This is a genomic window from uncultured Halovibrio sp. (genome assembly GCF_913056445.1).
GTDB classification, from domain to species: domain Bacteria; phylum Pseudomonadota; class Gammaproteobacteria; order Pseudomonadales; family Oleiphilaceae; genus Halospina; species Halospina utahensis_B.
Window position 1 is genome coordinate 1 of sequence record NZ_CAJXMA010000008.1, and the last position, 56,531, is coordinate 56,531.

Here is a 56,531-nt window from a genome sequence, read left to right on the forward strand (position 1 = left end):
CAGAAAGACCATCAGCAGCACGTTGCCGGGTCTGGCGGAATGGGTGGCCCAGCGGTAGAGCACCCACACCAGAGGGAGGCCGATGGCTGCCGGCGCCAGCAGTATGAGGCTGAACTCTGTGCCGGTGAGCCCGAAGGTCTGCGACACCAGGGTCACAAGCGCCCCGAAAACACCCCAGCTGCCTGCCGCCAGTGCCAGTACCAGTATGGCCAGCGGCAGGGAACTGGACAGGTTCCAGTTCTTGTCTGCGGGCTGCATTGGATGTTGGACCTCATGCATGATGGATGGCATTGCGGTTTCAGTGGCTTGAGTGTCCGCCCAACCGTCATACCGGTCAAAAGGTCATTAGAGGTAGCCGTTGTTGAATTGGTGTAACATGTCTATTACTTTCGATATACGCCCAGTCCGACACGCTTGCTGAGAACCAGATGCGCCTTTTCAGGGATTCGCTGATTGCCCGTATCGGAATGGCCCTGGCGGCCGTTGTGATACTGGCATTGATCAATATTGGGGTTTCGCTGGCGATTTCCGCCAGCGCCCGGGGCGACGCCGCCGCCATCAACCATTCCGGACTGGTGCGCATGGAACTCCAGCGGCTGGTGACCCTGGGGGAGGCCGAGGCTGGGCCGGAGCGCATCCAGGACCAGATGCAGCAGATCACCGCCCGCCTGGAAAGCCCCCTGCTCAACAGTGCCATGCCGGGGCTGGCGCATCCGGTCACGGCACAGTACCAGCGTGTGCGGCTGACCTGGCTGGCCCTGATCCGGCCTGTCTATTCGGAAGTACTCCGTGGCAGCGCCGCGGGTTTGCCACTGAAAGGGACTGCTGTCTTCATTCAGGAGGTGGATGCCCTGGTGGCGGCGCTGGAAGCACGTGCCGAGTCGCGCATTGCCCTTCTGGGCATGGTCCAGGTTCTGTCCCTGATCCTGACCCTTGCGGTTGTGGTGGTACTGTTCCTGGACGTGCGCCGGCGTGTGGTCGAGCCCCTGAACCGGCTTCTGACCATGGCGCGGGCGGCGGCACGCCAGGACTTCAGCCAGCGTACCGGCTTCCGGGGTCAGGATGAGCTGGCCGTTCTGGGCCGGACCTTCGACCAGATGAGTGAATCACTGTCCCGGCGCTACGCGGACCTGGAATCGCAGGCGGCGGCGCGGACCGAGGAACTCGAACGCAGCCACCGCGCACTGCAGCTCCTGCACAGCGCCAGCCGGTCGCTCTATGGGGCCACGGACCTTTGCGAGGGCTCTGTTCCATTGCTGCAGCAGCTGGAAGGGCTTCTGGATATAGGCCCGGTGAGCCTCTATCTGCATGAACAGGAGAATGACGCCTCATTTGAGGCGGTCACCACCTTCGCCCACGCGCGCCCGGAACACTGCCGTTCCTTCAACTGCGATGCCTGCCTCACAGGCTGCCATACCTTTGAGGACCAGCCCGAGGAACACCGCAAGCGGCTGCTTCTGCCGGTGCGTACCGGGGACGATCTGGTGGGAACCCTCGAGGTCTGGTATGAGCGCGACCGGACCCTGCAGCATCACGAACGCCAGCTTCTGGAAACCCTGGCTGACCAGCTCGGCACTGCGGTCTACCTGAGCCGTCGGATGACGGAACAGCAGCGGCTGACGCTGATGGAGGAGCGCACCGTGATCGCCCGTGAGCTGCACGACTCGCTGGCGCAGTCACTCTCCTACCTCAAGATGCAGGTGGCGCGTCTGCAGAAGCTGCAGCAGGAATCCGGTCGTGAGGTCGATGCCCGCGAGGAGGAAGTGATCCATGAGCTGCGCAACGGGCTGAACAATGGCTACCGCCAGCTCCGGGAACTGCTGACCACCTTCCGACTGCAGTTCGATTCCCCGGGGCTGGAGGAGGCCCTGAACCGGACGGTGAGCGAGTTCAGTGAGCGCCTGGGCTATCCGGTGTCACTGGAGTACGACATGCCGCCACGCATGTTCTCACCGAATGAGGAGATCCATGTGCTGCAGATCGTGCGCGAGGCGCTGGCGAATGTGCTCAAGCATGCCGATGCCACTGAGGCCTCGGTGTGTGTCTACCAGCGCAACGGCTCACTCCGGGTGGTGGTGCGGGACAATGGCGTGGGTCTGCCCGACGGTGGGGCACCGCCGAGCCATTACGGTATCGTGATCATGCGCGACCGTAGCCAGACTCTGGGTGGTGAACTCAGTATGCGCAACCGGGACGAAGGCGGCGCCGAAGTGCGCCTGATGATCCCGCAGAACAACTCCGGCCTGATCCAGGCTTCCTGAGCCCATTGCTCACAGAACAGTAACGGGATGATGTTATGACCCAGACAGACGATAAAGCGCCGGCGCGGATTCTTCTGATTGATGACCACCCCCTGCTGCGCCGGGGCATTACCCAGCTGCTGGAAATGGAGGACAGCATGACCCTGGCCGGGGAAGCCAGCAGCTCAAAGGAGGGGGTGCGCCTTGCCGGGGAGCTGGACCCGGACCTGATTCTGCTCGATCTGAACATGCCGGGAACCAACGGACACGAGACACTGCGAAAACTGCGTGAGGATGGTTTCCCCGGCCGGATCGTGATCTTCACCGTCTCGGATGCCGAGGACGATGTGGTCGCGGCACTGCGCGCCGGGGCTGACGGTTACCTGCTCAAGGATATGGAGCCCGAGGATCTGATGAGTCGGCTGCACCAGGCTGCGGTCGGCAAACTGGTGATCAGCGACCGGTTGACGACCCTGTTGGCCGATGCCCTCCGCCACCAGCAGACACCGGAGGCGGAAGGGCCGGATTACGCCAGTCTGACTCCACGGGAGAAGGACATCCTGCGTCACATCGCGGAAGGGCTTTCCAACAAGATGGTAGCCCGGCGGCTGGATATCAGCGAGGGCACCGTCAAGGTGCACGTGAAGCATCTGCTCAAGAAGCTCGGCTTGCGCTCCCGGGTGGAGGCCGCCGTCTGGGCGGTGCATGAGGGCTACGCCGAGAGCTCATGAGAGGTCGTCCATGAGCGCGGACAGCGTCGCCCGGCCGCGGCGCTGGTTGGCCTCGGGATCCCTGTCCGAGCTGCCCTCGCGCTCCACGTGCTCATCCGGCATTTCATCCAGGAAGCGGCTGGGAATGGGCTCGATGACCTCGCCATACTGCTTGCGCTGGCCGGCGTAGGTCAGGGTCAGGCAGCGCTGGGCGCGGGTGATGCCCACGTACATCAGCCGCCGCTCCTCCTCGATGGTTTCCGACTCGATGCTGCTGCGGTGGGGCAGGAGCTCCTCCTCCAGCCCCATGATGAAGACGTTCGGGAACTCCAGCCCCTTGGACGCGTGCAGCGTCATCAGCTGGACCCGGTCGCTGTCGTCCTCTTCCTCCTGCCGGTCCAGGATGTCGCGCAGAACCAGGCGGCTTACGGCTTCCTCCAGTGTCTGTTCCGTGTCCCCGTCATCCTCCGTCGGCTCCATCTGCTCGATGGAATCCAGCAGGTACCAGACGTTCTCCATGCGTTTCTGCGCCTGCTTGGCGCTGGAGGCGTTCTGGTGCAGCCACTCCTCGTATTCCACGTCCGTGAACATCCGGCGGATCACGCCCAGGGTGTCGTCCTCGTTCTCCAGCCGATGGCGGACGTCGTGCAGGAAGTGCGTGAACCGCAGCAGTTTGTCCAGGGCGCGCCCCTGGATATGGCTTTCGGCGCCGACCTCGTCCAGGGAGCGGGTCAGGCTCATGCTGCGTTGGCGGGCGTAGCCGGTGAGCTGTTCCAGGGTACGCGGGCCTATTTCGCGCCGGGGCACGTTGACCACGCGCAGGAAGGCCACGTCGTCGTCCGGGTTGGTGAGCAGACGCAGGTACGCCATGGCGTCCTTGATCTCGTTGCGCGCGAAGAAGGAGGTGCCCCCGGAGATCTTGTAGGGAACCTGGTAGGCCTGGAGCTTGATCTCCAGCAGCTTCGACTGGTGGTTGCCCCGGTAAAGAACGGCGAAATCCCGGTATTCCGAGCGGCTCCGGAGTCGCTGGTCCAGGATCTCGGAGGCGATGCGTTCGGCTTCGCCCTCCTCATTGCGGCAGCGCAGAACGCGGATGGGGTCGCCCACGCCCAGTTCGCTCCACAGGGCCTTGTCGAACACGTGCGGGTTGTTGGCGATGACGGTGTTGGCGGTGCTCAGGATGCGCCGCATGGAGCGGTAGTTCTGCTCCAGCTTGACGATCTTCAGTGACGGGAAGTCCTCCTTGAGCTGGGCCAGGTTCTCCGGCCGCGCGCCGCGCCAGGCGTAGATGGACTGGTCGTCGTCGCCCACCACGGTCAGGCCCTGGCGATGGCCCACCAGCATGCGCACCAGTTCGTACTGGCTCAGGTTGGTGTCCTGGTATTCATCCACCAGCAGGTAGCGGATGCGGCGCTGCCACTTCTGAAGCACCTCCTCGTGATTGCGGAACAGCAATACGGGCAGCAGGATCAGGTCGTCGAAGTCCAGGGCGTTGTAGGCCTTCAGGTAGTCCGCGTAATGCTGGTAGATGACCGCGAAGCGTTCCTCGCGGGCGTCATTGGCCCGGCTCAGCGCCTGGTCCGGCAGCAGCATGGCGTTCTTCCAGCTGGAAATCGTCGCCTGCAGGTCACCGATTTCGAGACCGGTGTCCGCGGCGTGTTCGGCCAGAAGGTCGCGCAACAGCGCACGCGCATCCTCGGCGTCGAAGATTGAGAAGCCGGGGTGATAGCCCACCGCGTCGTGTTCCTCACGCAGGATGGTCAGCCCCAGATTATGGAAGGTGGCCACGGTCAGCCCCCGAGCCGCACGGCGGTCCACCAGCTTACCCACGCGCTCCTTCATCTCGCGCGCCGCCTTGTTGGTGAACGTGACGGCGGCAATGTGGCGCCCGGGGTAACCCGCGTACTCAATCAGGTGGGCGATCTTGCGCGTGATCACGCTGGTCTTGCCGCTGCCGGCGCCGGCGAGCACCAGAAGGGGGCCATCAAGATAGCGTACGGCTTCGCGCTGGCGGGGATTGAGATCGGCCACAGGTTACCTCCGAGTAGCGCTCGATTGTAGCATCAGGCGCCCAGCCAGACATCGAGAAAGAGCATGATCACCAGCCCGAGTGAAAGCCCGACCGTTGCCCGGCTCTGGTAGCCGCTGCGGTGGGATTCAGGGATGATTTCATGGCTGATGACGTACAGCATCGCGCCTGCCGCAAAGGCCAGCCCCCAGGGCAGCAGCGTCTGGGAGAGGCTGATGACACCGGCGCCCGCGAGACCGCCCAGTGGCTCCACCAGTCCTGTCAAAGCAGCGATCCCCCAGGAGCGCCAGCGTGAATAGCCTTCGGCCAGCAGTGCAACGGCCACGGCCAGGCCCTCGGGCATGTTCTGGAGCCCGATCCCAATGGCCAGCGGCATGCCGCCGCTGAGGCCTTCAGCCCCGAAACTCACCCCCACGGCCAGTCCCTCGGGGACGTTGTGCAGGGTGATGGCGATGATGAACAGCCAGAGGCGCCGCAGTGAGGCCGCATCAGGGCCTTCGCGGCCGGAGGCGAAGTGCTCGTGCGGCAGAACCTCATTAAGCAGTGCAATGGTGCCCATGCCGACCAGGATGGATGCGCACGCAATCAGTGCGGCAATGGCGTCGCCGCCGAATTCGGCTCTGGCTGCATCGAGGGCGGGAATGATCAGGGAGAAGAAGGACGCGGCAAGCATGACGCCCGCAGCAAATCCCAGGGCCAGATTCCGGAAGGCCGGCCCCGGTGTCCGGCCGACGAAAACCGGGATCGCTCCCACAGCGGTCAGAAGGCCTGCAATGAGGCTGCCCATAAACCCGAGAAGCACGGGGGAAAGGTTGCTCAGCATGCTGGTACGTTGCTCTCTCTGGTCAGTGGGCGAAAGCGCTGAGGATGACGCTCTCGGCGCATCGGTTCAAGGCTGCCAGTCTTTGATGCGTTGACACCGTTGGTTGATCAGTAAAGGGCCCAGTGGTCTAATAGCGGAACGGGTGCCGCCAGGCCCCGCAGGGAAATGATCCATTACGGACAAGGAGATGTTCATGGGCAAGCCAGCCGCCACCCTCGGCGACTTTCACACCTGTCCCCAGTTTGATGGCCCCAAGCCCCATGTGGGTGGTCCCGCCGTGGAAGGCTCACCGAATGTTGTGATCGGGGGACGCCCGGCCGTTCGTCAGGGGGATAAGGCCGTCTGTGTGGGACCTCCGGACACGGTCAGCGAGGGCTCGCCGACCGTTTTCATCAACGGCAGACCGGCCGCCACCGTCGGCTGTGCCACAGCCCATGGCGGCAAGCTGGTGGTCGGTAACCCGACCGTACTGATCGGCTGAGGCTGGTACCGCCGGCCTCAGCCGTAACGACCGGTGATGTAGTCCTCGGTTTTCTGTTCACGCGGGTTGGTGAACAGGGTATCCGTGTCGTTGAACTCCACGATCTCGCCCATGTGGAAAAAGGCGGTGTAACCGGCTACTCGGGCAGCCTGTTGCAGGTTGTGGGTGACGATGGCAATGGTGTAGCGATCCTTCAGCTCATCGATCAGCTCTTCGATGGTCGCCGTGGCCAACGGATCCAGGGACGAGGCCGGCTCGTCCATCAGGATGACCTCAGGGTTCACCGCAATGGCCCGGGCGATGCACAGCCGCTGCTGCTGACCACCTGAAAGGGCGGTGCCGGGGGTCTGGAGCCGGTCCGAGACTTCGTGCCAGAGTCCGGCGCGCTTGAGCGAGTGCTCAACGAGGTCATCCAGGTCCCGGCGGCTGTTCACAGTGCCGTGCAGTCGGGGGGCGTAGGCGATGTTCTCGTAGATGCTCTTGGGGAAGGGGTTGGGCTTCTGGAACACCATGCCCACATTGCTGCGCAGCTGCACCACGTCCACGTCCGGATCGTAGATGTCCTCGCCATCCAGTGTGATCTGGCCCCGGACCCGCACACTGGGGATGAGATCGTTCATGCGGTTGATGCAGCGCAGGAACGAGCTCTTACCGCAGCCCGACGGGCCGATCAGCGCTGTTACCTCGCGTTCATGGATATCCAGATTGAGGCCGTGCAGCGCCTGGGTATTGCCATACCAGAGGTTCACATCCTCAGCTTTCACTTTCACATTCTTTTCCGCGGTTCCAGCGGTCGAGGCCGGTTCGCTGGTGTCGGTCTGCCCGGTCATAGGAGTTACTGATTCCGTGCTTGTGGTTTCAGGGAATTCGGTTGTGGCTTCAGAGTACATACGCACCTCGTATAGCGCTACCAGCGGCGCTCGAATTTGCGCCGCATGAAAACGGCGGTGGCATTGAGGGTGAGCAGGACCGCCAGCAGCACCATGATGCCGGCGGCGGTTTTCTCGACATAGGCCTGCTGGGGCTCCGAGGCCCAGGTGAAGACCTGCGCCGGCAGCACCGTTGCGGACTCAAAGATGCCGGAGGGCGCCTCCGGAATATAGGCGATCATGCCCACGATGATCAGCGGCGCGGTCTCGCCCATGGCCTGGGCCAGCCCGATGATGGTGCCGGTCAGGATCCCCGGCAGCGAGGAGGGCAGCACGTGGTCGCGCACTACCTGCCAGCGGGAGCAGCCCATGGCGAAGGCGCCCTGGCGGATCGGGTCCGGCACCGCCCGCAGCGCCGCCCGGGTGCTGATGATGATGATGGGCAGCGTCATCAGCCCCAGGGTCAGGCCACCGGCCAGGGCCGAGGAGCGGGGCACGCCGAAGAAGTTGATGAAAAGCGCCAGACCCAGCAGGCCGAAGATGATCGACGGCACCGCCGCCAGATTGTTGATGTTGACCTCGATGGTCTGGGTCAGCTTGTTGTCCGGGGCGAACTCCTCCAGGTAAACGGCGGACATGACGCCAATGGGAAAGGCGAACACGAGGGTGATGCCAAGCACATAGAGTGTGCCCACCGCCGCCGAAAAGATGCCCGCCAGTTCCGGCAACTTGGAATCGCCGGTCGTGAAGAAGCGGGTGTTGAATGCGCTCTGGATACGGCCGCTGTCAGCCAGGGCATCCACCTGTTGGCGGAGTTCCGCCGGCAGGTCATGGCCGTGTTTCAGGTACTGGTCGATCTCGGCCTTGACCGGCACCCAGCGCTGGTCGGTGGTGCCCATCAGGTCCGGGTTATCCTCCATCTCCAGGGGAATGGAGCGGGTCGCGCCACGGGAAGCGATGTCCCGCATGTCACTGTCCAGCGCGAACTGGCCCAGGCGGGCTGAGCGGTCGTTGTACTCCAGGGTCACCTGGACCTGGTGCTGCCAGAAGGCCGTGTACCCTTGGCTGATGATGTCGGTAAAGAACGCCACGATGATGGCGAACGCGATCCCCACCGCACCAATGCAGTACGCCTTGAAGCGCTTCTCGGCGCGGTAGCGGCGGCGGATGTGCGGGTCGTTGGCGGAGCCGGTCAGTCTGCGCGTGCTCATGTCTTGGTTCGCTCAGTCGTATTGTTGCTTGAAGCGCCGCACCATCACTGTGGAGATGATGTTCAGCGTCAGGGTCACAATGAACAGCACCAGCCCCAGCGCGAACGCGGACAGCGTCTGCGGGCTGTCGAAGGACTGGTCCCCGGTCAGGGAGTAGACGATGTTCACGGTCACCGTTGTCATGTCCTCCAGCGGGTTCCAGGTCAGGTTGGGGCGCACGCCAGCGGCCATCACCACGATCATGGTCTCCCCCAGCGCCCGCGAGACGCCCAGCAGGAACGCCGAGATCACGCCCGGAAGGGCCGCCGGCACCACCACATTGCGGATGGTTTCCGATCGGGTGGTGCCCAGGGCGAAGGCGCCCTCACGCAGGCTCTGGGGAATGCTGTTGATCACGTCATCCGACAGTGACGAGATGAAGGGAATGATCATGATGCCCATGACGATGCCGGGCGACAGGATGTTGCTGTACGAGGCGTCCAGGCCGAAGAATCCGGCAATGTCCACGACAATGGGTGTGACCGTGATGGCGGCGAAGAAGCCGTAGACCACGGTCGGGATGCCGGCGAGGATCTCAAGGATCGGCTTGACCACGCCCCGGGTCTTGAGGGAGGCATACTCGGACATGAAGATGGCCGACAGCAGCCCGATGGGCAGCGCCACGGCCATGGCGATGGCGGTGACCATGAAGGTGCCCGCGAACAGCGGGACCGAGCCGAACACGCCGCCTCCGCCCTCGCTGACCTCATCGCCGCGACCGGCTGCTTCCAGGAAGGAATCCCCCGGCGACCAGACCGTTCCGGTGATGAACTCCCAGACGCTCACTTCCCGGAAGAAGCGCATGGCCTCGAAGATGACCGACAGGACAATGGCGAGGGTGGTCATGATGGAAATCAGGGCCGCGCCCAGCAGGAGCCAGCGGATCAGCCGGTCGAGGGTGTTGCGGGCGCGCAGGGTCGGCCGGATAGCCATGAGCCCGTAAGCGAAACCGGCTGCCGCCGTGATCAGCGTCATGGCGAGCACCAGCTCCGAGGGCAGGGCGATCCAGCCGAGAAGATTGAGCAGGGAAGCGGCAAAGGCCACCCCGATGGCGGGCACCGCCATGGAGACCACTGAGTACCAGCCATACTGCTGCGGCCTTGAATGCAGCCGTGTGCCGTCGGCCTGGGTTGCCATTGCCTTGCGCCGGCCCAGGAAGAAGCCGGCGTAGCCCAGCGGGATCAGCCCCGCGAGCAGGATCAGCGTGGTTTCACCTACGCTCACTGTTGCCTCCCTTTTCTGCAAAGAAAAACCCGGCTGACCGCCATGGGCGGAGCAGCCGGGAAGGGCTTCTCGGTTACTTCGTCAGATCGCTGCGCTTGAGGTTGACCCGCTCAGCGACACGCTCCTGCCACTTGCGACGGGCCTTTTCAGGCAGCGGAATCAGACCTTCCTCGACCAGCAGACCATCCGGGCCGATCATCAGATCATCCATGAAGAGACTGACGTAGCCATCGATGCCGGAGACCACATCGCCCTCGTGGGCCTTCTTGATGTAGAACCAGAGGCTGCGGGCCACAGGGTAGGTTTCCGTGGAGATATTCTCCGTGGTGGGTTCCACGCCATCGATGCTGGCGGCCTTCACACTGTCGCGGTTCTCCTCCAGGAAGCCGTAGCCGAAAATGCCGAAGGCGCTGCGGTTCTCCTGGATGCGCTTGATGATCAGGTTGTCATTCTCGCCGGAGTCCACATAGGCGCCGTCAGAGCGTACGTCGGTGTACTCACCGGGGTAGCCGGCTTCCTCGCTGACCGATGCCATCACCAGTTCCTCGAAGGCATCCCGTGTACCGGAAGTGGTCGGTGGACCCAGGATCTCGATCTCGCGGTCCGGCAGGCTGGAATCGATGTCGCTCCAGTTGTCATAGGGGTTCTCGACCAGGTCACCGTTCTTTGGCACCTCAGCGGCCACGGCCAGCAGGATCTGTTCGCGGGTCAGGTTGAGGTCGTCGTTCTCCGCGCTCTGCGCAAAGACAATGCCATCGGAGCCAATCATGGCCTCGGTGATGTTCTCAACGCCGTTCTCCTGGCAGCGGTCGAACTCGCTGGGCTTCATCCGCCGGGAGGCGTTGGTGATGTCCGGCGTGCCGGCGCCGATGCCCTCGCAGAAGAGCCGGAGGCCGCCACCGGAGCCGGTGGACTCGATGGTGGGGGTGGGATTTCTGGACGTTGCGCCAAATTCCTCAACCACATAGCTGGCAAAGGGGTAGACGGTGCTGGAGCCCACGATCCGGATCTGATCGCGTTCCTGGGCGACCGAGACCGTGCTGGCGCTCATCAGCGCCGCCATGGCGATGGCGGATTTCTTCCAGGTCTTCATGGATACACTCCTCAGGTTGACCCACCTCATCGTTACATCAACGAGTCTACGGGGGGTGTGTGACAGTTTTATGACAACGGTGAAAGAAAAGGTCCGGATGGGACCGGGTCTGGAAACCGCCCCGGCGGGGTGCCGAAGCGGCTTCCGGTGGGAGATCAGAAGCTGAAGATGGCGCCGACCATGACGTTATCGCCTTCGTCGTTCTCTCTGTCGTACCAGCCGGCTTCGGCCCACAGGCTCAGCGGCTCGTAGAGCTGGTGTGAAACGCCGAGGGTGAACTCGTCGCGTTCCTTAACGGTGGTTTCATCGTCCGGCGAAACCCGCTGGGCGGCGCCGTAGTATTCGGTGCGCCCCTGGGTGAAGGTGCCGCGCAGGGCGGTGAAGGTGGTCTCGTCGCCGGCGGGGTCGTTATCCAGATTCTCCTGAATGGAGTACTTGGCGCCGAACTCGAGCTGGCCGATGCCGTAGATGCCGGATACACCGTAGGTGTTCTCGCCGACGTAAATGTCGTTGCCTATGGCACTGCCGTCGCTGTATTCATCAGTGGAGTCTGCCTTCCGGTCATCATAACCGGCATACAGCCCCCAGCTATCCCCGGTGTAGCCACCCGCGATGGAGAGGCCCACCTCGTTGCTGTCCTCGTTAGCGGGGCCTTCATCACGCCCCTGGATCCGCGCCTGGGTGCGGAAGCTGAAGCCATTCCAGTCCGGGCTGTAGTAGGCGATCTGGTTGTTTTCGCCGGCGAAGGCTTCATCGGAAATCTCGGCGTCTTCCGCTACTTCGGTGGCATCGATGATCAGGTCCTCATAGACGCTGTCGAAGTTGCCGGCCTGGACCTTGCCGAAGTCGCCCTTCACACCCAGGAAAGCGCTGTCCTGATTGTCGAGCCCACCGCCGTTGTCGTCACTGCTGTATTCCAGTTCGACCTGGCCAAAGGCGGTCACAGCGTTGCTGACACGGGTCTCGAAGGCAAAACCAAGAGTGGAGTCCTCATCGTCCAGCTCGGTGGAGGCGTCTCCGTCTTCGTTCTTTTCGGAGATCACCTTGGGCTCCACGGTGCCGTAGAGGTTGAAGGTGGTGTTCTCCGCCAGGCTGAGCCCTTCATCCGCGGTGAACTCCAGGGCCTGGGCGCCTGGGGCGGCCAGGGTCGCGGCGATGGCGGCGGAGAGAAGTTGTTTTCTGGTCATGGTGTGCTCCTTTGGTTTGCGTAATGCCAGATTAATTGTGATCCAGCTCTGAATGTCTGTCATTGGGTTCCATCAAAACTTTCTAATGGAAGTAAACCGTTGCCCTGCGGGCTTCCCGCGAGCGTCTGGCGACGAGTCTATGGAGAGGGTATGACACTTTCGTGACATTGAGGAAAGGAATTGCTCCGTTCCGGAAGGGATTTGTGGGACCTGTACCTGAGTGCCCGCATCGCTATAATGGCCACCGGACTTCAAACCCACCGGATACGGTTCCCCATGAGCTCAATCAATCAGGCCATTGCCAATGAACTGGGCATCAGCCAGCGCCAGGTGGATGCCACCGTGGCCCTGCTGGACGAGGGCGCGACGGTTCCCTTCATCGCCCGTTACCGCAAGGAAATCACCGGTTCGCTGGATGACAGCCAGCTGCGCCAGCTCGATGAGCGGTTGCGTTACCGCCGGGAGATGGAGGACAGGCGCGCCACCATCATTGAGACCATCCGGGAGCAGGGCCAGCTGACCGACGAACTGCTGGCCAGCCTCAATACGGCGGACACCAAGGGCCGGCTGGAGGATCTCTACCTGCCCTACAAGCCCAAGCGCCGCACCAAGGGCCAGATTGCCCGGGAGGCGGGGCTGGAACCGCTCGCGGACGCGCTTTTTGATGACCCGGGTCAGGATCCGGAAGTGCTGGCCGGCGACTACCTCAACACTGAGGCGGGTATTGAGGATGCGAAGGCGGCGCTGGATGGCGCCCGTTACATCCTGATGGAGCGTTTTGCCGAGGACGCGGACCTGCTGGCGCGCCTGCGTGACTTCCTGTGGCAGGACGGCCAGCTGCGGGTGCAGGTGGTCAGTGGCAAGGAAGAGGAAGGCGCGCGCTTCCGGGATTACTTCGATCACCGGGAACCGCTGAAGAAAGTGCCCTCACACCGCGCCCTGGCCATCTTCCGGGGCCGCAACGAGGGCGTTCTGCAGTACAGCATCGAGGTGGGCGACCCGGAGGCGGACAGCCGCGCGCCGCATCCGGCCGAGGGCATGATCGCCTCCCACTGGGGCATCCGCAATGAAGGCCGTCCTGCCGACCGCTGGCTGGGCGAGGTGGTGCGCTGGACCTGGCGGGTCAAGCTCAGCACCCACCTGGAAACCGACCTCATGGGCAGCCTGCGTGAGCGGGCGGAATCAGAGGCCATCCAGGTGTTCGCCAGCAACCTCAAGGACCTGCTCATGGCCGCGCCCGCCGGCAAGACCGCGACGATCGGCCTGGATCCGGGGCTGCGTACCGGGGTGAAGGTGGCGGTCGTGGACGGCACCGGCCGATTTCTCGATCAGGGGAGCATTCACCCGCACGCGCCCCGGAACCAGTGGGACCAGTCCATCGAGCAGCTCGCCGGCTGGTGCCGCCAGCACGGTGTGGGGTTGATCGCCATCGGAAACGGCACCGCTTCACGGGAGACGGACCGGCTGGTCGGGGATCTCATCAAACGCTATCCGGAGCTGGGCGTGACCCGGGTCATGGTCAACGAAGCCGGCGCCTCGGTCTACTCGGCATCCGAGTACGCCTCCCGGGAGCTGCCGGACCTGGACGTGACCATCCGGGGCGCGGTCTCCATTGCCCGGCGCCTGCAGGATCCTCTTGCAGAGCTGGTCAAGATTGAGCCCAAGTCCATTGGCGTGGGCCAGTACCAGCACGATGTCTCCCAGGTACAGCTGGCGCGCACCCTGGACGCGGTGATCGAGGACTGTGTGAACGCCGTGGGTGTGGACCTCAACACCGCGTCCGTGCCGCTGCTGACCCGGGTGGCGGGGCTGAACACGGGCATTGCGGAGAATATCATCCGCCACCGCGAACAGAAGGGCATGTTCCGCAGCCGCCGGGAACTGATGGAGGTCAGCCGGCTGGGGGAAAAGACCTTCGAACAGGCTGCCGGTTTCCTGCGCATCATGGATGGAGAGAACCCTCTGGACGCCTCGGCAGTGCACCCGGAGGCCTACGGCTTCGTTGAGGCCCTGGCGAAGAAGGAGGGCCGTTCCCTGGGCGCGATTATCGGTGATCACGCATTCACCCGCAGTCAGGACCCTGCCAGACTCGCGGATGAGCGCTTTGGTGAGCCCACGGTCCGCGACATCCTGAATGAGCTGGAAAAGCCCGGCCGGGATCCGCGCCCGGAGTTCGAATACGCGCAGTTCCGCGAGGGCGTGGAGACGCTGGCGGACCTGGAGCCCGGCATGAAGCTGGAAGGCAACGTGACCAATGTGACCCACTTCGGGGCCTTCGTGGACATCGGCGTCCACCAGGACGGGCTGGTGCACATCTCCGCGCTGTCCAATGAGTTCGTTAAGGACCCGCGGGATGTGGTCCGTGCCGGGGACGTGGTGACCGTGAAAGTGCTGTCCGTGGACCAGGAGCGCAAGCGCATTGAGCTGACCATGCGCATGGGTGATGAGCCCGGGCAGGCCACCCAGGGCAGCGCCAAGCCGAAAAATGCCGGCAAGGGTGAACCCGCCGGGAAAGGGCCGCGTAACAGCTCCGGCGGTCGCGGGTCGAAACCGAAGAAGCCGGAAGCCGGTGGCGCCATGGCGGATGCCTTTGCCCGCGCCCGCCAGTCCGACAAACAGCATTAACCGGGAGTATTGCATGGGGGAACGCCGTTTCAGGGCCCTGGAGTCGATTGCCGGCGGTGACTGGCCGGGATTCCGCAAGGGGCTGGAGAAGGAGGGGCTGCGGGTGGATCCGGAGGGGGCCATCGCGCGGACACCGCATCCGGAAGCTCTGGGTTCCGCTCTCACCAATCCGGCGATCACCACGGACTATTCCGAGTCCCTGCTGGAGCTGGTCACGCCTGTCTGTGAGTCCACCGCTGAACTGATGGCGGCCATCGAGGGCATCCATGCCTATGTTCACCGCCATCTGGGAGAAGAAACCCTCTGGCCCCTGAGCATGCCCTGCCGGCTGGATGGCGAGCAGAGCATCCCCATCGCGCACTACGGCACCTCCAACATCGGCATGCTCAAGACCGTCTATCGCCGTGGTCTGGCCTGGCGCTACGGGCGCATCATGCAGAGCATTGCCGGCACCCACTACAACTTCTCGCTGCCGGATGCATTCTGGCGGCAGTGGCAGCAGCAGCTGGGCGATCCGGGCCCGCTGGCGGACTTCCGTACCCAGCAGTACTTCTGGCTGATCCGCAATTTCCGCCGCCAGAGCTGGCTGCTGATGTACCTGTTCGGCGCCTCGCCGGCGCTGGACACCAGTTTCATGAACGGCAGCCGTTCCGGCCTGGCGCCACTCGGTGACCGCACCCTCTTCCAGCAGGGTGCGACTTCCCTGCGCATGAGCGATCTGGGCTACAACAACCAGGCCCAATCCTCGCTGGACATCTGTTTCAACCGGCTGGAGACCTACACCGATACCCTGGAAAACGCCATCCACACGACCTGGCCTCCGTATCAGGAGATCGGCCTGTTCCGGGATGGCGAACGCATCCAGATCAATGACAGTGTGCTGCAGATCGAGAACGAGTACTACAGCGCCATCCGTCCCAAGCGTACCACCGAATCCGGCGAGAAACCGCTGCATGCCCTTCAGGAGCGGGGCGTGGAATACGTGGAGGTGCGCTGCCTCGACCTCGATCCGTTCTCGGCGGTGGGGGTTAACGAGGACCAGCTGGACTTCATGGACCTGTTCCTTCTGCATTGCCTGGTCAGCGACAGCCCGCTGATCGACGACAATGAATGTGAAAGCCTGGACAACGCCTTCCAGGACGTGGTTCGTCACGGGCGTGATCCGGATGCCCGGTTCTGTTTCGGTGCTGGTGCGGAACCGCTGGCGCAGGCAGGGCACCGGATCCTGGATCAGATGGGGGAGCTGGCGGCGGTGCTGCCGGGGGCTGAGCGCTACCAGGCGGTTCTGGCCACCATGCGGGCCCGGCTGGACGACCCCGCCCAGACACCCTCGGGCCGTCTGCTCAGTGAGCTGGGTGAGGGCCGGGAGCTGGTGGACTGGGGGCTGGCAAAGGCCTCCGCGCAGCAGGCGCAGGTCCGCGCTCAGGCTACGGATGACTGGGATGCACACCTGGCCGAACAGGCCCGCCAGTCACTGGCGGATCAGAAAGCGGTGGAGGACGCCGAGAGCGAGGACTTCGAGACCTTTCTGGCCCGCTATCTGGCGGAATGAGGGCTGCCCTGTGAACGCTGTCCGCCCTGAGGGTGGCAGTGGCGCACAGTTCCTGAATGTTCAGTTGTTGGACACTGATCCGGCTGTTACCGTCTGTTGCAGAAGGTAACGGAACGTTATCGGTGGCCGAAACCGCATCCGGAGGAACAGGGTCATGGCCAGGAGTGGGGAGCTGGGCTGGGACCTGGAATCGCTGAACAAGGCCTATGACCATGGCTATATGGCGGCGTCCGTTCACATGGAGCCGTCACGCTGCCCCTACTGGACGGATGTGATCCGCGCCGCGTGGGAGGCGGGCTGGGAGGATGGTCACCTGGCCTGCACGATGAAACCGGGCAACAGCACTTCCCGTACCGGGCCGGAGGGCAATGGCTCATCCTCACTGGACCCGTTATTTTCTTCACTATCGGCCTGAGCCTCTTCAGGTTTCTGCTTCAGGGCCGGGATCTCACTGACAAGCCGTTCGTTTACCGCGTTGCGGATATCCGAGCGCAGCGTGTCCTGGCCCTCCGCACTGCGCAGCTCATCCACCGACCGGTCACTTATCAGTATCACCACCTCATGGCGTAGCCAGGGCGTGTGCGCTTCAGCTTTTTTACGCGCCTGTGCCTCATGGAAACGCAGCGTCACTTTTGCCTTGGCGTAACTGCCCGCCTGATCCGGGTCCCCGATGTTGACTACGAAGGCGGGCGACAGTTCCAGGTAGGTGGATGGCGGGCCGTCATCGCCTCCGCCACCCGCGGCGAGTGCGAGGGGTGCGGTGAGAGCCAGCAGTAACAGGGTGAATTGACGCATGAAGGATGCTGTCCGTGATTGTGGGTGATAACTTACACCCCATTGTAGGCGGCCGGGTGCGGTTGTGCATCCGGCCCGAAGGAACGTCACAGGAGTAGGCATGCGATTCAACCGGATTGTTTTCACCCTGATTGCACTGGCCTGTGTGGCGGTGCTGGGGGTGGCGCTTTACATGGAGCACATGATGGGCCTGGAACCCTGCCCGCTGTGCATGCTCCAGCGTATGGCCTTTGTGGGGGTGGGGGTGGTGGCGCTGCTGGCGGCCCTGATTGGCCCCTCCGGCCCGGGGGTGCGCCTGGGTGGCGGTCTGATGATGATCCCGGCGCTGGCCGGCCTGGGCCTGGCCGGGCGCCAGCTCTGGCTCCAGAACCTGCCCGCCGACCAGGTGCCGCCCTGTGGCCCGGGCTATGACTACCTGCGTGAGACCTTCCCGCTCACGGAGGTGGTCTGGATGGCACTGGAGGGCGACGGCAGCTGTGCGGAGATCCAGTGGCAGTTCCTGGGGCTGAGCATTCCCGGCTGGAGTTTTGTGCTTTTCGCGCTTGCCGCGCTGGCGGGAGTCGGCCTGCTGGTGGTTGGCAAAGGGCGGCGGCACGGGTTGCTGGACTGACGATGTTCCGGTAATTTGAAAGCGCACATGGTGTTGAAGAACAACATTAAGGGAACCTGACAGGGTTCCGGAAACACCTGATCCTTTGATGGGAGGGGACTATGCTGGAAGACTGCCGGAATGCCCGGGAGCGGTGGGGCGGTGTCACTGAGCTGGTTGACCGCTGGCTGCAGGCTCGCCAGCAGCTGATCGTCCAGTATTGTGGGCTCAGCAACAACCCGGATTTCAGCCGGACCGAGCCGCTTCATGAACAGCTGTCATCGCTGTGTGAACAGCTTCTGGATTATGTGTCCGCAGGTCATTTCGAGGTCTACGAGCAGCTCATGAATGAGGCCCGGGAATTCGATGACGGCGGTATCGAGGTGGCCAACCGGGTCTATCCGAAGATCAGCAAAACCACCCAGGAGATGCTGGCCTTCAACGATCTGCTTGAGGTGAGCGAGAAAAGCGAGGAGGACATGCGCGCCATGTATGCCCGTGTCTCACGCCTCGGTGAGATCATGGAGGAGCGCTTCGAGCTGGAGGATCTGCTGATCGAGAACCTCCATAACGCGCATGCCGATCAGGTGGCCTGACCTGGCCCCTACTGGACCTCGATCAGCTCCACGTCAAAGATCAGTGCCTGGTTGGGGCCGATCGAGGGCGGGCCATTCTCGCCATAGGCCAGTTGCGGTGGAATGTAGAACCGATAGCGGTCGCCCTCGTTCATCAGCTGGAGCCCTTCCGTCCAGCCCGGGATGACCTGCTGCAGGCCGAAAGTGGCGGGCTCGCCGCGTTCCCGGGAGCTGTCGAAGACGGTGCCGTCGATCAGTTCGCCGGTATAGTGGACCGTGACACGATCGTCCTCGGCCGGTGACTCACCATCCCCTTCCTCGATCACTTCGTACTGGAGCCCCGAGTCGGTGGTCTTCACACCATCCCGCTGGCGGTTCTTCTCCAGAAACGCTCTGGAGGCGGCCAGGTTCTCCTCGGCATCACCGCCGCCGCTGCTCTTGCTCTGCTGGCCGGAGGTGTTGCCGGTGGCTTCATCCCGCAGGCGCTTCTGGTAGTTGCTGACGGCCTTCTGGATCTGCTCGTCGGAGAGCCGGGGCTCGTTGCCTTCCATACTGTCACGGACACCGGCCATGAAGGCATCGCTGTTGAGGTCCTGCATATCCTGCTGGATGCGGTCGGCAAAAAGCTTGCCCATGGCATAACCGAGCCGCTGGTCCTCGGACTCCAGGCTTACATCGGATTCGGCACTGCAGCCGACCGCCAGCATCAGGCAGGCGCCGGCGATGGTGCTGCGTTGCAGCGCGAGGGAAGTGCGTCGCGTCATGATGGTTCTCCATTGGCTTCCTTGATCTCCCCCCACAGTTCAACCAGCGATGCGGCAGTGGCCGGGTCGAGCCCCGGGAGGAGGCTGCCCAGATTATGGCGGGCCAGGGCCGTGCGCGAAAGGCCCGACTGCGTGACGGATCCGTCATCCACGAGGCGCTGCCACCACCAGGCCAGCTCCACCTGTTCGGCCTTCAGCTCCGCCTGCTTGACGGTGTCGCGCAGTGGGGCCGTGGTGCCATTGCCCCTGGGCAGGTTCATCCGCAGGGCGCGCAGGTCGGCGGTGACATCGGTGCGCCACTGGTGGATGCCCTCGGGCTCGGTTTGCGGGGCTTGGCGACCGCGGGCGGCACAGAACAGCGCCACCAGGAGTGGGGTCACCGCCAGACCCTGGTTCTGGGCCTCAAGGCACTGGTATGCGAATCCGTCGTGACGCCATAGGGTCAGCACGTACTGCCAGAGTGGATTGTCCAGTGACAGATTGTCGGGGGGCTCCTGCCGTGGCATGGGGTCTTTCCTGTAGAATGCCGCCATGATCGCATTCAATAACCTGACACTTCAGCGCGGCGGCCAGTGGCTGCTTGAGGACTGCTCCGCCACCATCCAGCCTGGGCAGCGGGTTGCCCTCATTGGTGGCAATGGTGCCGGCAAGTCCAGTCTCTTTCAAATGATCCTGGGGGAACTGGCACCGGAAAACGGCGAGATCCAGGTCCCCGGCGGCTGCCGCATCGCCCACATGGCCCAGGAGGTGGGTGGCAGCCAGCGCACGGCACGGGACTTTGTGCTGGATGGCCACGCCGAGCTGCGGCAGCTTGAGGAACGTCTGGCCCGGGCCGAGGCCAGTGGCGACGAAAACGAGATGGTCCGTGTCCATGGTGAACTGGACAATCTCAAGGCCTGGGACGCCCCGCGCCAGGCGGAGGCCCTGCTGCGGGGGCTGGCCTTTACGGATGATGACATGGACCGCCCGGTGGACAGCTTCTCCGGCGGCTGGCGCATCCGGCTGAACCTGGCCCAGGCACTGATGGTGCCTTCGGATCTGCTGTTGCTGGACGAGCCCACCAACCACCTGGACATTGAAGCCTGCTACTGGCTGGAAGGCTGGCTCAAGCAGTACCAGGGCACGCTGCTGTTCATCTCCCACGACCGCGATTTCATGGACCGGGTGGCAACCCATGTCATCCACTTTGAACACCGCAAGCTGTTCTATTACGTGGGCAACTACCACGCCTTTGAACGCCAGCGGGCGGAACGGCTGGCACGCCAGCAGGCGGAGTATGAAAAGCAGCAGAAGCGGGTTGCCGAAATCCAGTCCTTTATCGACCGCTTCCGGGCCCAGGCCAGCAAGGCGAAGCAGGCCCAGAGCCGCATTAAGGCGCTGGAACGCATGGAAACCATCGCACCGGCGCACGTGGATTCCCAGTTCGAGTTCCGCTTCCCGGAGGCGGACAAGGTCTCCAATCCACTGCTGACCGTGCGGGGTGGTGCCGTGGGCTATGACGGAGCGCCGCTGCTCAGTGGCATTCACCTGCACCTGCTGCCGGGCAGCCGTATCGGTCTTCTCGGGGTCAATGGCGCGGGCAAGTCCACGCTGATCAGCATGCTGCGCGGGGCCACACCGCTGCTCAGTGGCGAACGTGTTACCGGGGAACATTTCCGGCCGGGTTATTTTGCCCAGCATCAGCTGGATGAACTGGATCTGGACGCCAGCCCATTCCAGCACCTGCAGCGGCTGACGCCCGAGGCCTCGGATCAGTCCATCCGCAAATTCCTGGGCGGCTTTGGTTTCCGCGGGGATGATGCCCTGGCGAGCATCCGCAACTGCTCCGGGGGTGAGAAGGCCCGTCTGGCACTGGCCATCATCGCCTGGCAGAAGCCCAATGTGCTCTTCCTGGACGAGCCCACCAACCACCTGGACCTGGAGATGCGCCAGGCCCTGACCATGGCGCTGCAGTCGTTCAGCGGTGCCATGGTGCTGGTCTCCCACGATCGCCACCTGCTGCGCAACACGGTGGACACCTTCTGGCGCGTGGCGGACGGTACCGTCACCGAGTTCGACGGCGACCTGGACGAGTACGAACGCTGGCTTGCCGAAGGCGGTGAACGGGCTTCCGGCGGGGACGGAAAGTCTTCAGGTGCCCGGGATGCCGCTCCTCAGCCGGCAGCCAAAGAAAGCGCAGCCGAGCGCCAGGCGCGCAGGAAAGCCGCCGCCGAGCAGCGCCAGAAGATGGCGCCGCTGAAAAAGGAGGTCGAGCGCTGTGAGAAGGAGCTGGAACGCCTTGCGAAGGAGAAATCCGAGGTGGAAGAGGCGCTCGGCGATACCGGCCTGTATGAGGCCGAGCGCAAGGACGAACTGAAGCAGCTCCTGGACCGCCAGGCGGAGCTGGCACGCCGTGAATCCGAGGCCGAGGCGGCCTGGATGGAGGCCAGCGAGTCCCTGGAGTCACTGGAGGCGGACGCCTACTCCTGAATCACCAGGTCGACATCGGCCTGTTTGACCCGCTCCCGCTCGCTCATCAGGTCGGCCCGTGTCAGCGGGTGCGCCTCCAGCCAGTCGGCCGGCAGTGAAAGGGTGATCCGTGCCCCTTTGGCGCTGAGGCTGAATGGTGGCGGCGCGGCGCCGGCACGCCCGTGCTGGAAGAGCACCGCAAGCCGCAGCATCACCGCAAGCCGTTTGATCGGCTGGATCTCGTCCGGGTAGAGGTGTTCGAACAGCGCGTTGTTGAACTTGCGCCTGTGGGTGCGCACCAGGGTTGCCAGCGCCCGCTGGTCGTCCTGCGAGAAACCCGGCAGGTCCGAGTGGGTCATCAGATAGGCGCCATGCTTGTGGTACTGGGTATGGCTGATGGCCAGCCCGATCTCATGCACCCGGCAGGCCCAGCACAGCAGGTTACGGTAGTCGCTGTTCCCGAGTCCCCAGTCCGGGCCGACCTGCTCCAGCGCCCGCGTGGCAGTGGCCTCCACCGCCGCCGCATGATCAAGGTCCACGGAATAGCGCCCCTGAAGAGCCTGGATGGTGCGTTCGCGCACATCCTCATGGTTGTCCCGGCCCAGCAGATCGTAGAGAACCCCTTCACGCAGGGCGCCGTCGGCGAAATTCATGGACTCGATGCCCAGCGATTCAAAGGCGGCATAGAGTATGGCGAAACCGGCCGGGAAAATGCTGCGCCTGTCCTCGCGTACCCCGAGCGAATCCAGCTTTTCCGTGCGGCCAATGTCGATCAGGCGCTTGCGCAGTGACTTCATGGCCTCCCAGGTAACCCCCTCGCGGCTGAGGTTCAGCTCGTTGACCACCCCGATGATGGCCTTGATGGAGCCGGAGGACCCCACGCAGTTGTGCCAGCCGCGCTGGCGGAAACGCTGCTGGATGTTGAGCAGCTCCTGGCGTGCGTGGGTGATGGCTCTGTCCATGCGCTTGCGCGAGATCTTGCCGTCCGGGAAGTAGTCGTTGCGGAAGGACACACAGCCCATGTGCAGGCTTTCCGTCTCGCGCGCCTCGAAGCGTTCGCCGATGATGAACTCGGTGCTGCCGCCGCCGATGTCGATGACCAGCCGGGGGCCGGCGTCATCCGCGAGGGTGTGGGAGACCCCCAGGTAGATGAGGCGGGCTTCCTCGCGCCCGGCTACGATCTCCACCGGGCAGCCCAGGGTCTCCTCGGCCGACTGGATGAAGTGATCGGCGTTACGGGCGGCACGCAGTGCGTTGGTGCCCACCACCCGGACCGATTCCGCGTTCATGCTGCGGATGCGCTGGGCGAAGCGCTGCAGGCAGGCCAGGCCGCGTTCCCTGGCCTCGGCGGAGAGGTAGTTGTCACGGTCCAGTCCGGCACCGAGCTGGACCTTCTCGCCCATTTTCTCAATGGTGCGGATCTCGCCGTGCACCGCCTGGGCCACGACCATGTGGAAGCTGTTGGAGCCAAGGTCCACGGCGGCCAGCAGCCGGGGGGCGTCCTGGGAACTGTGCGGGGAAGTCACCTGTCTTGAAATCCTGCTGAAAGCCCATATATTCTGAACAGCGCCGTGTTCAGGGCTGGTATCTGATCCGGATACTAACCCGCGGAGCGGCCCATGTAACAGAGGGGATCCTCGCGTGTCCCGGTGACAGCCGGTTACGGCGGGCAAATTCCCATTCATACAGCAGCAATTTGGAAGTAGGGCGATGAGCGACAACATTGTGAGCGTGACCGACGGCACCTTCGAAGACGAAGTTCTCAAGTCGGACGTACCGGTTCTTGTGGACTACTGGGCGGAATGGTGCGGGCCCTGCAAGATGATCCATCCGGTTCTCGAAGAGATTGCGGACGAGTACGAGGGCAAGCTCAAGATCGCCAAGCTCAACATCGACGAGAACCAGCAGACGCCGCCGCGCTTCAACATCCGGGGGATCCCGACCCTGATGCTGTTCAAGAACGGCGATGTGGACGCCACCAAGGTGGGTGCACTGTCCAAGTCCCAGCTGACGGCGTTCCTCGACAGCAACCTGTAACGTTTTCGCCCCGGTCTGCCGGGGCGCTGTGATGCACTATGGTGGTTGGTGGACTGATTCTCGCCGGAGGGCGCGGTGAACGGATGGGCGGAGAAGACAAGGGGCTTCTGCGCCTGGACGGGCGCTCCTATGCGGCTCACCTGGCCGACGTTCTGTGTCCGGTGACCTCCGCGGTGGCCATCAGTGCCAACCGCAATGCGGATGCCCACGGGCAGTGGGCGGATACCGTTCTGCCGGATAACGCCTTTGCCGAAGCCGGCCCCCTGGCGGGGCTGGTGGAAGGTCTCCGATGGGCCCGTATGCGTGGATTTCAGGGGCTGGTGGTGACGCCCTGTGATACGCCACGGCTCCCGCCCATATGGGCGGTTCAGATCCTGGAGGCGGCGCGACGGCGCCCCGCCATTCCCTGTCTCTCGGACACCGGTGAGCGGCGACACCCGCTGCACGGCTACTACCCGGTAGCGCTGCTGGGCCGGGTTGAGCGCTATCTCAGTCGTGGCGAACGCCGGGCACTGGAACTGGCGGAACAGCTGGGCGCCGAATGGATGGATTGCAGCGCCATGGTGGAAGGGTTCCTGAACGTGAACGAGCCCGGGGACCAGGCGCGGCTCAGCAGCGAGGCGCGCTCAGAGACCGTCTGAATCCGCCCAGCGCCGGGCCGCCTCGCGGTCACTGGCCTTCTGCTCCACCCAGTCGCTGTTACCCGCCGCGGTGATTTCCTTTTTCCAGAAAGGAGCGCGGGTTTTCAGGTAGTCCATGATGAACTGGCAGGCCTCAAAGGCATCCTGTCGGTGGCGGCTGCTCACCCCCACGAAGACAATCCGCTCTCCGGCCCGGATCTCGCCCACACGGTGCACGATCTCCGTGCGGTGAATGGTCCAGCGTCGGTCGGCCTCGTCCACCACGGCCTGGATGGCGGTTTCGGTCATGCCGGGGTAGTGCTCCAGGAATAGACTCTGGACGCCGCTCTGGTCACCAAGGTCGCGGGCAAGGCCAGTGAAGCTGCAGACCGCGCCGATCGCAGGGGCATCGTCTTCCAGCGCGGCCAGGACGGGCTCGATCGCCAGCGCTTCGCTCTGGATTCGGATCATTTCAGCCTCCGGTGACCGGTGGGAAGAAGGCCACTTCGTCCCCCGGATTCACCGGCGTTTCCTCCCGGGCCATGGCCTGGTTCACGGCCATGAGCACACAGTCGTCGTCCAGCAGTTCGGCCCACTCGTCGCCGCGCTTTTGAAGCTGCTCACGGATATCACGGACACAGGTGATGCCGTCGGCGGGCAGCTGTTCCTCGCTGATCCCCAGGCGTTCGCGCAGACTGGCAAAGAAACGGATTGCAATACTGGATTCAGCCATGGAGAAGCTCCGAAAACGGCAGGAAGGAGACTGGATCACCGACTTCCAGGGTCTGGTGCTCCGGAATGATGGCCAGCCCGTGCGACCAGCAGGCACTGCTGAGGACGCCCGAACTCTGGGTCGGCGCTGATTCAAGCCAGGTGCGGCCCTCGATGGAGCGACAGCGCACCCGCTGGAACTCGCGTCGGCTCTGGGGGCGTTCCACCGCGAATCCTGCGGGCATGGTGCAGGGTCGGGGCATGAGCTCGCCGTCCTCTCCCTGGCAGGCGCGCAGGAAGGGGCGGCCCAGCACCAGGAAGGTCACCAGGACCGCCGCCGGATTGCCGGGCAACCCGAGGACGGGGGTTTCGTTGATATGGCCGAACGCCAGAGGTTTTCCGGGTTTGATGGCCATGCGCCACAGGTCCAGCTCGCCCAGCGCCCGGATGGCATCACGGATGTGATCCTCCTCCCCCACGGAAACGCCGCCGGTGGTGATGATGGCGTCCGCCTGCTCCGCGGCCTGGGCCAGTGTGTCCTGTGTGGCTTCCAGAGTATCCGCCATGGTGTGGAACGGGACGGGCTCCCAGCCGGCGGCGCGCACCAGGGCGGTCAGCATGGGTTGGTTGGAATTGTGGATCTGCCCCGGCGCCAGGGGCTGGCCGGGCGGGATCAGTTCGTCGCCGCTGCTGATGATGGCCACGCGCAGGGGGCGGAAGGTGGTGATCTCCGGAAGTCCGGCGGAGGCGAGCAGCCCCAGATGCCAGGGATCCAGGCGGGTTCCGGCGTTGATCAGGGTCTCGCCGGTATCAATGTCCTGCCCGGCAGGGCGGATGTTCTGGCCGGTGCCGGGAGACTGGAGAAGCCGGACCCGGTCGCCTTCGGTCTCGGTGTTCTCCTGCATGACGACGGTATCCGCCCCCTCGGGAATGGCGGCGCCGGTGAAGATGCGGGCGGCCGTGCCGGCCTCCAGGGGGTGGGGGGCCTGCCCGGCGGGCACGCGCTGGGAAACGGGCAGTGTGCCCGCTTCGGCATCCGCCGCGCGCAGGGCATAGCCGTCCACGGCGCTGTTGTCCGCTGGCGGAACCTGTACCGCTGAAACCGGGCTCTCGGCGAGGATCCGCTGGAGGGCGTCATTCAGGGGCGTGGTCTCGGTACCGGGCAGGACCCGGGCGGCCTTCATCAGTTGTGTCCGGGCCTCATCCACGCTGATCAGTGTGTCCGTGCCCGCCATCAGTTGGCTCCCCGGGCGGCATCAAGGGGAATTTCCCGGTCCAGTCCGCTGAGGTCCCGCTCGGGTTTGCGCTGGACCAGGGCGGAAAAGTTGCAGGGTCGGTGGCGGCTGTCGAGCTGGTCGCGCACGATGCCCTCCCAGGCGGTGCGGCAGGCGCCGGTGGAGCCCGGCATGCAGAAGACCACGGTATGGTTCGCCAGCCCGGCCAGGGCTCGGGACTGGATGGTGCTGTTGCCGATTTCCTGGGCGGAGAGACGGCGGAATTCCTCACCGAAACCCTCGATGGTCTTTTCGAACAGCGGGCCCAGCGATTCCGGCGTGCTGTCACGCTCCTGCAGGCCGGTGCCGCCAGTGATCAGCACGCTCTGGATCTGCGGATCCGCGATCCAGCGGCTGACCAGAGCCCGCATGAGGCAGGTGTCGTCCTGCAGCAGGCGCCGCGCCACGATGTTGTGACCCGCCTCAAGGGCGGCATCCACCAGGAACTGGCCGGAGCTGTCCTCGCTCGGCCCCCGGCTGTCAGAGATGGTCAGGATGGCAAGGTTGAGGGGCGCGAAGTCACTGGCTGATGCCATCGGGTCGGGTCTCCTGTGAGGGTTCCTTGATGCTGCCATGATAAGCGCAGCCGGGGGCTGCACCAATGCCTCCAGTGGGGTAAACGCGGGGGTTTTGCACTGCCGTTGAAAATGGTGTATTTTGACAACTCCTGATTAAGGCAGGCGGGTCGGTGCCCCACCCATCCGCCAATCCCGGAATCTCCGTTCTGACCCTGGTTTCACTGAATCGCCCCGATCGGCAGAACCCGGGCAATCCGGAACTTCGCTTCCCCAGCAGTCTGATAACAACCAACTTCATCCTATCCATCCAGACGTAATCCCAGACAATCTATGAATCTGACCGAACTCAAGAAAAAACCCGTTCCCGAACTCATTGAGGTTGCCCAGGAGATGGGCCTCGAAAACATGGCCCGTTCGCGAAAGCAGGATGTGATCTTCGCGATTCTCAAGAAACACGCCAAAAGCGGTGAGGACATCCACGGCGATGGCGTGCTTGAGATCCTCCAGGACGGGTTCGGGTTTCTGCGGTCCGCCGATTCCTCCTATCTGGCGGGCCCGGACGACATCTATGTCTCGCCCAGCCAGATCCGGCGGTTCAACCTGCGCACCGGGGACTCGATTTCCGGCAAGATCCGGCCTCCGAAAGACGGCGAGCGGTATTTCGCACTGCTCAAGGTCAACGACATCAACTTCGGGAAGGCCGACAACACCCGCCACAAGATCCTGTTCGAGAACCTGACGCCGCTCTTCCCGGAGGAACGGCTGCGGCTGGAAGCCGGCAACGGTTCCACTGAGGACCTGTCGGCGCGGATCCTGGATCTTGTCTCCCCCATCGGCAAAGGCCAGCGTGGCCTGATCGTTTCTCCGCCCAAGGCCGGTAAGACGCTGCTGATGCAGACCATGGCCCAGTCCATTGTGCGCAACTCCCCTGACTGCCACCTGATGGTGCTGCTCATCGATGAGCGCCCGGAGGAGGTCACGGAGATGCAGCGCACGGTGCGCGGCGAGGTTGTGGCCTCCACTTTCGATGAGCCGCCGGCACGCCACGTGCAGGTGGCCGAGATGGTGATCGAGAAGGCCAAGCGCCTGGTTGAGCACAAGAAGGACGTGGTGATCCTGCTGGACTCCATCACCCGTCTCGCCCGGGCCTACAACACCGTGATCCCGTCCTCGGGCAAGGTGCTGACCGGTGGTGTCGACGCCCACGCCCTGGAAAAGCCCAAGCGTTTCTTCGGCGCTGCGCGGAATGTGGAAGAGGGTGGCAGTCTGACCATCATGGCCACGGCCCTGGTGGACACCGGCTCCAAGATGGACGAGGTGATCTACGAGGAGTTCAAGGGCACCGGCAATATGGAGGTGCACCTGGACCGCCGGATCGCCGAGCGCCGCACCTATCCGGCCATCAACGTCCGCCGTTCGGGTACGCGCCGCGAGGATCTGCTGGTCAGCGAGGACGAGCTGCAGCGGGTCTGGATCCTGCGCAAGCTCCTGCACTCGATGGATGACGACGTGGCCGCCGTGGAGTTCCTGATCGACAAGCTGCGGGACACCAAGACCAACGAGGAATTCTTCCAGGCGATGAAGAAACGATAACCCCGCAGGAGCCTTCATGCAGTACCGGGATCTGCGCGATTTCATTGATCAGCTTGAACAGCAGGGCGAACTCAAGCGCATCACCACCGAGGTTGACCCACGGCTGGAGATGACCGAGATCGCCGACCGGACCCTGAAGAAGGAGGGACCGGCGCTGCTGTTCGAGAACCCGACGGGGTACAACATGCCGGTTCTGGCGAACCTGTTTGGCACGCCCAAGCGCGTGGCCATGGGCATGGGGCGTGACAGCGTCGAAAGCCTGCGCGAGATCGGTGAGCTGCTGGCGTTCCTCAAGGAGCCGGAACCGCCCAAGGGCTTCCGCGATGCCTTCGACAAGATGCCCATCTTCCGCCAGGTCATGAAGATGGGCCCGAAGATCCGGCGCTCGGCACCCTGCCAGGAAGTGGTGCTGGAAGGGGATGACGTCGACCTCTACCAGCTGCCGGTGCAGACCTGCTGGCCGGAGGATGCGGGGCCGCTGATCACCTGGCCGCTGGTGGTCACACGCGGGCCGGAGAAGGAGCGCCAGAACATGGGCATCTACCGCCAGCAGCGGATCGGGCGCAACCGCCTGATCATGCGCTGGCTGGCCCATCGTGGTGGCGCCCAGGATTTCCAGCAGTGGCAACAGCAGCATCCGGGCGAGCCCTTCCCGGTGGCGGTGGCACTGGGCGCCGACCCGGCCACCATCCTGGGGGCGGTGACACCAGTGCCGGATACCCTTTCCGAGTACGCGTTCTCCGGATTGCTGCGCGGCTCGCGCACCGAACTGGTCAATGCCGGGGTGGGTGACCTGCAGGTGCCAGCCAGCGCCGAGATCATCCTGGAAGGCTACATCTACCCGGATGACACGGCGCCAGAGGGGCCTTTCGGGGACCATACCGGCTACTACAACGAGGTGGAGACCTTTCCGGTCTTCACGGTGGAGCGCATCACCCACCGGAAGAATCCCATCTACCACAGCACCTATACGGGGCGCCCGCCGGACGAACCCGCGGTCCTGGGCGTGGCCCTGAACGAGGTGTTCGTGCCCATACTGCGCAAGCAGTTCCCGGAGATCGTGGACTTCTACCTGCCGCCGGAAGGCTGTTCCTACCGCATGGCCGTTGTGACCATGAAGAAGCAGTACCCAGGCCATGCCAAGCGCGTGATGATGGGTGTATGGTCCTTCCTCCGCCAGTTCATGTACACCAAGTTCGTGATCGTGGTGGATGACGACATCAACGCCCGTGACTGGCAGGACGTGATCTGGGCCATCACCACCCGCATGGATCCGACCCGCGATACCACCCTGGTGGACAACTCGCCCATTGATTACCTGGATTTCGCATCGCCGGTAGCAGGGCTGGGTTCCAAGATGGGGCTGGACGCCACCACCAAGTGGCCCGGCGAGACGGACCGGGAATGGGGGCGACCCATCGCCATGAGCGACGAGATCAAGCGCCGGGTGGACGACCTCTGGCCCCAGCTCGGTCTCGATTGAACTCCGGCCGCCTGCGCCGCGTACGAGGACACTATGGACGCCAACGCGCAACAGCCGAAGACAGACCTGTTCCATCTCAGCGAGATCGGACAGGTCGGTAACGACATCTATCAGGTACGCTTCGAGTGGCCCCAGGGCCGCCCCGTGCCCTTCAGTGCCGGACAGTACCTGGCCATCCATCTGCCCGGCCGGGATCCGGCCTGGTTTTCCATTGCCAGTGCGCCCGGGGCTGAGCAGCTGACCCTGCACATCCAGGCGCCGCCGGAATGGGCGAGCGCCCATGAGGTGATGGAGTACCTGCGGCACGAGGGCTGTGCCCGCATCTCCATGCCCTATGGCGAGGCCTGCCTGAACGAGCCGCCGAATTCGCCGCTGCTGCTGGTTGTGGCGGGGACGGGGTTTGCCCAGGCCAAGAGCATTGTGGACTACCTGCGCTTCAGCCGCATGGAGCAGCCGGTCACCCTTTACTGGGGGGCACGCGACGCCGGGGACATGTATCTGCGCGGGACCGCTGAACGCTGGGAGGAGGCCTGGCCGGACTTTCATTTCCGGCCGGTGGTGTGCGAGGCCGATGCGGCCTCGGACTGTCATCATGAACGCCTGGCCGAGGCCATCCTGGCGGATGGCCATGACCTGGGTCAGGTGAAGGTCATCGCCAGCGGGTCACCGGCAATGGTGTACAGCGTTCTGGATGGCCTCACGCCCGCCGGTTTCGACCCGGCCCGCTTCCATTCGGACGTGCTGCAGTACGCACCCCGGGACTGAGGCGTCAGCGCGCCGCCGGGGTACCGCTGCGGCGCCGGGGCTCCGGCATGGGCAGCCTGGGCAGACCATGGTGCTCGAGAACTCCCTGGCGAAGCAGGCGGACGCTGTCCTCGTAGCGGCCCAGGTGGGCGTAGAGCCGGCACAGTTCCGCGGCCGTCTCCTGGCTGTGGCGTACTCCGAGACTGGTTTCCAGGTATTCCCTGGCCTTGCCCCAGAGCCGGTTACGCAGGCTGATGCGCCCCAGGGCCAGCAGCAGCTCCGGGTTGTTGGGGCGCTCCTTGAGCCAGCCCTCAGCCGCCAATAACTGCTCATCCTCCCTGGGGCCCTGAATGCGGCCGTAGAGGTTGATCAGCAGGTCACTCCAGCTGTGGCGCAGGACCTTGCGCAGCAGGCTTTCGGCGCGGGATTCCGCGCCCAGGCGGGCCAGGTGGTTGGCGTAGTGATGCACCACGGACTCGTCATTGCGCCGGGGCGGGGGAAGCTGATCCCAGACCCGGTCCAGATGGTCCAGGTTGCGCTGTTCCGGGGGCTGGCGTTCCAGCCGCTCGGCGGCCTGGTCGAGCACGTTGAGCCAGACTTCCTGCTCCAGAACGGTCAGGCTGCTTTCATCCAGCGCGGCGTGGCGGCGCAGTTCCGGCAGCAGTTCACTGAGTGCCTGCCAGTCCTCGAGGTTGCGGTAGACATTCGCGAGCTGGCGCATCACGTGCGGGTGATTGGGGGAGTTGCGGCGCAGGCGCAGCAGTGTTGCCAGGGCCTGTTCGTTGCGTCCGGCGTTGAGCTGCAGCCGGGCCTGGGTCAGGCCGACCGCCAGATCCGAGCCGGCGGTGCTTTCCCAGGCGAGGCGCAGGAAGCGGTCGGCCTCCTCCTGGTCACCCTGCTGGTGCGCGGCTTCCGCGGCTGACAGGTAATTGATGAGCGGTGTTTCCGCGTTGCCGGCACCCTGTTCAAGCAGTTTGCGTGCCCGGCCCCAGTTGCCCTCGGCCAGCTCCAGCAGCCCCTGTGTGGTCCGGCGCCGGGCGCGGCGGCGCCCGCTGTTGCGCCACCACTGGCCCATGGCACCGGGGCTCAGGCGCAGCCCGCGCACAAGCCCCAGCAGCCAGTGCAGGATCAGGGCGGCCAGCACCACCAGTGACATCCCCACCCAGAAGTTGGTCTCAATCAGCCAGGTTCCGATGCTGATGCGTATGTAGCCGGGGTCCTCCGACATGCCGAGGCTGAGAAGCGTGCCTGCCAGCACGGCGACGCACAGAACAATGAGCAGGGCCCTCATTGGCTGGTCTCCCCATTGTCATCATCCGACTGGGGCGGGCCGGATTCGTCGGAACGGGCCCGCAGTCGGGCCTTGAGCAGTTCCAGGGATTCACTGATGTCCGGCGCTTCGGCCTGGAGGCGTTCATCCCGGAGGTCGCTGATGAGCTCGCGCAGTGCCGAGGCCGTCTGGTTGCTGCTGTCATACCAGCGCTCCAGCCAGTCCCCGGCACGCCCGAGGGAGCGCCGGTAGACAGCGTTGTCGCCGCGCAGCAGGGCGGCGGCGGCCTGTTCGAACATCAGCTGGAGATGGAGCTGGGCCTGGGTTTCCTGCTCGGGGGTCAACAGGGCCTGGGTGGGCCCCTCCACCCGGCGGATACGGACCATGCGGTCGAGAACGTCCAGCAGCTGCTGCCACAGGCCGGCATCCGTCTGCTGACTGCTCTTGCTGTTGGCGCCGGGCGGTGTGTCGGCCGGGTCCAGGGACTGGGTACGGCCCAGCTCCGGGATCATCCCAATGGCGGCCTCGAGCTGCAGATGGATGCCGGTCCGGTCCACCGGGTCCATGGTGCGCAGCGCCAGGATCTCCTCGGCAAGGGCTTCGCGGATGGGGTGGACGCCGGCGGCGTCGATGCCCGCCAGCAGTTCATCGGTGCGTTCCAGAAGGCGCAGCGCTCCCTGGTGGTCGTTTTCCAGTTCCAGCCGCTGGTTGGCGAGGCGCAGCAGGTACTCCGCTTCGGCGAGCAGCCAGTCGGTCCGGGTGCGCTGACCCAGTCCGAGCAGGGAGCGGGCATTGTGGGCGATCTGGCGCGACTGGGTGTCCAGTGCGCTGGTCTGTTCGTCGAGTTTCCCTTCAATGCGGTTGAGGCGCTGTTCACGGGCCTCGCTGCTTGAGCGCTGACTCTGGCGCAGATCCGAGGCCATGCTGCTGAGGGTGTCGAGACGGTTGCTGAGCTGCTGCTGGCTGCGGTGCTGTTCCCACAGCATGGCGCCGGCGCCAAGCAGGCCCGCGGCCAGAAGGAGGATGATCAGCCACAGTGGCCAGAGCCGCGCGGGGCTGGGCTGGAGGCTGGCTGTGGTGGTCGCCGGAAGCTGTTTGCTGTTGTTGTTCACGAGTGTCCGTTACTCCGCGTTTGAGGGGGACGCCCCGCAGGCGTCGATCAGCCCGTCCGGGCTCATGGCCGGGGCCACCCGGACGTCGCGAAAGCCGGCGTCACGGGCCTGCTGGGCCACCCGTTCCACCGGTACCACGAGGCAGCGTTCCCGCAGCTTCGAGTCTGCATTCTGACCCACCTCGAGCAGGCGCTTCAATGTTTCCCCGGAAAGTGCGAGCACGGTGTCCGGGTCAAAGGTGGTGAGGTGTTCCCGGAGCGTGGCCTCGGGCCAGTCGATGGGGGTGCGCTCGTACAGTGGGAGGACCTCAACACGGGCGCCGCGATCCGTCAGGGTATCGCGTAACAGTTCCCGCCCCCGGTCGCCACGGGCGATCAGGACTTTTTCGCCGGCCACCGTCTCCGGCTGGAATGAGGGGCAGTTGAGCAGGGCCTCGGAATCATGGCCGCTGAGCGGCGCCTGGCCAGGGAGGCCGGCATCGCGGAACACCCGGGCGGTGCCTTCGCCGGGCCCCCACCACTCCAGGCCCACGGGCCACTGCGGCCACCAGTCATCCGCCTGCTCCAGAAGCAGACGTGCGGCATTGGGGCTGACCGCGATGATCTTCCGGAAGTTGTCCAGTTCCTGGATCAGGCTGCGTTCACGGCCATCCAGTGTGCGGGGCTGGATGGCGATCAGCGGCAGCGCACGGCTGCAGGCACCGGCCTGCTCGAGCGCCTGGCGCGTTTCCTCCGCCCTGGGTTCGGGGCGGGACACCAGGATCCGGCGTCCGGCCAGTGGCGGGTTATTCGGGCTCGTAGCCATAGACCTCGGCCAGGATGGCGCCGGCGCCCTTTTCAAGAAGCTGTTCGGCCAGGCGACGACCAAGGGCTTCGCCTTCGCTGCGATGGGCGCGCCCCTCAACATGGTGAACCCGGCTGCCGTCCGGTGAGGCCACCAGGCCACGCAGGTGGAGCTCATCCCCTTCCAGTTCGGCATAGGCGCCGATGGGGACCTGGCAGCCGCCTTCCAGGCGTGTGTTCAGGGCCCGCTCCGCCAGTACCCGGTCCCGGGAGTCGGCATGGATCAGCGGTTCCAGCATGGCGACAAGCTCGGTGTCGTCCGTTCGGCATTCAATGCCCAGCGCGCCCTGGCCGACTGCCGGCAGGCTGATCTCCGGCGGGATCTCGTAGCGGATGCGCTCGTCGAAACCGAGCCGGCGCAGGCCGGAGGTGGCGAGCACGATGGCGTCGTACTGGCCGTCATCGAGCTTGGCCAGGCGCGTGTTGACGTTGCCGCGCAGGGTCTCGATCCGGCAGTCGGGCCGATGCGCGGCGAGCTGCGCCTGGCGGCGCAGGCTGGAGGTGCCGATAACGGCGCCTTCGGGCAGGGCGTCCACATCCGCATGGTGGTTGCTCACGAAAGCGTCCGTGGGAGCGCCACGTTCACAGATGGCCATGAGCCCCAGGCCCTCGGGGAAGACCATCGGAACGTCCTTCATGGAGTGAACGGCGATGTCCGCACGCCCATCCAGCATGGCTTCTTCAAGTTCCTTCACGAACAGGGCCTTGCCACCGATCTTGGCCAGCGGCACGTCCAGGATCTTGTCGCCACGGGTCTTGATGCCCACCAGCTCGACGCTGAGCCCTGGATGGGCCTGTTCCAGTCGGCTCTTGATGTGTTCGGCCTGCCACAGGGCAAGCTGGCTCCGGCGGGTGGCGATGCGCAGGGTGTCTCGGGCCATGGAGCGGCGGTTCCTCAGTGGGTGGATGGGTTCTGGGGTTCCCTAGGGTAGCGCTTCAGGGGGCTGTTGTCGCCCATTGCCGCCTCAGCCCTGGAGGTGGTCGCGCACGGTGGTGGCATGGCGCCGGCTGACGCGCAGGCGGGTGCCCGCCGGATCCGAAAGCAGGACCTGGTGACCGGATTGGGTCCGGGTGAGTGCCTCCAGGTAGCGGCGGTTGACCAGGGTGTGGCGGTGGATGCGCAGCAGGTGTGCGCCGTGGGCCTGCTCCAGTTCGCGCAGGCTGTAATCGCACAGGGTTTCGCCGCGGTCATGGACCAGGGTCACGTACTTGTTGTCGGCGCTGGCGTAGTAGAGCCGGTCGAGCTCAACGCGCTCCACGCCAGCCTGGTTGCGGACCACGATGGCGGGGTTGTCCTCTGGCGCAAATTGCCGGCTCTGTGGGCGATTGACGCGCCCGGCGCGGCTCAGCGCGCTGGCCAGGGCCTCCCGGCGCACGGGTTTGACCAGGTAGTCCGTGGCGTCCACCCGGAAGGCGCTCAGGGCGTAGTCGTCATAGGCGGTGCAGAAGATCACCGCCGGTGGTGTGGCCTGGGCGGTCAGCTCCCGGGCTGCGTCCATTCCGTCCATGCCCGGCATCCGCACGTCCATGAGCACGATGTCGGGCCGGTGTTCCGCTGCTTTTTCCAGGGCTTCGGTGCCGTTGCCGGCCTCGGCGCAGACCCGGCAGCCCTCGATGGCTTCCAGCAGCCGTCGCAGCCGGTCCCGGGCGGGGGCCTCGTCGTCCACGATCAGGACCCGGTGTTCCGTCATGCCTCGTTCTCCCTGTTTCCCGGCAGTCTCAGCGTTACGGTGAAGTGGTCATTCCCCTGGCTGGCCTTGAGAGCCGCGGTGTCTCCGTAGACCGCCTGCAGCCGGGCCCGGATGTTCTCCAGGGCCATGCGTTGGCCCTGGTGGCGGCCTGCCTGGTCGCTGGCCAGAGGATTGTGGATCAGTATATAGAGCCAGCGCCGGGTCCGTTCGGATTCCACCCGGATGGTGCCGCCCCCGGTCAGGGGCTGGATGCCGTGATAGACCGCGTTCTCCATCAGGGGCTGCAGGATCAGCGGTGGTACCGGCAGTTCGCTGGCGCTGTCGTCCAGGTGCCAGTCCACGTCCAGGCGCGGGCCCAGGCGCAGCTTTTCGATGGCGAGGTAGCGTTCGCACAGGCGCAGCTCCTCGGACAGAGGAATGAGGCGGGTCCCGGCGGTGTTCAGACTGACCCGGAAGAGGTCGCAGAGATCCAGCACCACCTCCTCGGCGCGTTCCGGATCGGAGGCGATCAGGCTGGCAATGGTATTCATGCTGTTGAACAGGAAATGGGGCTGGATGCGCGCCTGGAGCGCGGCGATGCGGGCCTCAACTTCCGCTTCCTCCTGACGGCGGCGCTGGTACTGCAGGTGGAAGTAGCGCAGCGCCATCAGGGTGATCAGCGCCGCCATGAGCAGGTTGCGCAGCAGGGTGAACGGGGCGTCCAACGGCGAGAGCGCGGGGTTGAGAAGCCATTGGCCGAACAGTGTGAAGGCGGCAGTGTCCACCAGTACCAGCAGGGTGATGGTAACAGTGGCAAGCGGCACCCCCAGGGATTCGAGTTGGCTCCTGAACGTGCAGATGAGGCCGGCGGCGGTCAGGGTGACCCACTGGGCCAGCAGCGAGGCCAGGCCCAGGTAGTGCCAGTCCAGCAGGCCACTGGAAGGCCGGGCCAGTGCGAACAGCAGCACCACCAGCTCGGTGGTGAGCACCAGCAGGAACACGGCCCGGACCTGGCAGAGATCCGGGATGAAGCCGCCGTCGTTTTGTGGCTCCTGGCTCTGGTTCATGGTGACATAGGGCGCCGGATTGGAAGGCTGTTATACTGCGCGGCCTGCGGGTGCATTTGATTCCATGACAACAGGATAGACCATGAGCGACGAGCGGAAAGCGGCGGCCAAACTCTGGGGCGGGCGGTTCAGCGAGCCCACGGATGCCTTTGTGGAGCGGTTCACAGCCTCGGTGGGCTTTGATCAGCGGCTCTACCACCATGACATTCGCGGTTCCATTGCCCACGCGCGCATGCTCGCGAAGGTCGGCGTGCTCACCTCTGAGGAAGAGAACCAGATCATCGAGGGTCTGGAGGCCGTGCATGCCGACATCGAGGCGGGCCGTTTTGAGTGGTCGGTGAGCCTTGAGGACGTGCACATGAACATCGAGGCGGCGCTGACCGAACGTATCGGTGTCACCGGCAAGAAGCTCCACACCGGGCGTTCGCGTAACGACCAGATCGCCACGGATATCCGCCTCTACCTGCGCGACGAGATCGACGCCATCGCGGTTGAACTGGGCCGGCTGCAGTCCGGCCTGATTGAGCTGGCTGAGCGCGAGGCGGACACCATCATGCCCGGCTTTACCCATCTCCAGAGCGCCCAGCCTGTGACCTTCGGCCACCACATGCTGGCCTGGAACGAGATGCTGCAGCGGGACCATGAGCGGCTGCTCGACTGCCGCAAGCGCGTGAACCGCTTGCCGCTGGGCGCCGCGGCCCTGGCCGGCACCAGCTACCCCATCGACCGCCACTACACCGCGGAACTGCTGGGCTTTGACGGCCCTACTGCCAACTCACTGGATTCGGTCAGTGACCGGGATTTCGCCATCGAGTTCAGCAGCTTCGCCGCGCTGCTGCTGACCCATCTCTCGCGCTTCAGCGAGGAGCTGGTGCTGTGGACTTCCGCGCAGTTCAGCTTTGTGGACCTGCCGGACCGCTTCTGCACCGGCTCGTCCATTATGCCCCAGAAGAAGAACCCGGATGTGCCCGAGCTGGTGCGCGGCAAGACCGGGCGCGTGAACGGCCACCTCATGTCCCTGCTGACCCTGATGAAGGGCCAGCCGCTGGCGTATAACAAGGACAACCAGGAGGACAAGGAGCCGCTGTTCGACACCGTGGATACCGTCAAGGGCTGCCTGCGGGCGTACGCGGATATGATGCCGGCGCTTTCCGTGCGCAGGGACAACACCCGGGCCGCGGCCCGGCGCGGTTTCGCCACCGCCACCGACCTGGCGGACTACCTGGTGCGGCAGGGCCTGGCGTTCCGGGATGCCCACGAGGTGGTGGGGCAGGCCGTTGCCTATGCTGACCGCGATGGTCGCGACCTGGAAGACCTTGAGCTCGCCGAGCTGCAGCAGTTCAGCGGGGCGATCGGTAACGATGTCTACGAGGTGCTGACCCTGGAGGGTTCCGTGAGCTCCCGTTCCCATGTGGGTGGCACCGCGCCAGTCCGGGTACGGGAGGCGGCTCGGGAGGCGGCGCAGCAGTTGGAAGCGCTGACGCAGGGTGGCGCTGCGGGTTAACCACGCGCCCTGAAGAAACCGCCCCGGCTGCCGGGCTGGGCCGGGGGTGCGAGCTGGTCCAGGAGTTCCGGGCTGGTCAGGCGATAGCCCTGACCGAAGTGCAGCCCCAGTTCACGCACCTTGCGCAGGGTGGCGTCGTCCTCAATGAAGGGAGCAACGGTCACCGCGTCGCACATCAGAGCCATCCGGTGGATGGCTTCCACCATGATCACCTGCAGCGGGTTATCCGCCAGGTCATGCACCAGGCTTTCGTCCAGCTTGACGATGCTGATTCCCAGATCACCGATCAGGTTATGGGTCTGACCGCTGATACCGGCGGCATCGAGGGCGATCCGGCACCCTGCCGCCCGCAGTGCTTCAGCACTCCGCCGGGCCTCATCCGGGTACCGGCATGCATGGGTCTCGCGGATCTCAAAGCAGAAGCTGGTTGCCTCGAAGGAGCTGGCCTCGATCTGGTGTGCCACCTCGTCCGCAAAGCTGGCATCAAGAAGGCTGCTGGCGGACAGGTTGAAGCTGATCATCTTGAGCCGTGGCTGCATCAGAGGGTTCTCCTCCAGCCAGGCCAGGGCGCGGGCGATGACGCGCCGGTCCAGTGCATACCCCAGATCAAAGCGTTCCGCCAGCGGCATGAAGGAGGCCGGGCGCCAGAGTTCCTCGGCGCGGCGGCCCTGGTCGTCCGGCTCCCGGTAGAGCCTTGCCAGTACCTCCACATGGTCGCCCCAGGTGGCGCTGGCGATCGGGCGCAGTGCCTGGAAGTGCAGCTCGATGGCATCGGTGGTGATGGCGTACATCAGCTGTGCCAGGTCCTCGCGGGTAGCGGTTTCGTCACCGCCTTCGGCGCCGGTGCGGTAGAGGTTGAGGCTGGAGGGGCCGGTGGCCTTGGCGGTCTCGCACAGGTCCGCAGCCAGGGTGAGGCACTGCTCCGGTGATTCGTCGGTCACCAGGTGCAGGGGCAGGAGACCGGCACTGACGGTGGTCTGGATGGTGTCGCCCCGCCACTCAAAGCCGAAGGCGCTGACGGCATCCCTCAGGTTGTGGCAGACCTTGACGGCTTCCTCCGTACCGCAGTTGTCCAGAATGATGACGAACTGGTCGCTGGCCACCCGGGCAAGGGCATCGCGCTGGCGCAGACGGCCCGACATCATGCTGCTGATTTCCCGCAGGTAGCGGTCGCAGCCACCCGAGCCAAAGCGGGCGTTGAGGGTGCTGAAACCGTCCAGATCCAGGTGCACCAGGGCGTGGGGTGTGCCGGCCTCACGCTGGAGGCTCAGGGCACGATGCAGGCGCTGGAGGATCTCGCGGCGGTTAAGCAGCCCCGTCAGCGGGTCGTGCCGGTTCAGGTAGTGGACGTGATCCTCGCCATCCAGCTGGGAAACCCGTTTGTCCCGGGCCACCTGCGCCGCCCCGAGCAGTTCCCCGCCGGGGGAGAAGATGCGGTTGAACTGGATCTCGTAGACCGTCTGCTGTTCCTCGGACTGCGCCAGGGGCATCTCGATGCAGAAGCCTTCCTGGCTCATGGCGCGTTCCCACAGGCGGGCGTAGAGGCGCCGTTCCTCCGGGTAGTCCGCGAGCAGATCGGTGAGCTGGTCGCCCACATTGGGCATGACCCCGAAGGCGGCCTGGAAGGCATCATTGTAGGCTTGGTTGACCGCGACGATTTCCAGTCCCGGGTTCATGATGACGATCAGATCGTTCGAGGCGGCCAGCACGCTTTCGGTACGGTACTTCCAGACCTGGGCCGAGTGCGCGTCCGCACGGCGAGTGGTGATGTCCACGGCGCTGCCGGCGATCAGGCGGCGTTTGCCGGAATCGTCCAGGCTGCGCCCGGTGAGCCGCAGCCAGCGGTGGTTCTGGTTGGCGGTGAGCACCGGTACTTCCATGGAGAACGGCTCGCCCTGGCGCAGGCACTGGAGAATGGCCCGGCGCACCTGGCTCTGGTGCTCCTGGAAGTAGAACAGCACATGCTCCGGGTCGAGCTGATTGCCCGGTGGCAGGTCCAGCAGGTGGTAAAGGCCTTCGGACCAGTGCAGGCGGTTGAAGTCCGGATCCAACTCCCAGATGCCGAGGCCACCACTCTGTTCGGCCAGGCGGAATACGCGGGTGTCCAGGGGCGTGGCCTGGCGCGGCCGTATGCGCATCGCCTCGTCGGTGCTGGCCGTGGCGTCACTGGTGGAGCGGCGCAGGTTGATGGAGAAGAAATAGCCGGAGGCATGGCGAACGGTGATCAGCGCGCTCTGGCCCTGCTCCAGGGCATCGTTGAGCGGGGGCATGAGGGGGTTATCCTCGCGGCTGGCCACAAGCTCCTTCATGGGCAGCCCCTGCATTTCCAGGATGCCGTAGCCGAACAGGGCCTCGGCGGCGTCATCCGCTGCCTGGATGACACCTTCGTCGTCCACCTGCAGGCTGGCTGGCTCGGCGTTGGCGCTGCTGCCCGGTTCGGTGCGAACCCGCTTGATCAGATATTCCCTCATAGCGCCCGAGATTAGCAGAAAGCATGGCGACCGGGTGACATCCGTGTGTGAGATCCTTCAACTGTGGCGTTATAATACTGCGTTTCTTCGGGAGGTGGCTTATGCGCGGATCGATCCTGGCACTGCTGGCGCTCATGCTGGTTCTGGCCGGCTGCGGGCAGAAGGGACCACTCTACCGCGAGGGCGACCCGGAAGGGCCGGAAAGTGCCCGGGCCCCGGCTTCGTACACCATTCCCAGTCATCTTTGCTGATCAGGGCAGACGCCGACCATGGATTTTTTCAACCGACACGACGGCGAGCTCTACGCCGAATCCGTACCGGTAAGCCGGATCGCTGCAGCTCACGGCACGCCCTGTTACATCTATTCGAGGGCCACACTGGAGCGCCATTTCCACGCCTATGACCAGGCGCTGGAGGGGATGCCCCATCGCATCTGCTATGCGGTAAAAGCCAACAGCAACCTGGCGGTGCTCAATGTGCTGGCCCGGCTCGGTGCCGGTTTTGACATTGTTTCCGGTGGTGAGCTCGAGCGCGTCATCCGGGCCGGAGGCGATCCCGGGGCGACCGTCTTCTCGGGCGTGGGCAAGCAGCGCTGGGAGATTGAGCGTGCCCTGGAGGCCGGGGTGCGCTGCTTCAACGTGGAGTCCGACTTCGAACTGGCCATGATCAGCGAGGTGGCCTCGGAGCGCGGCCGGATCGCGCCGGTGTCGGTGCGCGTGAACCCGGACGTGGATGCCGGGACGCACCCGTACATCTCCACGGGCCTTAAGGAGAACAAGTTCGGCGTCGAGATTGAGCAGGCGCGGGTCCTTTACCGCCGGGCGGCGGAGATGCCTGGTCTTGAGGTGGTCGGCGCGGACTGCCACATCGGCTCGCAGCTGCAGAGCCTGGACCCGTTGATGGATGCGCTGGAGCGGATGCTGGCGCTGATCGACGCCCTCGCTGAAGACGGCATCGCCATCCAGCACCTGGATATGGGCGGAGGTCTCGGTGTGCCCTATGGCGACGAGCAGCCTCCCAGCCCCGGCGCCTACGGGGAGGCACTGAAGGAGCGGCTGGCCGGCCGGGACCTGGAGCTGCTTCTGGAGCCGGGGCGCTCCATTGCCGCCAATGCCGGGATCATGGTGACCCGGGTGGAGGGCATCAAGGGTGGCGATGAACACCGGTTCGCCATTGTGGATGGCGCCATGAACGATCTGATCCGGCCGTCGTTATATTCCGCCTGGCAGCGGATTGAGGCGGTGGCCGACCCGAGTGGCATCCAGCCGGCCGTCTACGATGTGGTGGGGCCGGTCTGCGAGACAGGGGATTTTCTGGGCAAGCAGCGCGAGCTGGCCATTGAGGCGGGCGACCTGCTTGCCGTGCGCTCGGCTGGCGCCTACGGTTTTGTCATGAGTTCAAACTACAATACCCGCAACCGGCCGCCGGAGATCCTCGTTGACGGGGCGGATGTGCACCTGGTGCGCCGGCGGGAAACACTGGAGGAACAGCTGGCACCGGAAATACCGCTGCCGGAGCTGGGTTCATGAGTGGCGACGGGCGCCGGGGGCGTGGCGGCTGGCTGCGCTTTACCAAGATGCACGGGCTGGGCAACGACTTCATGGTGGTGGATGCCATTCCCCAGCCGGTGCAGCTTGAAGCCAGCCAGATCCGGTCAATGGCGGACCGCCATCTGGGCGTGGGCTTTGATCAGCTGCTGATGGTGGAGCCTCCGGAGCGCCCTGACGTGGACTTCCGTTATCGCATCTTCAATGCGGACGGCTCCGAAGTGGAGCAGTGCGGCAACGGCGCCCGGTGTTTCGCACGGTTCGTGCGCGACCAGCAACTGACCCGCCAGCACCGGATACGGGTGCAGACGGCCACCGGCATCATGACCCTGGAGGTTACAAAGAAGGGGCTGGTGCGGGTGGACATGGGGGTGCCGGAGCTGGCGCCCGCAGCCATTCCGTTCGCGGCGGACGAACAGGCGGTGACCTATCCGATTACGGTGGACGGCCAGGAGCTGAGCATTGCCACGGTCTCCATGGGCAACCCCCATGGCGTGCTCGTGGTGGACGATGTGGACACAGCGCCTGTGGAGAGCCTGGGCCCGCTGATTGAGGCCCATCCGCGCTTTCCGGCCCGGGCCAACGCCGGCTTCATGCAGGTGGTGGCGCCGGATCGGATACGGCTCCGGGTGTTCGAGCGCGGTGTGGGCGAAACCCGGGCCTGCGGCAGTGGCGCCTGTGCCGCGGTTGTGGCCGGGCGGCTGCGTGGCCTTCTGTCCGAGCGCGTCACAGTGGAGTTGCTCGGCGGTCCCCTGACCATTTCGTGGCCGGGGGATGGGGCAGCTGTTACGATGGAAGGGCCCGCCACGCGGGTCTTCGAGGGGCGGATCAAGCCACCCGGTGACGGACGCCGCTCCCGTCAGGGTGGTGGTCGCCCGCAGAACAACAGGAAAAAGAAGGGTAATGCATGACAGACCCGACAGCGGAACCGGCAACCACCGGGGTCTCCGAAGCCGATGTGGCTGAGTACCTGGAGGCCAACCCGGATTTCTTCGAGCGTCATGAGCATCTCCTGCAGAAGCTGACACTTCCCCATGACAGCGGTCAGGCGATCTCGCTGGTGGAACGCCAGGTGCATCTGTTCCGCGAGCAGCGGGATGCCCTGCGTGAGGAACTGTCCGGCCTGATCGGCATTGCCCGGCAGAATGACCAGCTGTTCACGCGCAGCAAGCGCCTGCTCATGGCGCTTCTGGATGCCCGTTCCGTGGAGGAGGTGGCAGCGATACTGGATGAGACCATCCGCGGTGAGTTCCAGCTTCAGAGTGCGAGCCTGACAGTGCTGACCGATGGTGAACCGCCCTCCCAGTGCGGTGCCGTGCGCTACCTTCAGCGGAACAGGGCCCGGGAGGTGTTCGGTGAGGTACTGGATGAAAGCCAGCCGCTTTTCGGCCGGCTGCGTGACAGCCACCGTGAGGCGTTGTTCTCCGCGCCGGAACGGGTGGGTTCAGCTGCGGTGATCCCGGTGCGCCGGGATGAGTGCGTCGGCCTGATCGCCATTGCCAGTGAGGACGAAGGGTATTTCCACAGCAGTATGGGGTCGCTGTTCATGACCTACATCAGCGATACCCTTGGCCGGCTGCTTCCGCCGCTGCTGGCGCCGGAAGGCCGGATTGCCATGCCCGATGCGGAAGCCGGCCACTGACCCATCACTCCGGGAGTTCCAGCATGGCGTCCACTGATGCGTACGCGGAACGGATCCAGGTGGCTGAGGGGCTGCCACAGCCGGTGCAACGCTTTCTGCGCTACATGGCCTCGGAGAAGCGCAGTGCCCAGCGGACCTGCGAGCACTACGGCCGGGATCTACGCAGGCTCTGCCAGTGGTGCGACAATCAGGAGCGTGACCTGGTTGCTCTTAACCAGGCCGAACTCCGCCGCTATGTCGCCGGCCTGGCCCGCGAGGGGCGTTCCGGCCGCACCATCGCGCGCCATCTTTCCGCCATCCGGCGGTTCTACGGGTTCCTCATCCGTGAAGGACTGGTAGCCGACAACCCCGCTCTCGACATCCGCCCGCCGCGCAACCAGCGCCCACTGCCCGGCGTGATGGACGTGGACCAGCTGCACCATCTGCTGGAACAGTCTCCGGAGGATCCTCTGGAGATGCGGGATCTGGCCATGATCGAGCTGATGTATTCCTCAGGGCTGCGCCTGGCGGAGCTGGTGGCACTGAATGATGCCGACGTGGATCGCCGTGATGCCAGCGTCCGGGTGACCGGCAAGGGTGGCAAAACCCGCATCGTTCCCATTGGCCGCGCTGCCCTGGCGGCGCTGGACCGCTGGCTGGAACAGCGCCCGGCACTGGCGCTGGCCAGTGAGTCGGCGGTATTCGTCAGCCGCAGAGGGCAACGTATCCATCGCCGCACGGTACAGGCCCGCCTGCGGCGCTGGGGGCAGCGCTGCCACGCGGACCAGGGCCTGCATCCGCATCTGATGCGTCATTCCTTTGCCAGTCACATGCTGGAATCCAGTGGCGACCTGCGGGCCGTACAGGAGTTGTTGGGACATTCGGATATAGCCACCACACAGATCTATACTCATCTGGACTTCCAGCATCTGGCCCAGGTGTACGACAGCGCGCATCCGCGTGCGCGGCGGCGCAAGGCCGGTGACCGCGGAGCCAGGACGGAGCAGGGGCGGCATGAGTGACCAGGACTGGCGGCAGAAATACCTTGCCGCGCTGGAACAGCATGAGCAGGATGAAAAGCAGTGGCAGCAGCGCCAGAACAGTCTCCAGCGGCTTCTGGTCCGTGTCTCGCTGGTTGCCGAAGGGCAGGACGGCGAACTGGATCGGCTCCTTGGCGAGCTGCGGGAACTGGTCCGTGAAGGCGACCCTGATCCCGGCGCCCTCCGGCGCCTTCAGGATGCGCTGGAAACGCACGTTTCCGGCTTCGATGAGGAACGTCAGGCGGTTGTCAGCCGTCTCCAGCAAGCGCTGCAGGGTCTGATCGATCCGCTGCGTTCCCGTGCGGGACGCAATGAACGCCGTCGACTCAGGGCGCTGGAGCGCACGCCGGCAGACACTGTTGGGCGCTTCAACGCACTACCCGGGATTCTGGAGCAGCTGGCGGAACTCCAGCAGCAGGTTCTTTCCGAGTCCGGGGACGCACAGAAGCGGGGCTCGTTCTGGCAGCGGGTTCTTGGTGGCGGAGCTGACGTCAGGGAAGAAGAGGCGACCGAAGCAGACTCTCCGGACAGTAACGCTGACGAGCCGGAGGACAGTGAGCTGGCTGCCGGGCTCGATCTGGACAGCGGTGAGCCACGGGCCGACGATGAGCAGTTCCGCAACCTCTGTGCCCGGCTTCTGCAGCTTCTGCGCCATATCCAGCAACATATCACACTGCCGGAACCGGCCCAGGAACGGATTGAAATCCTTCTGGAAAGGGTCCGTGCAAGCGAAAACTGGGGCCAGATCCAGGCGGTTCTGGATGAGGTCGTGCACCTTGTTGTGGCGGCCGTGGGCCGGGGGCAACGGGAGTTTGAGCAGTTCCTGGCGGGTCTCGACCAGCGGCTGGTGCGGTTGCGCACCCAGTTTGAGACGGGGGCACTGGACTTCGGTCACTGGCAGGAAGTGTCCGAAGCGTTCGACCAGCGCATCGACCAGGAACTGGATGAGATGGGCAGCAGTGCCCTGGGAGCGACTGAACTCAGCGGGCTGCAGCAGGCGGTTCGTGATCACGTGGATCGCCTCAATGCCACACTGACGGAGTACCGTGAGGCTGATACGAAGCGGGAACAGGCCCTGCGGGAACAGGTTCAGGATCTACAGGAGAAGGTGACCGCCATGGAGGCCGAGTCCCGGGAAGTGCAGAAGGAACTCAGAAAGGAGCGGGAACGGGCGGCTACCGATATGCTGACCCAGCTGCCCAACCGTGAGGCGCTGGAGGAACGACTGGACCAGGAATACCGGCGCTGGCACCGCTATCGTGAGCCAACGAGTCTGGCCATCATCGACATCGACTGGTTCAAGGGCATCAACGATACTTACGGGCACCTGGCCGGCGACAAGGTCCTGCAGCTTCTGGCCCGCTCCCTGCGGGAGAACCTGCGTGAGACGGACTACATCGCGCGCTACGGTGGCGAGGAGTTCATCATTCTGCTCCCGGCAACGCCGCTGGAGACCGCTGTTACCGTGCTGGATAAGCTGCGTGAACGGATCCAGGCGCTGCCGTTCCATTTCCGGCATGAACGGGTTGAGGTGACCTTCTCCGGTGGCGTGACCGGCTTCATGGAGGTTGATGGCCCGGACCAGCTGCTGGATATGGCGGACCGTGCCCTGTATCGCGCCAAGGAGCAGGGCCGTAATCGCGTCATTCCCGCTGCCGAGCAGGACAAACGCTCGGGAGGAGGGCGCTGATGCGGCTGCTGGTGGTTTTTGCGGCGTTACTGGCGCTGGTCATCCCGGTGGCGGGGCAGGCCATCCCGTTCCCGGCGACCGATAACCTGCCCGAACTCAGTGTGGACCAGAAGCTCTGGCTGCAGGACAAGGAACGCATCCGCCTGGGCATTCCCTCGGGCCGTCCGCCGCTGGCCTACCGCAATGAATTTGGTCGGGTCCTGGGCACCGAATCCGGCTATGCCCGGCTTCTTGAGCGCAAGCTGGGGACCCGTGTGGAAATGGTCGGCGGCAACCCCCTGCTTCTTGAACGCATGCTGGCCCAGGGCCAGATCGACGCGATCAGCATGCGCTTCGCCAATCGCTCAACCGGCAAGTACCGGTTCACCCGCCCCTACATGCAGGTGCGCTACGGCATCTATGCCCGCCGGGACAACGCCAGCATCAGCCGGCTTGGCAGCCTGGAAGACAAACGCGTGGTCTTTCTGGACGGTGACCGTTACCCATTCCAGCTCCTCGACCGCATCCCCTCGTTCACGCCCCTGGCAGCGCTGACGCTGAGTGAGGCCATGGACATGCTGCGCAGTGAGGAAGCGGATGCACTGCTCGCCCCCGTTCCGGTGGGGGATCAGTATCTGGAGAACAACGACCTGCGCGTTATCCAGAGGGTACAGGTCATGGAGGAGCGCCCCTTGCCCATGTCCTACGCCGTCCCCTTCGAGGAAGGAAAGTTGCGGGGCATTCTGGATGCGGCCATTGATTCGATGACCACCCTGGAGCACCGCAATATCCAGGGGGCCTGGATCGGCCATGAGGAGATTTTCGGGGACACCGAGGAAGAGGTGGTGCTCACTGCCAATGAACGCCAGTGGCTGAAGGATAACCCGGAACTGAAAGTGGCCATGCGGACCGGTTGGCCCCCGGTTGAGTTCCGGGGCGACAGCAAACTGGAAGGCGTGATTCCCGATCTTCTGTCACTGATCGAGGCGGAGCTTGATTACGAGTTTGAGCGGGTGCCGGTTCCCTCCGGCGAGACGGTGGATTCGATGCTCGCTGATGGGACAGTGGATGTGGTACCCGCACTTCCGCGCACACCGGATCGCCAGGACGAGCACCTGTTCACGCGCAGTTATCTCAGTCTGCCGGTGGCCATCGTGGTGCGTGATGACCACAGCTTTGTGGGCGATCTCTCCGAGCTCGATGACAGTGATCGGGTCGGTGTGGTCCAGGGCATGGCCGCCGGAGAATACCTCAACCGACACCACTCGGCTCTGGATATCACGGAAGTGACCTCCATCAAGCAGGGGCTGCGCCGTGTGGCCAATAACGAGCTGGATGTGATGATCACTCATATCCCTGGTGTCAGCTACAACGTCTCCCGTCTCGGTCTGGATAATCTCCGGATTACCAGCATCGCGCCTTTCCAGTACGATCTAAGGCTGGCCGTAAAGGCGGAATACCCGCAACTGGTGGGGATTCTGGGCAAGGCCCTGAGCCGCATTGACCGTTCGGCCCTGGATGAGGTCTACAACCGCTGGATCAAACTCGATGTGGAACAGCAGGCGGACTACACCGTGGTCCGTCGGGTGGGGATCATCGCCCTGCTGGTGCTGGCTGCTTTCTTCTACTGGAACCGCAAGCTCTCCCGGGAAGTGGGTGAACGGGTACGTTCCGAACAGGCCCTGAAGCGCAGCGAGGAGGAACTGCTCGACGCCAAGCAGCGGGCCGAGGACCTGGCGGACCAGGCCGAGGAGGCGAACCGCGCCAAGAGCGAGTTCCTGGCCAACATGTCCCATGAGATCCGCACCCCCATGAATGCGGTCATCGGCTACACGGAACTGCTTGAGCGCACCATTACCGACGAGCGCCAGCGCGGCTACCTGGAGTCCATCAAGGCCGGCAGCCGCAGTCTGTTGACGCTGATCAACGACATCCTGGACCTGTCGCGCGTGGAGGCGGGCAAGATGCGGCTTGAGTACGGGCCACTGGATCTCAGCCGGCTGCTGGAGGATGTGCGCCATATCTTCACGATCCGGGCGCGCGAGAAAGGGCTGGAACTGGTCTTTGAAATGGACGAGAACATGCCGCCGGTGATGGTTCTGGATGAGACCCGTCTGCGTCAGGTGCTGTTCAACCTGGTGGGTAATGCCATCAAGTTCACCGACCATGGTGAAGTCCGGGTGCGTGTGGCCTGGAAGGAGAGCGAGGCCCCCGAGCTGTGCATCGAGGTGGTCGACACCGGCATCGGCATTCCCGAGGAGCAGCAGGAGCGGATCTTTGAGGCCTTTGAGCAGCAGGCCGGGCAGAGCAGTCGACTATACGGCGGCACCGGTCTGGGACTGGCGATCAGCCGCAAGCTGGTCGAGATGATGAACGGTGAGCTCAGCGTGCGCAGCCAGCCCGGTGAGGGCACGACCTTCCGCGTGCATCTGCGTGATGTGGAAACAGCGCTGGCCGCACCGGATGTGAATGATGAGACGCTGGCGGTACGTTATCGCTTCAGTTGCAGCCGGGTCCTGATCGTGGATGACAACCCGGTGAACCGCCAGCTGGTGCGGGATGTGCTTGAGCCCGAAGGGCTTGCGGTTGAAGAGGCTGAGAATGGTGTTCAGGCGCTGGAGAAGGCGCGTGCTTCCCGTCCGGACCTGGTGCTGATGGATATCCGCATGCCTGAGATGGACGGGTTTGCGGCGCTTCGGGCCTTTGGCGAGGATCGCAAGCTCAGTGATATCCCGATCGTGGCGCTTACTGCTTCGGTCATGACCAGCGAGGCCGCGCGCATCCGCGAGGCCGGATTTGATGGCTATCTGCACAAACCCGTGAGCCGCGAGATTCTGCTCGGGGAGCTGGCGGATTACCTCACCCATGAACGCATTGATCTGGAACAGACGGATGAGGGGAGTGAGCCGGAGAATCTGACAGCCTGGAGCGACCTCAGCGAGGAGCAGCAGAAGCGGGTGATGCGCGCGCTGCGTTATTCCCTGATCCCGCAGGCCACGTCTCTGGTCGACAGCGGCGACCCGGAGGCGCTCCAGGCGTTTGCCGAAGAACTGCAGTCACAGGCGCGGGACCAGGGCGTTGAGGAGCTGGTGGCCTTTGCCGACCAGCTGGCGGAGGCCGTGGCCGGCTTCGAATTGGACCGGGTGCAGCAGCTGCTGGAACAGTTCGCGGGGGAGGCTTTTCTGCCGGAACCGGAGTAGGGCTGTTCAGAGGCAGTCGTACTGGTATTGGCGGTCGAAGGCGACGGACACCATATGCACGCCCCGCCGGGACAGATCCTCCACCAGGTCCCGGTTGGTGAGTATGCGGCTGCAGATGTGATGGATACGCTCCTGGCGCTGCTCGCGGCGGCTGAGGTTGTCGCCCTCAAAGTCCAGAAGCAGATAGGTCTTGGGGTGTCCATCCTCGGGGACTGTGGCCTGCTCGTAGCCCTCATAGCTGGCATGTACCTGCTTCAGGGTCGAGGCCAGGCGGTCCTCGAGACGCTCGCTGGCGCCAGCCGTCGCAGCCGGGGTGAGCAGCAGCGTGGTTGCCAGAACGGTGAGCCAGTATCCTGTTGAAACTCGCAGCATCATCGCATTCAACGTAACAGAACGTAACGGCTGTATTATCCTCGGCTGTTCCGGATAATGCAGCCGGTTTGACAGCTTTTTAATATTCCAGCGTTCGCTCTGCTACAGGGCTCACAGGCGTCATGTGCGCTATGCTGTGAAACAGACGCAGGCAAACGACGGGCAAACGCTATGTATCAACTGGTGTTTCGCGGGGAGTGGGAAGCAGGCCTCGACGAACAGTCGGCGCGGGAACGGGCCAGGGGGCTGTTCAAGGCCAATGATGCCCAGCTGGAGAAGATGTTCTCCGGTGAGCGCGTGGTGATCAGGAACCGGCTTGATGAGGCCACGGCGCACAAGTATCAGGCCGCCATGAAGAAGAACGGGCTGGTGGCGCATATTGAGCCCATGCAGCAGGCCGGGACGGTGGAGCAATCACAAGCCCGCTCGGATGAGGGCCGTGACCCATCGCCTGCAGGCGGCGATGTGGCCGTGGAACCGGGTGACCGCCTGCCGGTGGCGGGTGAGAAGGTGGATTCCATTCTGGCCGGCTCGGATCTCAGCCTGGGCGCTCCGGGCGAGCGGCTGGGGGACACACGGGAGGAACCGGAACCCGTTTTCGAGCACCTGGATGAATGGTCAGTAGCGCCGCCCGGCGAGGATCTTGGAGCTGAGGAGGAAAAGCCCGAGCCGCCGGCGCCGGATGTTTCCCATCTGTCACTGGCTGATGAACCAAAGGCGGGCAACGGATGATAGACTGCTGCGCTCGATTTCATGCCATCAGGGGTGCGACAGAACGCCAATGACTGACACGATCCGGATACCGGTTTCCTTTGGTGAAGTACTGGATAAGATCACCATCCTCGAGATCAAGTCTGAGCGCATCGAGGATGCGGACAAGCTCCAACACGTGCACACGGAACTCGAAGCATTGAGCCAGCACTGGCAGGAGGCTATTACGGAGCCTGACCGTGTTGCTGCGGAGCGCCGGGAGCTGAAGGCGGTCAACGAGAAACTCTGGGAGATTGAGGACGCTATCCGGGAAGAGGAGGCTGCGGGGCGCTTCGGTGAGCGCTTCATTGAGCTGGCCCGCTCGGTCTATTTCACCAACGACGAGCGCGCGGCGCTCAAGAAACGGGTCAACCTCACCCTGGGGTCACGTTTCGTGGAAGAGAAATCCTATCGCGATTACAGCCGCTGATGGAGGCTCAGGCACTCTGACGGCGCCGGGCCATCCAGTGGTCAAGCATGGCGGTGGCGTCGTCAACGGTTATCAGTTCCATGGCGCCGTTGAACTCTGCCTTGGCACCCCAGCGGGCGCTCTCGACCCGCTTGCCGGTAAAGCGCTCCAATGCCTGTGGGTAACGGTTAACGCACCACTCAATTGAGTTATAGGGACCTGAGCGGTATGGATTGGAGCTGGCAAAGAGCCCCAGAACGTCGGTGCCCATGGCGTTGGCGATATGCGCCGGTCCGGTATCCGGGGCAATGACAAGATCCGCCCGGGCCATGAGGGCCGCGAGCTGTTTCAGGGTGTCCTGCCCGCAGAGGTTGAGCACCTCTTCCTGCATTGCCTCTTCGATCGCCTGACAGTACTGCCGGTCCTGTTCAGAAGGACCACCGACCAGGATGATGCGCACCCCGTACTGGTGTACCGCGTAATCCGCCAGCGCCGCATACCGCTGTGTAGGCCAGTTCCGGAGCTCATGGCTGGCAACGGGGCTGATCACCAGGTTCGGGCGGGCAGGGTCCAGTACACGGTCCGCAAATGCGTTGTCCGTTTCGGCAACCGGGAGGTGCCACTCGGGCTCCGCTGGTTTGAGCCCCAGGGCCGTAGGGAAGCTGGCCAGGCAGTCAAGCACGTGCTGCCCGCTTCTTCTGGGGATACGCTGGTTGATGAACAGGCCGTGGAGGTCCTTGCTGCGCTCGCGGTCGTAGCCAACCCGGGTGCTCGCTGGCACAAGCAGGGCTGCAATATTGGCGCGCAGTGCCACCTGCATGTGGAACAGTACATCAAACCGCCGGCCCCGCAGCTGACGCCAGAGGTCAATGTAACCACGCAGACCGGCGCTCTTGTCGAATACAATAAACTCGACACCGGGCAGCCCCTCGAGCAGGCGCGCCTCCATCTTACCGATGATCCAGGTGATGCGTACGCCGGGCATCTGTTTCTGCAGGCTGTGTATGACCGGCAGTACATGCGTGACGTCGCCGATCGCGGAAAGGCGGAGGATGCAGATGGAGTTGACGGATGTGCCGGATGAATCATTCAGCATGGATTAGGTCGGACTGGCCCGGGTTGGAGTCGTCTGATTGTTGCTTGCTAGAATGCCGCAGGCAGCGGGCGCACCATCACCCATCTGCATCAACGAAGGCATATCATAACGCAGTATGCCTGTGACGTCCCATTTCCCGCAGGAAATCGACGCGAGCGAATCCGATCAGAGCAGCCCCGATGAGCCATTCCTCAGACTTTTTCGGCGATGATGGTGCCCGTTTACGGGTGAGTGCCGTCTGGTCGCCTTCATTCAACACTGATTGGTTCCGACCCAATGCCTGGGGAAGCGCTGCACGGCCGGTGGACGCGGGCGGTCGGGGTGGTGCCTGGTTCGTGACGGCGCCGGGTGGTGAACTGGTGTTACGGTTCTACCAGCGCGGTGGGCTTATGGCCCATCTTTCCAGGGATGCCTATGTCCGCACCGGGGTTGCCCAGAGCCGGGCCTTTGCGGAATTTGATCTGCTTCAGCGCATGGTCGAACGGGGGCTGCCTGTTCCAGCGCCGGTGGCTGCTGCTTTCTGGCCGCGGGCGGGGGTATTCTACCGGGCGGCGATCCTGGTGGAGCGGCTGGAATCCGCCCAGCCATTGCCATCCGTGCTCGGTACCCTGGCAGCGGAACACTGGGAAGCGGTGGGCCGAACCGTCCGCAGGTTTCATGACGAGGGCATCGATCATGCGGATCTCAACGCCTTCAATATCCTCTGGGTTAATGGCTCGGTCTACGTGATTGATTTCGACAAGGGGCGACAGCGGGCGCGCGGCATTACGGGGGCACGCTGGCAGCGTGGCAACCTGGACCGCTTTCACCGGTCACTTTTGAAGCTGGACTGGACTGACTCGCCACTGGGGCTGGACACAGCCTGGGAGCATGTTCTTGCGGGCTACAGTGAAGGAGCGGGTCACCCATGAAGCTGACGACCCGGTATGAACGGAATCTGCACAAGCTGGGCTATTACCTCACCGCACTGTTCGACCTGGTGGTGCCCCGCTCCTACTGGCTGTGGCACGGGCAGCGCCTGATGGAGGAATACGCGGCGCTGGAGCCGGAAGCGAAGGCGGAGGTGGATGCGCGGGTGGCCTGGTACAACCGGCTGGAAGCACCGTTCAATCCAGGCCCCGAGGCGATACGGCCACAGCAGTTTTCACGCCGGGGCCAGCGCTCCGCCTACTACCTGGACTTCAAGCGCCTGCTCCGTTGCCTTCCCGATGACCGGCCCTTCCGCTATGAGTTCGGGGATGTAACCTGGGTGCCGGAATACCCGAGCTTCGTGAAAAGCCGCCCTGTTGCGTCAGCGGGCGAAAACGCCAACTCCGTCCTGCTCAAGCTCAACCAGGTTCGCCATTACTTCATGGTACCGGACCCTCTGTCGTTCCGGGAGAAAGAGCCCATCGCCATCTGGCGGGGCAAGGGCAGCCAGCCGCAGCGGAAGGCCTTTCTCGAGCGCTATCATGACAGCCCGCTCTGTGATGTCGGCTGCAACCATGAGGAGTCGATCGGCAAGCCCTGGCATACGGGCTTCATGCCCGCCTCTGAACAGCTGAATTACCGCTACATCGTGAGCATTGAAGGGAACGATGTGGCGACCAACCTGAAATGGATCCTGGCTTCCAACTCCCTGTGCCTGATGCGGCGGCCGCGCTACGAGACCTGGTTCATGGAAGGGGCGCTGGAACCCGATGTGCACTACGCCTGTCTGGCGGATGACCATTCGGATCTGGAAGAGCAGATCCGCTACTACAATGCCCATCCGGAGGCGGCCGAAGCCATCATCCGCAACGCACAGGCCCATGTGGCCCGCTTCATGGACACACGCCGCGAATGGCTGATCTCGCTGCTGGTCATGAGGCGCTATTTCGAGAAGGTCGAGGCCTGATGGCGCGTTACCTGTTCTTCGTGAATCAGCCCTATTCCTACTCCATCCTGCGCCCCCTCCAGGAGGCCATTCGTGCACGTGGGGACGAGGTCGCGTGGTTCGTGGCCGGCTGCAGCGCGGCACCCCTCAGCGAGGACGAATTGAGGCTGGAGACAGTGCGGGAGGTCATGGCGTACGGCGCTGTTGCCACCTTTGTGCCGGGCGACTGGGTACCCTGGTTCTTTCCGGGCATCAAGGTGGAGGTGTTCCACGGTCTGGCACGAAACAAGCGGGGCCACGAGACCGAGGCGGAGAGCGACCACTACCGGATCCGCGGCTGGTTCGACCTGTACTGCACCCATGCCGAGGGAGACACTGAACGTTTCCAGGAGCTGGCCCGGGAGAAGGGATTCTTCTCCGTGGCTCATACCGGCTGGCCCAAGCTGGACCCGCTGCTGAAGGAGGCTGAGAGCTCGGGCCCCGCGGAGAGCAGCGACAGACCGACCGTATTCTTCGCCTCCACCTTCAGCCGCAGCGTAACAGCCGCCCCGGCACTGTATGACGAGATTGCCCGCATGGCCGATTCCGGCCGCTGGCATTTCCTGGTCACGCTGCACCCCAAGATGGATCCGGAATGGGTGGTACGCTACCGTGCCTTGGCGGGCCCGAACCTGACCTTCATCGAAAGTGATGAGGACCTGATTCCGTATCTCCCGCAGGCGGACGTCATGCTCTGCGACACGTCATCCATCATGTTCGAGTTCATGTTCCTGGACCGGCCGGTGGTGACGCTCAATACCCGTATGCCGGGGCCGTGGCTGATTGATGTGGCGGAAGCTTCCGAGGTTGAGCCTGCTCTGGAGAGAGCGCTGCAGCGGCCGGAATCACTGGTTTCCGCGATGCGCGCGTATTGCCGGGAGCTGCACAGCTTTACGGACGGGCGCTCGAGTGAGCGGGTGCTTGAGGCGGTTGATTGGTTCCTTCGGGAGGAGCGTGACAAGTTTGGGCGTAAGCCGCTCAATCTTTGGCGGAAGTTGCGTATCTGGTTTCGGCTGCGGCGCGATCTGGCTGAAACCCGTTATCGATCAGCGCTCGAAAACAGGCAATGAAATCCGCCTTCCGTTGGGTCAGCGTCTCTCTGTTGGCAGCATTGAACCGTTCGTAAAAGTGGGTTCTGTTGTCCGCTAGCCAGTGGATTCCGTCGACCACATCATCCACGTTGCAGAGCGCTGCCTTTACCCAGTTCACACCCTCGAGGTTCACCCTGTCGTGAGGGATTGGAAGTGTCACATCCGGGTAGGACACTGGTACCAGATATCCGGTTTCCTTATGTTGAATCCATTCGTTCATAGGGGGCGCATCCGTTGTGAGTACCGGAGTGCCGGAGTAGAGGCTTTCGAGGATGGCAAATCCAACGCCTTCCCACTTAGAAGGCGCGAGGGAAAAATCCGCTGATCGGTAGTACGAAAGGTTTTTCCGGTAGGAGGTGTTTTTCCGGATGTAGGAGAAGCTACGCCCGCTGAAAGAGGTTAGCGGAGAGACGTCGAGTTCGGTCTGGGTTTTCAGTGTAAAGTGGATGTCATTCCTGGCTGCCAAGACTTTGCTGAATGCATCGATAACGACCTGAGGGTTACGGCGCTCCCCCAGGCCCCCCCTACCGGCATTAAACAGGAATGTGGTCCTGTCTGCTGACGGTTGTTTTTTATGGATGGGGAGTTCGGTAATCCAGGGGTTCCGGACAACATTGCTCAGCCCGAAATGCTGTTCAAGGAAATCGGCGCAGGCATGTTGGGGGGTCATGATGATATCTACGCGGTTGAAGTCATCTCGCGAGAGCTGAGTGGGGATCCATTCGTGGTTGGGGCGCCATATGGTGCGTATCCCGCGCTCGCGGCACGCGTTGAAGAGGTTGGGCATGAACTGCTCGATGGTCATGACAACATCCTTGTCATTCAGCCATCTACGGAATGAACGTTTATTGTGCCATGTGCTATCAAAATCTTTACCTCGCCGTCCTGCCGGAATTTCGTAGATCTGGAAGTCAACGTCGGGGAAATGATTCCGGAAGAAATCGCGCAAAAGACGGGACTCGGTCCCGAGGCCGCGGTTATTCATGCAGTTAACCAGACCAAATTGCGTTCGGCTGGATTTTTTAGTGAAAAAGGCTGCCACATTGCCTCCTGAGCAAGGGTCTGATCATTGTTTGTACAGCATTCAGTTGCCTTGAAAATTGCCCATCGTAGATCCTCTGGAATCACAGGGAGCAGAGGCTTCAACCGCAGGTCAACTGTTGCATTGATAATCAGCATGCTACCATCCTTCCTCGTCAAATCGCTCTCCGAGTGGCCAATGGTCCCTTATGGGTTCTAGATTCAAGGATTTCTACGCGTATTTCGTGCTCTGGTTTTACCGCTTGGCGGCCAAGGGGTGGGTGCCTGCGCGTTGGTTTGAATCAAATCTTCCCGATTTTGAAAAGCGAGCTGCCCGTAGCGGGTTTCTGGAACTGGAAGTGGTCAGCCATTGTTGGCGCTACGCGCATTTCCTGATGTACCAGCTGAGTTCATTGGTCCAGTACCCGCCCTCAAAGCTCCATGTGACCATGACGGTCTGCTACTGCCCAGAGGATGAACAGACTCAACGGTTGCTGGACTTCTTCGGGCAACAGGACGTTCCCAACGTAACTTGGAACTGGGTCCCCTACCGAAAAGAAGAGTTGTTCCGGCGTGGTATAGGCCGTAACCGGGCAGCATTGAACACCGAAGCGGACTGGGTCTGGTTCACGGATTGCGATCTGCTGTTTCG

At 63.9% G+C, this 56,531-nt stretch carries 53 protein-coding genes; 27 read left to right on the plus strand and 26 right to left on the minus strand.

The window, feature by feature from the left end:
* Positions 1–258, minus strand: a 258-nt coding sequence (locus QZ501_RS03245; protein ID WP_295717106.1) for a hypothetical protein, incomplete at its 3' end; no start/stop codon positions are given.
* Between the two features lie 170 nt (positions 259–428).
* Between QZ501_RS03245 and QZ501_RS03250 the strand changes: the two genes are divergently transcribed.
* Both QZ501_RS03250 and narL read left to right on the plus strand, forming a co-directional pair.
* Positions 429–2,261, plus strand: coding sequence for a type IV pili methyl-accepting chemotaxis transducer N-terminal domain-containing protein (locus QZ501_RS03250; protein ID WP_095616316.1), 1,833 nt, complete (start codon positions 429–431; stop codon positions 2,259–2,261).
* A gap of 35 nt (positions 2,262–2,296) precedes the next feature.
* A complete protein-coding gene (gene narL, locus QZ501_RS03255; protein ID WP_160898332.1) occupies positions 2,297–2,971 on the plus strand; it encodes a two-component system response regulator NarL in 675 nt (224 codons plus the stop codon).
* Here the strand turns inward: narL and rep are convergent.
* Both rep and QZ501_RS03265 read right to left on the minus strand, forming a co-directional pair.
* The gene (gene rep, locus QZ501_RS03260) at positions 2,966–4,981 is read right to left on the minus strand and encodes a DNA helicase Rep (RefSeq protein ID WP_295717109.1); all 2,016 of its coding nucleotides are present in this window, start codon (positions 4,979–4,981) and stop codon (positions 2,966–2,968) included. The genes narL and rep overlap by 6 nt on opposite strands.
* A gap of 32 nt (positions 4,982–5,013) precedes the next feature.
* Positions 5,014–5,799, minus strand: coding sequence for a ZIP family metal transporter (locus QZ501_RS03265; protein ID WP_363174487.1), 786 nt, complete (start codon positions 5,797–5,799; stop codon positions 5,014–5,016).
* A 196-nt stretch (positions 5,800–5,995) separates the two neighbouring features.
* Here QZ501_RS03265 and QZ501_RS03270 point away from each other — a divergent pair, with 196 nt between their 5' ends.
* Positions 5,996–6,283, plus strand: a complete 288-nt coding sequence (locus QZ501_RS03270) for a PAAR domain-containing protein (protein WP_295717114.1) — start codon at positions 5,996–5,998, stop codon at positions 6,281–6,283.
* 17 nt (positions 6,284–6,300) lie between these two features.
* On the opposite strand, the gene pstB is transcribed toward QZ501_RS03270, so the two are convergent.
* From pstB to QZ501_RS03295, 5 genes are all read right to left on the minus strand, one after another.
* Positions 6,301–7,113: a phosphate ABC transporter ATP-binding protein PstB gene (pstB, locus tag QZ501_RS03275; protein WP_160898335.1), complete on the minus strand. Its 813-nt coding sequence runs from the start codon at positions 7,111–7,113 to the stop codon at positions 6,301–6,303.
* Between the two features lie 77 nt (positions 7,114–7,190).
* A complete protein-coding gene (gene pstA, locus QZ501_RS03280) occupies positions 7,191–8,363 on the minus strand; it encodes a phosphate ABC transporter permease PstA (protein ID WP_295717119.1) in 1,173 nt (390 codons plus the stop codon).
* A gap of 12 nt (positions 8,364–8,375) precedes the next feature.
* Positions 8,376–9,626 (minus strand): phosphate ABC transporter permease subunit PstC, encoded by a 1,251-nt coding sequence (gene pstC, locus QZ501_RS03285; RefSeq protein WP_295717120.1) that lies wholly within the window; start codon positions 9,624–9,626, stop codon positions 8,376–8,378.
* Between the two features lie 73 nt (positions 9,627–9,699).
* Entirely contained in the window at positions 9,700–10,719 is a 1,020-nt protein-coding gene (locus QZ501_RS03290; RefSeq protein WP_295717123.1) for a substrate-binding domain-containing protein, read from the minus strand.
* A 155-nt stretch (positions 10,720–10,874) separates the two neighbouring features.
* Entirely contained in the window at positions 10,875–11,906 is a 1,032-nt protein-coding gene (locus tag QZ501_RS03295; protein WP_295717125.1) for a porin, read from the minus strand.
* Between the two features lie 276 nt (positions 11,907–12,182).
* Between QZ501_RS03295 and QZ501_RS03300 the strand changes: the two genes are divergently transcribed.
* Together QZ501_RS03300 and gshA are read left to right on the plus strand one after the other, a co-directional pair.
* Positions 12,183–14,531, plus strand: a complete 2,349-nt coding sequence (locus tag QZ501_RS03300) for a Tex family protein (RefSeq protein WP_295717127.1) — start codon at positions 12,183–12,185, stop codon at positions 14,529–14,531.
* 13 nt (positions 14,532–14,544) lie between these two features.
* On the plus strand, positions 14,545–16,083 hold the full coding sequence (gene gshA / locus QZ501_RS03305; protein WP_295717129.1) for a glutamate--cysteine ligase: 1,539 nt from the start codon (positions 14,545–14,547) through the stop codon (positions 16,081–16,083).
* Positions 16,084–16,392: 309 nt separating this feature from the next.
* On the opposite strand, the gene QZ501_RS03310 is transcribed toward gshA, so the two are convergent.
* Positions 16,393–16,878, minus strand: a complete 486-nt coding sequence (locus QZ501_RS03310) for a flagellar basal body-associated FliL family protein (RefSeq protein WP_295717131.1) — start codon at positions 16,876–16,878, stop codon at positions 16,393–16,395.
* A 100-nt stretch (positions 16,879–16,978) separates the two neighbouring features.
* On the opposite strand from QZ501_RS03310, the gene QZ501_RS03315 reads away from it, so the two are divergent.
* A complete protein-coding gene (locus QZ501_RS03315; RefSeq protein WP_160898342.1) occupies positions 16,979–17,488 on the plus strand; it encodes a disulfide bond formation protein B in 510 nt (169 codons plus the stop codon).
* Between the two features lie 101 nt (positions 17,489–17,589).
* Positions 17,590–18,063, plus strand: coding sequence for a sigma D regulator (rsd, locus tag QZ501_RS03320; RefSeq protein WP_160898343.1), 474 nt, complete (start codon positions 17,590–17,592; stop codon positions 18,061–18,063).
* Between the two features lie 8 nt (positions 18,064–18,071).
* On the opposite strand, the gene QZ501_RS03325 is transcribed toward rsd, so the two are convergent.
* Positions 18,072–18,806, minus strand: coding sequence for an FKBP-type peptidyl-prolyl cis-trans isomerase (locus tag QZ501_RS03325; protein WP_295717134.1), 735 nt, complete (start codon positions 18,804–18,806; stop codon positions 18,072–18,074).
* Positions 18,803–19,312: a TIGR02444 family protein gene (locus QZ501_RS03330; protein ID WP_295717136.1), complete on the minus strand. Its 510-nt coding sequence runs from the start codon at positions 19,310–19,312 to the stop codon at positions 18,803–18,805. The genes QZ501_RS03325 and QZ501_RS03330 overlap by 4 nt, the downstream gene beginning before the upstream one ends.
* A 25-nt stretch (positions 19,313–19,337) precedes the next feature.
* On the opposite strand from QZ501_RS03330, the gene QZ501_RS03335 reads away from it, so the two are divergent.
* Positions 19,338–21,275: an ATP-binding cassette domain-containing protein gene (locus QZ501_RS03335; RefSeq protein WP_295717139.1), complete on the plus strand. Its 1,938-nt coding sequence runs from the start codon at positions 19,338–19,340 to the stop codon at positions 21,273–21,275.
* Here QZ501_RS03335 and ppx read toward each other — a convergent pair.
* Positions 21,266–22,780, minus strand: coding sequence for an exopolyphosphatase (gene ppx, locus QZ501_RS03340; protein ID WP_160898347.1), 1,515 nt, complete (start codon positions 22,778–22,780; stop codon positions 21,266–21,268). The two genes, QZ501_RS03335 and ppx, sit on opposite strands and share 10 nt — an antisense overlap.
* Before the next feature lie 184 nt (positions 22,781–22,964).
* Between ppx and trxA the strand changes: the two genes are divergently transcribed.
* Together trxA and QZ501_RS03350 are read left to right on the plus strand one after the other, a co-directional pair.
* Positions 22,965–23,291, plus strand: a complete 327-nt coding sequence (gene trxA / locus QZ501_RS03345) for a thioredoxin TrxA (protein WP_077530165.1) — start codon at positions 22,965–22,967, stop codon at positions 23,289–23,291.
* Positions 23,292–23,329: 38 nt separating this feature from the next.
* Entirely contained in the window at positions 23,330–23,932 is a 603-nt protein-coding gene (locus QZ501_RS03350) for an NTP transferase domain-containing protein (protein WP_151440745.1), read from the plus strand.
* Here the strand turns inward: QZ501_RS03350 and QZ501_RS03355 are convergent.
* Genes QZ501_RS03355 through moaB form a run of 4 tightly spaced genes read right to left on the minus strand, consistent with a single transcriptional unit; the run spans position 23,918 to position 26,432 of the window.
* Positions 23,918–24,382, minus strand: a complete 465-nt coding sequence (locus tag QZ501_RS03355) for a molybdenum cofactor biosynthesis protein MoaE (protein ID WP_151440744.1) — start codon at positions 24,380–24,382, stop codon at positions 23,918–23,920. The two genes, QZ501_RS03350 and QZ501_RS03355, sit on opposite strands and share 15 nt — an antisense overlap.
* A gap of 1 nt (position 24,383) precedes the next feature.
* Positions 24,384–24,644 (minus strand): molybdopterin converting factor subunit 1, encoded by a 261-nt coding sequence (gene moaD / locus QZ501_RS03360; RefSeq protein WP_151440743.1) that lies wholly within the window; start codon positions 24,642–24,644, stop codon positions 24,384–24,386.
* On the minus strand, positions 24,637–25,857 hold the full coding sequence (glp, locus tag QZ501_RS03365; RefSeq protein WP_151440742.1) for a gephyrin-like molybdotransferase Glp: 1,221 nt from the start codon (positions 25,855–25,857) through the stop codon (positions 24,637–24,639). Before glp ends, moaD begins: the two co-directional genes overlap by 8 nt.
* A complete protein-coding gene (gene moaB / locus QZ501_RS03370) occupies positions 25,857–26,432 on the minus strand; it encodes a molybdenum cofactor biosynthesis protein B (protein ID WP_160898351.1) in 576 nt (191 codons plus the stop codon). Before moaB ends, glp begins: the two co-directional genes overlap by 1 nt.
* Positions 26,433–26,744: 312 nt before the next feature.
* Between moaB and rho the strand changes: the two genes are divergently transcribed.
* Genes rho through QZ501_RS03385 form a run of 3 tightly spaced genes read left to right on the plus strand, consistent with a single transcriptional unit; the run spans position 26,745 to position 30,255 of the window.
* Positions 26,745–28,007: a transcription termination factor Rho gene (rho, locus tag QZ501_RS03375; protein WP_077530171.1), complete on the plus strand. Its 1,263-nt coding sequence runs from the start codon at positions 26,745–26,747 to the stop codon at positions 28,005–28,007.
* Between the two features lie 16 nt (positions 28,008–28,023).
* Positions 28,024–29,490, plus strand: coding sequence for a 4-hydroxy-3-polyprenylbenzoate decarboxylase (ubiD, locus tag QZ501_RS03380; protein ID WP_295717149.1), 1,467 nt, complete (start codon positions 28,024–28,026; stop codon positions 29,488–29,490).
* 33 nt (positions 29,491–29,523) lie between these two features.
* Entirely contained in the window at positions 29,524–30,255 is a 732-nt protein-coding gene (locus QZ501_RS03385) for a CDP-6-deoxy-delta-3,4-glucoseen reductase (protein WP_295717151.1), read from the plus strand.
* A gap of 4 nt (positions 30,256–30,259) precedes the next feature.
* Here the strand turns inward: QZ501_RS03385 and QZ501_RS03390 are convergent, their stop codons facing one another.
* The 6 genes from QZ501_RS03390 to QZ501_RS03415 form a co-directional block, all read right to left on the minus strand.
* Positions 30,260–31,525 carry a heme biosynthesis HemY N-terminal domain-containing protein gene (locus QZ501_RS03390; protein WP_295717152.1) on the minus strand — a complete coding sequence of 422 codons (1,266 nt, stop codon included), beginning with the start codon at positions 31,523–31,525 and terminating at the stop codon, positions 30,260–30,262.
* Entirely contained in the window at positions 31,522–32,616 is a 1,095-nt protein-coding gene (locus QZ501_RS03395) for a uroporphyrinogen-III C-methyltransferase (RefSeq protein ID WP_295717154.1), read from the minus strand. Before QZ501_RS03395 ends, QZ501_RS03390 begins: the two co-directional genes overlap by 4 nt.
* A 9-nt stretch (positions 32,617–32,625) precedes the next feature.
* Entirely contained in the window at positions 32,626–33,420 is a 795-nt protein-coding gene (locus QZ501_RS03400; RefSeq protein ID WP_151440736.1) for a uroporphyrinogen-III synthase, read from the minus strand.
* The gene (hemC, locus tag QZ501_RS03405) at positions 33,401–34,339 is read right to left on the minus strand and encodes a hydroxymethylbilane synthase (protein ID WP_295717157.1); all 939 of its coding nucleotides are present in this window, start codon (positions 34,337–34,339) and stop codon (positions 33,401–33,403) included. Before hemC ends, QZ501_RS03400 begins: the two co-directional genes overlap by 20 nt.
* A gap of 84 nt (positions 34,340–34,423) precedes the next feature.
* Positions 34,424–35,149, minus strand: a complete 726-nt coding sequence (locus QZ501_RS03410; protein WP_160898355.1) for a LytTR family DNA-binding domain-containing protein — start codon at positions 35,147–35,149, stop codon at positions 34,424–34,426.
* The gene (locus QZ501_RS03415) at positions 35,146–36,195 is read right to left on the minus strand and encodes a sensor histidine kinase (protein WP_295717161.1); all 1,050 of its coding nucleotides are present in this window, start codon (positions 36,193–36,195) and stop codon (positions 35,146–35,148) included. The genes QZ501_RS03410 and QZ501_RS03415 overlap by 4 nt, the downstream gene beginning before the upstream one ends.
* An 82-nt stretch (positions 36,196–36,277) precedes the next feature.
* On the opposite strand from QZ501_RS03415, the gene argH reads away from it, so the two are divergent.
* On the plus strand, positions 36,278–37,699 hold the full coding sequence (argH, locus tag QZ501_RS03420) for an argininosuccinate lyase (protein ID WP_295717164.1): 1,422 nt from the start codon (positions 36,278–36,280) through the stop codon (positions 37,697–37,699).
* Here argH and QZ501_RS03425 read toward each other — a convergent pair.
* The gene (locus QZ501_RS03425) at positions 37,696–40,170 is read right to left on the minus strand and encodes an EAL domain-containing protein (RefSeq protein WP_295717166.1); all 2,475 of its coding nucleotides are present in this window, start codon (positions 40,168–40,170) and stop codon (positions 37,696–37,698) included. The two genes, argH and QZ501_RS03425, sit on opposite strands and share 4 nt — an antisense overlap.
* A 101-nt stretch (positions 40,171–40,271) precedes the next feature.
* On the opposite strand from QZ501_RS03425, the gene QZ501_RS03430 reads away from it, so the two are divergent.
* The 7 genes from QZ501_RS03430 to QZ501_RS03460 are packed head-to-tail and all read left to right on the plus strand — an operon-like array spanning position 40,272 to position 49,247.
* Positions 40,272–40,421 carry a lipoprotein gene (locus QZ501_RS03430; protein ID WP_160898358.1) on the plus strand — a complete coding sequence of 50 codons (150 nt, stop codon included), beginning with the start codon at positions 40,272–40,274 and terminating at the stop codon, positions 40,419–40,421.
* Between the two features lie 18 nt (positions 40,422–40,439).
* Positions 40,440–41,699 (plus strand): diaminopimelate decarboxylase, encoded by a 1,260-nt coding sequence (gene lysA / locus QZ501_RS03435; protein ID WP_295717170.1) that lies wholly within the window; start codon positions 40,440–40,442, stop codon positions 41,697–41,699.
* Positions 41,696–42,628, plus strand: a complete 933-nt coding sequence (gene dapF / locus QZ501_RS03440) for a diaminopimelate epimerase (RefSeq protein WP_295717172.1) — start codon at positions 41,696–41,698, stop codon at positions 42,626–42,628. Before lysA ends, dapF begins: the two co-directional genes overlap by 4 nt.
* Positions 42,625–43,359, plus strand: a complete 735-nt coding sequence (locus QZ501_RS03445; protein WP_151440727.1) for a DUF484 family protein — start codon at positions 42,625–42,627, stop codon at positions 43,357–43,359. The genes dapF and QZ501_RS03445 overlap by 4 nt, the downstream gene beginning before the upstream one ends.
* Before the next feature lie 23 nt (positions 43,360–43,382).
* Complete coding sequence (gene xerC / locus QZ501_RS03450) at positions 43,383–44,360, plus strand: tyrosine recombinase XerC (RefSeq protein ID WP_295717175.1); 978 nt, start codon at positions 43,383–43,385, stop codon at positions 44,358–44,360.
* Positions 44,353–46,068 (plus strand): GGDEF domain-containing protein, encoded by a 1,716-nt coding sequence (locus tag QZ501_RS03455; protein WP_151440725.1) that lies wholly within the window; start codon positions 44,353–44,355, stop codon positions 46,066–46,068. The genes xerC and QZ501_RS03455 overlap by 8 nt, the downstream gene beginning before the upstream one ends.
* Positions 46,068–49,247 carry a transporter substrate-binding domain-containing protein gene (locus tag QZ501_RS03460; protein WP_295717178.1) on the plus strand — a complete coding sequence of 1,060 codons (3,180 nt, stop codon included), beginning with the start codon at positions 46,068–46,070 and terminating at the stop codon, positions 49,245–49,247. The genes QZ501_RS03455 and QZ501_RS03460 overlap by 1 nt, the downstream gene beginning before the upstream one ends.
* 6 nt (positions 49,248–49,253) lie before the next feature.
* Here QZ501_RS03460 and QZ501_RS03465 read toward each other — a convergent pair whose 3' ends face one another.
* Positions 49,254–49,622, minus strand: a complete 369-nt coding sequence (locus QZ501_RS03465) for a hypothetical protein (RefSeq protein ID WP_295717179.1) — start codon at positions 49,620–49,622, stop codon at positions 49,254–49,256.
* A gap of 168 nt (positions 49,623–49,790) precedes the next feature.
* Here QZ501_RS03465 and QZ501_RS03470 point away from each other — a divergent pair, with 168 nt between their 5' ends.
* Both QZ501_RS03470 and QZ501_RS03475 read left to right on the plus strand, forming a co-directional pair.
* On the plus strand, positions 49,791–50,351 hold the full coding sequence (locus QZ501_RS03470) for a hypothetical protein (RefSeq protein WP_295717180.1): 561 nt from the start codon (positions 49,791–49,793) through the stop codon (positions 50,349–50,351).
* A 49-nt stretch (positions 50,352–50,400) separates the two neighbouring features.
* Entirely contained in the window at positions 50,401–50,799 is a 399-nt protein-coding gene (locus tag QZ501_RS03475; protein WP_160898365.1) for a DUF6165 family protein, read from the plus strand.
* Between the two features lie 7 nt (positions 50,800–50,806).
* Here QZ501_RS03475 and QZ501_RS03480 read toward each other — a convergent pair whose 3' ends face one another.
* Entirely contained in the window at positions 50,807–51,874 is a 1,068-nt protein-coding gene (locus tag QZ501_RS03480) for a glycosyltransferase family 9 protein (protein WP_160898366.1), read from the minus strand.
* A 179-nt stretch (positions 51,875–52,053) separates the two neighbouring features.
* Here QZ501_RS03480 and QZ501_RS03485 point away from each other — a divergent pair, with 179 nt between their 5' ends.
* From QZ501_RS03485 to QZ501_RS03495, 3 genes are read left to right on the plus strand one after another with little or no spacing between them, the layout of a single operon-like run.
* Entirely contained in the window at positions 52,054–52,785 is a 732-nt protein-coding gene (locus tag QZ501_RS03485; protein WP_295717184.1) for a 3-deoxy-D-manno-octulosonic acid kinase, read from the plus strand.
* Positions 52,782–53,750, plus strand: a complete 969-nt coding sequence (locus tag QZ501_RS03490; protein WP_295717185.1) for a glycosyl transferase family 90 — start codon at positions 52,782–52,784, stop codon at positions 53,748–53,750. Before QZ501_RS03485 ends, QZ501_RS03490 begins: the two co-directional genes overlap by 4 nt.
* On the plus strand, positions 53,750–54,838 hold the full coding sequence (locus QZ501_RS03495; RefSeq protein WP_295717187.1) for a CDP-glycerol glycerophosphotransferase family protein: 1,089 nt from the start codon (positions 53,750–53,752) through the stop codon (positions 54,836–54,838). Before QZ501_RS03490 ends, QZ501_RS03495 begins: the two co-directional genes overlap by 1 nt.
* Here QZ501_RS03495 and QZ501_RS03500 read toward each other — a convergent pair.
* Positions 54,747–55,901, minus strand: coding sequence for a glycosyltransferase (locus tag QZ501_RS03500; RefSeq protein WP_295717189.1), 1,155 nt, complete (start codon positions 55,899–55,901; stop codon positions 54,747–54,749). The two genes, QZ501_RS03495 and QZ501_RS03500, sit on opposite strands and share 92 nt — an antisense overlap.
* Before the next feature lie 223 nt (positions 55,902–56,124).
* Here QZ501_RS03500 and QZ501_RS03505 point away from each other — a divergent pair.
* The coding region (locus QZ501_RS03505) for a glycosyltransferase family A protein (RefSeq protein WP_295717191.1) at positions 56,125–56,531 on the plus strand (407 nt) is incomplete at its 3' end.

Excerpts from the sequence above, each read along its gene's own strand:
- QZ501_RS03480 (WP_160898366.1), bottom strand. The coding sequence starts at position 51,874 with ATGCTGAATGATTCATCCGGCACATCCGTCAACTCCATCTGCATCCTC.
- QZ501_RS03445 (WP_151440727.1), top strand. The coding sequence starts at position 42,625 with ATGACAGACCCGACAGCGGAACCGGCAACCACCGGGGTCTCCGAAGCC.
- pstA (WP_295717119.1), bottom strand. The coding sequence starts at position 8,363 with ATGAGCACGCGCAGACTGACCGGCTCCGCCAACGACCCGCACATCCGC.
- QZ501_RS03455 (WP_151440725.1), top strand. The coding sequence starts at position 44,353 with ATGAGTGACCAGGACTGGCGGCAGAAATACCTTGCCGCGCTGGAACAG.
- QZ501_RS03315 (WP_160898342.1), top strand. The coding sequence starts at position 16,979 with ATGCGATTCAACCGGATTGTTTTCACCCTGATTGCACTGGCCTGTGTG.
- QZ501_RS03485 (WP_295717184.1), top strand. The coding sequence starts at position 52,054 with ATGAGCCATTCCTCAGACTTTTTCGGCGATGATGGTGCCCGTTTACGG.
- QZ501_RS03300 (WP_295717127.1), top strand. The coding sequence starts at position 12,183 with ATGAGCTCAATCAATCAGGCCATTGCCAATGAACTGGGCATCAGCCAG.
- QZ501_RS03475 (WP_160898365.1), top strand. The coding sequence starts at position 50,401 with ATGACTGACACGATCCGGATACCGGTTTCCTTTGGTGAAGTACTGGAT.
- ubiD (WP_295717149.1), top strand. The coding sequence starts at position 28,024 with ATGCAGTACCGGGATCTGCGCGATTTCATTGATCAGCTTGAACAGCAG.
- QZ501_RS03425 (WP_295717166.1), bottom strand. The coding sequence starts at position 40,170 with ATGAGGGAATATCTGATCAAGCGGGTTCGCACCGAACCGGGCAGCAGC.
- narL (WP_160898332.1), top strand. The coding sequence starts at position 2,297 with ATGACCCAGACAGACGATAAAGCGCCGGCGCGGATTCTTCTGATTGAT.
- QZ501_RS03290 (WP_295717123.1), bottom strand. The coding sequence starts at position 10,719 with ATGAAGACCTGGAAGAAATCCGCCATCGCCATGGCGGCGCTGATGAGC.
- xerC (WP_295717175.1), top strand. The coding sequence starts at position 43,383 with ATGGCGTCCACTGATGCGTACGCGGAACGGATCCAGGTGGCTGAGGGG.
- trxA (WP_077530165.1), top strand. The coding sequence starts at position 22,965 with ATGAGCGACAACATTGTGAGCGTGACCGACGGCACCTTCGAAGACGAA.
- QZ501_RS03310 (WP_295717131.1), bottom strand. The coding sequence starts at position 16,878 with ATGCGTCAATTCACCCTGTTACTGCTGGCTCTCACCGCACCCCTCGCA.
- glp (WP_151440742.1), bottom strand. The coding sequence starts at position 25,857 with ATGGCGGGCACGGACACACTGATCAGCGTGGATGAGGCCCGGACACAA.
- QZ501_RS03385 (WP_295717151.1), top strand. The coding sequence starts at position 29,524 with ATGGACGCCAACGCGCAACAGCCGAAGACAGACCTGTTCCATCTCAGC.
- QZ501_RS03495 (WP_295717187.1), top strand. The coding sequence starts at position 53,750 with ATGGCGCGTTACCTGTTCTTCGTGAATCAGCCCTATTCCTACTCCATC.
- QZ501_RS03410 (WP_160898355.1), bottom strand. The coding sequence starts at position 35,149 with ATGACGGAACACCGGGTCCTGATCGTGGACGACGAGGCCCCCGCCCGG.
- gshA (WP_295717129.1), top strand. The coding sequence starts at position 14,545 with ATGGGGGAACGCCGTTTCAGGGCCCTGGAGTCGATTGCCGGCGGTGAC.
- QZ501_RS03295 (WP_295717125.1), bottom strand. The coding sequence starts at position 11,906 with ATGACCAGAAAACAACTTCTCTCCGCCGCCATCGCCGCGACCCTGGCC.
- QZ501_RS03400 (WP_151440736.1), bottom strand. The coding sequence starts at position 33,420 with ATGGCTACGAGCCCGAATAACCCGCCACTGGCCGGACGCCGGATCCTG.
- QZ501_RS03470 (WP_295717180.1), top strand. The coding sequence starts at position 49,791 with ATGTATCAACTGGTGTTTCGCGGGGAGTGGGAAGCAGGCCTCGACGAA.
- QZ501_RS03460 (WP_295717178.1), top strand. The coding sequence starts at position 46,068 with ATGCGGCTGCTGGTGGTTTTTGCGGCGTTACTGGCGCTGGTCATCCCG.
- QZ501_RS03355 (WP_151440744.1), bottom strand. The coding sequence starts at position 24,382 with ATGATCCGAATCCAGAGCGAAGCGCTGGCGATCGAGCCCGTCCTGGCC.
- moaD (WP_151440743.1), bottom strand. The coding sequence starts at position 24,644 with ATGGCTGAATCCAGTATTGCAATCCGTTTCTTTGCCAGTCTGCGCGAA.
- QZ501_RS03390 (WP_295717152.1), bottom strand. The coding sequence starts at position 31,525 with ATGAGGGCCCTGCTCATTGTTCTGTGCGTCGCCGTGCTGGCAGGCACG.
- QZ501_RS03270 (WP_295717114.1), top strand. The coding sequence starts at position 5,996 with ATGGGCAAGCCAGCCGCCACCCTCGGCGACTTTCACACCTGTCCCCAG.
- QZ501_RS03415 (WP_295717161.1), bottom strand. The coding sequence starts at position 36,195 with ATGAACCAGAGCCAGGAGCCACAAAACGACGGCGGCTTCATCCCGGAT.
- argH (WP_295717164.1), top strand. The coding sequence starts at position 36,278 with ATGAGCGACGAGCGGAAAGCGGCGGCCAAACTCTGGGGCGGGCGGTTC.
- dapF (WP_295717172.1), top strand. The coding sequence starts at position 41,696 with ATGAGTGGCGACGGGCGCCGGGGGCGTGGCGGCTGGCTGCGCTTTACC.
- QZ501_RS03430 (WP_160898358.1), top strand. The coding sequence starts at position 40,272 with ATGCGCGGATCGATCCTGGCACTGCTGGCGCTCATGCTGGTTCTGGCC.
- rsd (WP_160898343.1), top strand. The coding sequence starts at position 17,590 with ATGCTGGAAGACTGCCGGAATGCCCGGGAGCGGTGGGGCGGTGTCACT.
- QZ501_RS03490 (WP_295717185.1), top strand. The coding sequence starts at position 52,782 with ATGAAGCTGACGACCCGGTATGAACGGAATCTGCACAAGCTGGGCTAT.
- QZ501_RS03250 (WP_095616316.1), top strand. The coding sequence starts at position 429 with ATGCGCCTTTTCAGGGATTCGCTGATTGCCCGTATCGGAATGGCCCTG.
- QZ501_RS03350 (WP_151440745.1), top strand. The coding sequence starts at position 23,330 with ATGGTGGTTGGTGGACTGATTCTCGCCGGAGGGCGCGGTGAACGGATG.
- pstB (WP_160898335.1), bottom strand. The coding sequence starts at position 7,113 with ATGACCGGGCAGACCGACACCAGCGAACCGGCCTCGACCGCTGGAACC.
- rho (WP_077530171.1), top strand. The coding sequence starts at position 26,745 with ATGAATCTGACCGAACTCAAGAAAAAACCCGTTCCCGAACTCATTGAG.
- QZ501_RS03335 (WP_295717139.1), top strand. The coding sequence starts at position 19,338 with ATGATCGCATTCAATAACCTGACACTTCAGCGCGGCGGCCAGTGGCTG.
- lysA (WP_295717170.1), top strand. The coding sequence starts at position 40,440 with ATGGATTTTTTCAACCGACACGACGGCGAGCTCTACGCCGAATCCGTA.
- moaB (WP_160898351.1), bottom strand. The coding sequence starts at position 26,432 with ATGGCATCAGCCAGTGACTTCGCGCCCCTCAACCTTGCCATCCTGACC.
- hemC (WP_295717157.1), bottom strand. The coding sequence starts at position 34,339 with ATGGCCCGAGACACCCTGCGCATCGCCACCCGCCGGAGCCAGCTTGCC.
- QZ501_RS03325 (WP_295717134.1), bottom strand. The coding sequence starts at position 18,806 with ATGACGCGACGCACTTCCCTCGCGCTGCAACGCAGCACCATCGCCGGC.
- QZ501_RS03330 (WP_295717136.1), bottom strand. The coding sequence starts at position 19,312 with ATGCCACGGCAGGAGCCCCCCGACAATCTGTCACTGGACAATCCACTC.
- QZ501_RS03465 (WP_295717179.1), bottom strand. The coding sequence starts at position 49,622 with ATGATGCTGCGAGTTTCAACAGGATACTGGCTCACCGTTCTGGCAACC.